The organism is Caulobacter sp. S45 (assembly GCF_009765965.1).
Taxonomy (GTDB): domain Bacteria; phylum Pseudomonadota; class Alphaproteobacteria; order Caulobacterales; family Caulobacteraceae; genus CAHJWH01.
This window is the reverse complement of the sequence record NZ_LMUL01000014.1, coordinates 2,695,483-2,753,153: the sequence shown is the minus strand read 5'-3', so window position 1 is coordinate 2,753,153 and position 57,671 is coordinate 2,695,483. Positions and strand designations below refer to the sequence as shown.

The window sequence follows — 57,671 nt, the reverse complement described above, 5'->3', positions numbered from 1 at the left end:
GAGGGCGGGACCATCAACCTGGTCCACTACAGGCCGAGCGACGCCTTCGACGCGGGCCTCAGCGAGCAGTACGGCTCCCATAACACCACGACCACCGACGTCTTCGCCACCGGCCCCACGGGTCTGGCCAACGTCGATTACCGGGTCGACGGGGAATACGAGCGCTCGGACGGCTTCCGCGGCCTGAGCGACGAGACCGGCGAGTTCCTCGGCGCGCTGAGATGGCGGCCCGCCCAGCACGATGTCGAGCTGCGCTTCGAATACCATCACCTGGAGAACACGCCGGACGCCACCGGCATCCCGTTCTCGCCGCCTTCGGGCACGGGCAAGCCGATCCAGGTCCCGGTCGACGACACCTATTCGACCCCCTACGCCTTCGCCAACCAGGACATAGAGCGCCTGTTCCTGACCGACGCCTGGACGGTGAACGACTATCTGACCGTCAACCTGCGCGGCGCCTACACCAACCGCGATGTGGACCTGGCGCGCAACGCCGGCGGCACGGTGAAGCTGGTCGGCGCGACCTACGCCCTGACCAGCCGCCAACTCCGCCACCAGGAGGATCACTTCGGCGACCTGAATCTGCAGGCCGAGCCGACCTGGCGCTTTAACACCGGGTCGCTGAAACACGTGCTGGTCACCGGCTTCGAGGTGCGGCGCATCGATGGCGACACCGAGCGTTCGACCGCCGACCTGCCCAACATCAACAACATCCTGGCCCCGGTGGTGAACGACGGCAGCTTCTCGTCGCTGAGCTTCAAGTGCGACAACAGCCACAGCTGCGACGACGCCAACCTGTCGGCCCACTTCTACAGCCTCTACGCCATCGACCAGATCGACGTCACCGACGCGCTGAAGGTGCGCCTGTCGGTGCGCCAGGACTGGTTCGATACGGAAGGGGACGCCAAGACGCTATTGCCGGCCAACCCCGGCCAGGAACAGCCCTGCAACCCGCCCCAGCTCAACGCCTGCCCCTGGGTCCCGGGTCAGCCGATCAAGCGCGACGACTCCCTGGTCTCCTACGATGTGGGTCTGGTCTACTTCCTGACCCCGGCCCTGTCGGTGTTCGGCGGTTATTCCAGCGACGCCTATCCGATCTTCAACACCGAGGAGCCTGAGAGCATCGGCCAGACGCCGGAGCGCGGCACCCAGTTCGAGGGCGGCGTGCGCTTCGAGCGCGGCGCGTGGTTGTCGCTATCCACCTCGCTGTACCGGGCGACGCGCGACAACGTCTTCACCTTCCTGACCGAGCCGGCGCCGGGCGGGACGGGCAATATCGACGTGGCCCAGGTGTTCTCCTACCGCGTGCAGGGCTGGGAAACCGACCTGAACCTGCGGCCGACCCACGCCTGGAACGTGATCGCCAATCTGGCGGTGCAGGACCCGACCATAACCAACTATCCCGCCACCCCCGCCGACGTCGGGCACGGCGTGCCGAGCGTGCCGTCGCTGCTGGCCAACGCCTTCACCACCTACGACCTGCACCTGCCGATTACCGGGCCGGTGGAGGACCTGCAGTTCGCCTTCGGCGCGCGCTATCGCAATCATGAGTTCGCCGACGCCGCCGAGACCCGGCTGGTGCCCGGCGCGCCGCTGTTCGACGTCGCCGTCTCGATCCCGCACGACCGCTGGACCGCCAGCGTCGGGGTGAAGAACATCCTGGACCGCCGCAACTTCCTGTACGGCGACGGCACCGGCGGCGGCGCGTTGCCGGGCGACGGACGCACGGCCTATGTGAGGTTGTCGGCGAAGCTTTAGGGCTGAATCAGCCGACGAAGGCGCGTTCCAGCACGAAGTCGCCGGGCTCGGAGTTGGACCCTTCCTTCATGCCCTGGGCTTCGAGCATGTGGGCCACGTCCTTGATCATAGCCATGGAGCCGCACAGCATGATCCGGTCTTCGGCCGGGTCGAACTTGATCTGAGACAGGCCAGCGTCGGCGAACAGGCGGCCGCTCTCGATCAGGTCGGTGATCCGGCCCTGGCGCGTGAAGGGTTCGCGGGTGACGGTGGGCAGATAGGCCAGCTGCTCGCGAGCCAGTTCGCCGAACAGTTCGTCGTTGGGCAGATCGTGCTCGAACATCTCTCGGTAGGCCAGGTCGCGCACCTCGCGCACGCAGTGGGCGACGATCACCTTTTCGAAGGCGTCGTAGACATCCGGGTCGCGGGCCACCGACAGCCAGGGCGCCAGGCCGGTGCCGGTGCCAAGCAGGAACAGTCGCTTGCCGGGCAACAGGGCGTCGAGCACCAGGGTGCCCACCGGCTTCTTGGCCATCAGGATCTGGTCGCCGGGCTGGATCTTCTGCAGGCGCGAGGTCAGCGGGCCGTCCGCCACCTTGATCGAGAAGAACTCCAGCTCCTCGGCGTAGGAGGGGCTGGCGATGGAGTAGGCGCGCAGGATCGGCTTGCCCTGGGTCCCGTCTTCCTTGGCTTCGCCCGGCAGGCCGATCATGACGAACTCGCCCGAGCGGAAGCGGAAGCTGGCCGGACGGGTGATGCCGAAGCTGAAATACTGGTCGGTCCAGTGCTTCACCCACAACACCGTCTCCACATTGTGGGTGGCGCTGACGATCGGGGCCTTGGCTTCGGGCGCATGGCCGTCGGTGTTCTGGGCGGACGCGACGTCGTTCAGGGCGCCCATGCTCATATCGTTCATCAAACCTATCCGGAAGCGCATTGGAGCCTGAACGCGATCAGGCTCGAAAGGTCTTGGCGTTCAAATCCCCCCGCCGACGTCTTCGCCGGTCGGGTCGGGACCGCGACGCAGCGTATGTATGCCGCACTCGGTCTTTTCGGAACCCGCCCAGCGGCCGGACCGAACGTCGCTGCCCTCCTGTGTGGGTTTTGTGCACGGCCAGCAGCCGAGCGACGCGTAACCGGCCTGCACCAGGGGGTGGGCCGGAAGCGCGTGCTCGGCCACATAGGCGTCGAGCTCGATCTTGCCCCAGGCGGCCAGGGGATTGAACTTCACCTTGCCATCGCTGCGCTCCACCACCGGCAGATGCATGCGGTCCCCGCCATGGAATCGCTTGCGCCCAGTGATCCAGGCGTCGAAATTCCGCAGCGCCACATTCAAGGGCGCGACCTTGCGCACGGCGCAGCAGGCGGCCGTGTCGGTCCTGTACAGGTCGGCCTTTGGATCGTGCAGGGCGAGGTCGGCGTAGGCGGGGCGCAAATCGCGCACGTCAGTCAGGCCGAGCTGTCTGGCGAGCGCCTTGCGGTAGTCCAGCGTCTGGGCGAACAACTGCCCGGTGTCGAGGAACAGCACGGGCGTGCGCGCGTCCAGCCGGCTCAGCATATGCAGCAACACCGCCGATTCCGCCCCGAAGGAAGAGACCATCGCCGTCCGCCCCGGCGCCGTCGCCAGGGCCGCGGCCAAGATGTCCTGCGGCGCAGCCTCTCGCAACGCGCCGTTCAGCGCGGAAACGTCGATGGCTTCGGGAAGGTCGGCCTCGAACGGCATGGATGTCAGACGCTCCGCGGCGGGGACGCCGACCCGGCGCCTTCCCGCTCGAGGAAGGCCGGGGCCCTGTCGTCGGCTGCGGCCTGGTAGACGTGGTGGAAGCGGAAGGCCGACCGCGCCCACTGTTCGGGCGTGGAGCCGTCGGACGGCTCGAAGGCGTCGAACCCGCAACGCACCATGAAGTGGGCCTGCTCGCGCAGCACGTCGCCGACCGCGCGAACCTCGCCGGTGAAGCCGTAGCGCTCGCGCAGCAGGGCGGCGGCGCTGTAGGCGCGACCGTCGCGGAACTTGGGGAAGGTCAGGGCGACCAGGCTCAGGCGCGGCAGGTCGTAGGCCAAGCCCTCCACCGGCTCGTCGGGCTGGAGCACCACCCCGACCTTGCGCCCCGCCGACAGCCAGGCGTCGCCGTCAGCCTGGAACCGGACCAGCGAGACGAGCACCGCACCTTGCGTCGGCGCCGGTTCGTCGGCCTCCAGGACCACGAAGGCGTCCTCCGCCGTCTCCAGGCGGCGATCGTGCAGCTTAATGAGCATCGGCGTAGACCGCGGCTTTAAAGGGGGTGAGGCCCACGCGCAGGTAGGTGTCCAAGAACCGTTCGCCCCCCTGGCGTTCCTTCAGGAAGGCGTCGACCAGGGCGTCGATGGCCGGCGCCACCTGATCGTAGGCGAGCGCCGGGCCGAGCACGTCGCCCAGCCGCGCGTCCTCCGCCCCCGAACCGCCGAGCGTGAGCTGATAGTATTCCTCACCCTTCTTATCGACGCCCAGGATGCCGATGTGGCCGACATGGTGGTGGCCGCAGGCGTTGATGCAGCCGGAGATCTTGATCTTCAGCTCCCCAACCTTCTGGGCCAACTCCGGCTCGGCGAAGCGGGCGGCGATGGCCTGGGCCACCGGGATGGCGCGCGCGTTGGCGAGCGCGCAGTAGTCCAGTCCCGGACAGGCGATGATGTCGCTGGCCAGGCTGATATTGGGCGTGGCCAGGCCCGCCGCGTTCAGGGCGGCGTAGACCTCAGGAACGTCGTCCAGTCGCACATGAGGCAGCACCAGGTTCTGCTCATGGGTGACGCGGATCTCGTCGTGACCGAAGCGCTCCGCCAGGTCGGCGACCACGTCCATCTGCTCCGAAGAGCAGTCGCCGGGGACGCCGCCCGGCGGCTTCAGCGAGATGTTGACGATAGTGTAGCCCGGAGCCTTGTGCGGCTTGAGGTTGTTGCGGGCGAACCGCGCGAAGCCCGGGTCGGCCTTGCGCGTGGCGTCGAACAGCGGCGAGATCGCCGGCAGCGCCTCGAAGTCCAGCCGGCTGAACGCGCCTCGGATACGGGCGAGCTCCGTGTCCGGCAGGTCGACCTTGTCGTGGTCGATCTGGGCCCACTCGGCCTCGACCTGACGGCCGAACTCCTCGGCGCCCAGGCTGGCGACCAGAATCTTGATGCGGGCCTTGTAGATGTTGTCCCGCCGGCCCAGCCGATTGTACACACGCAGGATCGCGGTCAGATAGGACAGCAGGTGACGCACCGGCAGGTGCTCGCGGATGGTCTGGCCGATATAGGGCGTGCGGCCGAGCCCGCCGCCGACCATCACCTCGAAACCGAGCTGGCCGTCGCGCGCCCGCCGGAGCTGGAGCCCGACGTCGTGCACCTTGGCGGCGGTGCGGTCCTCGGGCGCTGCGGTCACCGCGATCTTGAACTTGCGCGGCAGGTAGCTGAACTCGGGGTGGATCGTCGACCACTGGCGGATCGCCTCGGACCAGACGCGCGGGTCGTCCGCCTCATCGGCCGTAGCGCCCGCATAGGGGTCGGTGGTGGTGTTGCGGATGCAGTTGCCGCTGGTCTGGATGGCGTGCAGGTCCGCCTCGGCCAGGGCGTCCAGGATGTCGGGGGCGTCGCGCAGCTTGATCCAGTGGAACTGGATGTTGGTGCGGGTGGTGAAGTGGCCGTAGCCCTTGTCGTAGGTGCGCCCGATCCAGGCCAGCCGGCGCAGCTGGTTGGAAGACAACGCGCCGTAGGGGATGGCCACGCGCAGCATGTAGGCGTGGAGCTGCAGATACAGCCCGTTCATCAGCCGCAGCGGCTTGAACTGGTCCTCGGTCATGTCGCCGGCCAGGCGGCGGGAGACCTGGTGGCGGAACTCGTTGGAGCGATCGGTGAGGATGCTCTTGTCGATGGCGTCGTAGCGATACATGCGGCGCCCTTTCCTTACTTCTTCAACCGGATCAGGCCGAGCCGGCCCGAGGAGCGCGCGGCGCCGTGCGCCGACTGCATCGCCTTGATCACCGAGCCGCCCTCGGCCTGCTTGCCCATGTCGGGATGGATGGTCGGGCCGAGCGCGCGCACCCGTTCGCGATAGCTGATCGGCACCGGCAAGCCGTCCTCCAGCGCCACGTCGATACGGTAGGGGTCGATCACCCTGGTCGCCTGGGCCTTGGCGGCGTCGAGCGCCGCCTCGCCGGTCTCGGCGGCGTCGAACAGCTCGGCCTCGGCGAACTGCTCGACCCAGCGGCCAGACGCCCAGAACACGACGTCGCCGGTCTGCAGGTCGTTGGCGGTGATGGCGGCGTAGCTCATGAGCGAATCTTCGTAGGTTGGGACGCGCATACAGGCGCGATGTCGGATGCGGTCGTAGCGGCGGCGACCAGGCCGTCCGCCTGGGCGAGCGAGGCCACTTCGCCGATGATCAACACGGCAGGGCCCGCCAATGTTGCGGCGACCTCGGACAGGGCGCCGAGCGTGGTCAGGACGCGGCGCTCAGCCGGCTGGCTGGCCCGCTCCACGATCAGCACCGGCGTGCCGAGCGCGCGGCCGGCCTCGGCCAGACGCGCGGCGATCACCGGCGCTGTGCTCAATCCCATATAGACCACCACCGTATGGTTCGGCCGCGACAGGGCGATCCAGTCCAGGTCCGGCTCGGCCGGGGCCCCGCCTGGCGTCATGGCGGCGTGGCCGGTGACGAAGGTGACGGCCTGGGCCAGGCCACGATGGGTCAGGGGCGCGCCGCTGGCGGAGGCGGCGGCGAAGGCCGCGCTGACGCCCGGGATCACCTCGCACGCCACCCCAGCGGCGCGGCAAGCCAGCAGCTCTTCGCCTCCGCGACCAAACATGAACGGATCGCCGCCCTTCAACCGCACGACTTGCAAGCCCTCGCGGGCGAGCGCGACCAGCAGCTCGTTCAGCTCGTCCTGGGGGACGGAATGGTTGGACTTGCGCTTGCCCACATACAGCCGGCGCGCGCCGGGCGCCGCCAGGTCGAGCACCGCCTGCGGCGCCAGCCGGTCGTGCAACACCACGTCCGCCGACTGCATCACCCGCAGCGCCTTCAAGGTCAAAAGCTCGGGATCGCCGGGACCAGCGCCCACCAGCCACACCTTGCCGCCCCGCGCAGGCGCGCCGACATCCGGCCCGCCCCGCAACAGGACGAGCCCCGCCTCGCGATCGCGACTGCGGTGGGACATCGGTTAGAACTCCTCAACGACAACCAGGGCGGACGGCGCGTGGATAGCTCGCCGCTCGCCCCATCATCCTCGCCACGATGGGCTTAATACGGCGTTTGAGCCTGCTAAATGGCGGCAGTTGATCAATCTTGCAAGACGTTGCATGGTATGTAGGCTGTTAGGAAATCTATATGCGACGACGACTTCCGCCCCTCAACGCCCTGCGCGCCTTCGAGGTCGCGGCCCGGCACATGAACTTCAGCCGCGCCGCCGAGGAGCTGAGCGTGACCCCCGGCGCGGTCAGCCAGCAGATCCAGAACCTGGAGGACTATATCGGCGAGCCGCTGTTCAAGCGCACGCCCAAGGGCCTGCTGCTGACCGACGCCGCCCAGACCGCCCTGCCCGCCCTGCGCGAGGCGTTCGACCGGCTGAGCGAGGCCGCCAGCCAGCTCACCGCCGCGGTGGACGGCCGTCGCGTCACCGTCTCCGCCGCCCCCTCCTTCGCCGCCAAGTGGCTGGTGCCGCGCCTCGGCCGGTTCGAGGCGGCCAATCCCGAGATCGACGTCTGGCTGTCGGCGGGCATGGAGCTGGTGGACTTCACCACCGGCGAGGTGGACATCGCCATCCGTTACGGCTCGGGCCGCTATCCGGGGCTGGAGGTGACGCGGCTGATGAGCGAGACGGTGACGCCCGTCGCCTCCCCCTCCCTGCTGGCCGACCGGCCGCTGATCGAGGCGCAGGACCTGCTCAACCACACCCTGCTGCACGACGGCTCGCCCGACGCCGACGAGAGCTGCCCGGACTGGGCCATGTGGCTGACCGCGCGCGGGGTGAAGGGCCTGGACGGCTCGCGCGGCCCGCGCTTCAACCAGTCCAGCCTGGTGATCGAGGCCGCGGTCGGCGGACGCGGCGTGGCCCTGGCCAAGGGCGCCCTGGCCCAGGCCGACCTGGACGCCGGCCGGCTGGTGGCGCCGCTGCTCGCCTCCACCACCACCCTCGATTACGCCTACCACCTGGTCTATCCCAAGACCAAGAGCCGCCTGAAACAGGTCCGCGCCTTCGTCGCCTGGGTCACCGCCGAAGCCGCCGCCCACGAGGCCGGGGTGCAGACGATGGACAACGGGGCGGGGATTTAAGCCTCGACCCTCGGCGCACCGGGCGATGGCCACGCGCTGATCCACACCCAAAATGTTCCTATTTTGTTCTTGATCGGCCTCACTCCTGCGGCTAAGGTCACGCTCATTCCCTGACATTCGCGCCGGCCAAGGGCGCTTCATCCAGAGGTGACCGTGCTCGAGCAGATGCGGGAGCGATGGCGTGCGCGCGAAGCCGCGACATCGATCCATGATGTGATGGACTTCGGACCCGACGGGCTGGTGCTCGGCGCGGGAACCGTACTCGCCCAGCGGAAAGCGGTCTCGCCGGCGCCCAACGGGGACGACGAGGCGAGGTTGCTGACCCTGCTGTCGGTCGCCTACGCCCGACCGGTACCGGCCCAGGTGCTGAAGCACATCCAGCGGGCGACCCTACGTTGGGACGAAGGTCAGGCGACGCTGGCCCGGGTGCATCTGGCGATGACTCAGTTGAACCGCCTGCCGGCTCCGCGCGAGGCGGCCCGACGGCTGTTCATGGCCGACGAGCTGATGAAGGCCGGAATGGCGCCCGCCGACATCCTGTCTTCCATGGATATCGACGCCTCGGCGGTGCTGCCGGACATGGAGAAATACTCGCCCAGCCAGCCCCGCGTCCCCAAGGGCTCCGGCCGGCCGAGCGGCCAATGGGTGCACGACGCCCTGGCCGCCGCCGGCGCGAAGGCGACGGTTGTGGGGCGCGAGATCGGCGCGGCGGAGCGCGCCGTGGTCACTGAGATCGGACGGGAAGCGGCCATCGCCGGCCGCGCCGCCGGGGCGGTGGCGGAGGGTGCGGGCCGAGCCGTGGCGTCGGGAAGCCGGCAAGCCGCCGGTCTCGTGGCGAGCCTGTCGCCGGCCGAGCTTGGCGAACTCGCCCTCATGGCCGGCAGATTGGGCGGCCCCGCCGCCCTCCTGGGCGTAGCGTTCTTCCCCTCCACCATCGGCCGGAACGCCGAAGGGGCGGTTCCAGGCGCGCCCGGCTGGCGCTACGCCAGCCACGCCGACGACTTCTATATGCGATTCACCTATGACGGCCCGAACGGCCAGCACCAGACGTTCCTGGCCCACCGCGACACGGACGGCGTTCTCCGCGATCCCCAGAACCGCACCGTAGGCAAGGTCCTGCCCGACGGCCGGACGGCGATTCAGCTTCAAGCCATTTCGCCGGCTTTGGTGAAGGAAGGTGAGCCGAACTACTGTCCAGCGCCGACACCGGACAATCCCGGTGCTAGGGAAAACGACAAAGATTACGAGGAGTTCGTAAAGCGCCACGTCAATCCGCTTGCCCCGACGCCACGCGACCTCGCCATCGCTCTTGCACATCCCACTTTGATTCGGCCTGTTAAATACGATGATTGCCAACATAGCACGGGCGATCTGATCGACGCGAAGGGCGAGGCATATGCACGGCTATTGAGGGCATGGAAGGGAAATCCAAATTTTGAAGTAGCCGGAAAGTTGATCTACCAAGCGGAAAGGCAGGTACAAGCAAGTCAGGGACGGCATATAATTTGGTATTTTTCCACACAGGAAGCGATGGATGAAGCTAAGGATTTAGCTAGAGAAAATCCGACATGGCTCGGACAAATCGACATTCGCCTTCTTGCCTGGAAACGAGGTCAAAAATGAACAATTGCGGCTACTCTATAGAGTCTGTCTGGCTTGATAGAACGGAAAATCCAAAATTTATTGGAGAAAAATTCATCGCCACATTGAATTCTCTTAGCCGAGGAAATCAGATATTTCGAAACTGGGGCGTCAGCGACGTCCCCGAAAGTCATGATCTCGCGGCGCTTGAGGATGCTCATAATATTTCACTTGATCAAGCCTCCGAAAATATTACTGATTTCGTCAAGGGCCACATCCATTATTATGAAGACACAAATCAATTAGATAAGGATTTTGGTTACGATTTATTGGCCTTCAATAATTTTGAAGAAGACGAAAACACAAACCCGAAAGACCTGATCGTAGCGATCACCGCGGGTGCAAAGTTTAAAAATAGGGCCAATTTCATGGCGGGGGGATACTGGATGGAGCCTGACCCTTCGGTTGTGACTTTCCCAATCTTCAGTCTAGCGATTCGCACCCTTATCCGCATATGGGCGCCCACCTGGGCCAACGCCCGCGCCGGAGGCTGGAACGATGCGGCAGGCTCAATCCCTTCCGCCTATAAGGCACTTTGGGGACAGCATTTTCTAGCTCCGTGGATGTCCTACCTATCCGCGCCGCTTGCTGAAGGCCTGCACCCTCCACCCGACATCCTCGCCGAGCGTTTATCCGATGGCGGACTGCTGATGATCGCCACCGAGGATCGGCTGGACCCGACCAATCCTGAACACATGCGGCGCGCCAAGCTGTTGGCGGACATCATGCTTCAGCGTGTTCCTCAAAATGTCTGGTGATTGAAGGGTCACACCCGGCCCACCCTCACGACCGCGTGATGCCGCCGCCGCGCGTCTCGCAACCGTCACGCGCATCCCATACGGTCGCGGCGCAAAGCAAAGCCGCATAGGGACGTATTCCATGGCCATTACCCGTCAGGTGATCACCTCGCTGCAACGCGACGGGACCGACGCGCTCGGCACCCGCACGCTCGCGCTCAAGATCGCCGACGACAGCATCGTCTCCGGCTCGCTGCTGACGGTGGAGAGCAACCACTTCGGCATCCTGAAGTCGCGCGGGGCGGTGCTGAACGTCTACGAGACCGGCCAGTACGCCCTGACCACGCCCGACAAGCCGATCCTGGGCTCGATCGCCCAGGGCTTCTTCGGCGGCGCTTCGCCCTGGGTGTACGAGGTGATCTACATCAACCGCTCCAAGCTGCTGGTGCGCAACCAGGGCATCGCCACCAGCGCCGAGATGGCGGAGATGGCCTATGTGGTCGACTACTACATCCACGTCGACAGCAAGGAAGGCGCGCTCGACCTGATCACCCACATGCCGTTCAGCGGCGCGGTGATCGACACCGCCGAGATCGCCGACTACGCCGGCCCCGCCATCGAGCAGGCGATCAACCAGGTGGTCCAGGTGACCAAGATGGAGAACATCAACGAACACATCGGCGAGGTCCGCGAGGCCGTGAAGGGCCACCTGACCGACTTCCTGCGCGTCTACGGCATCATGCTCAACGACCTGAAGGTCCTGATCATGCCCAAGGACGAGCGAATGCGCGAGCTGATCTCGCTGCAGGCCATCGGCCTGACCCCGATCGAGGCGGTGCGCTATTATCTGGCGCTGAGGATGGCCGAGAAGGGCCTGGTCTCGGCCCCCAACGCGGCGGCGGGCCTGCCCTTCAACATCGGCGGCCAGCCGACCGGCTTCTATCCGGTCGGGGCCGAGACGGGCATGACCAAGTAGTGGGCGGGTTCTACGACGTCGGGCCGCTGCGTCAGGTCGCCATCAACCTGTTCTACGGTTGGGGCTACAACTTCTATCGCAAGGAAAACCAGCTTCGCGCGGACGACCAGCTCGTCCGCGCGAAGGCGTGCTGGTTGCTCGGCCTGTCGCGCGGGGCGGTGGAGAGCGCGGAGGCGGCCTATCGGCGCGAGCACCTGCCGCCACCCAGCCGCGCCAATCCCTATCCCGACCCGGCGGCGGTCGCCGGCGCCCAGGCGCTGGAGCGGCTGTCCAAGGCGATCGGAAGCACGGAGGCGCAGATCCGCAACCAGCCGGTCCCCGAGACCGACCGCATGACCCAGCGCTACCGCCAGGAGGCGCCGACCCTGGTCGCGCTGGAAGAGTGCGACCAGGACCTGATCGGCCAGGCAGACCTGCTGCGCACCCTGGTGGACGGCCGCACCGGCGAGGCGATCGTGGAAACCCTGCCGGACCTGGAGCACGGACTGGCCGCCATCGCCGACACCCTGCACCGACGCCAGGCCGTGCTGTTCGGCGGCGGCCCGGCCTAGGACACGCCGAGCCGCCCTACGCCGCCTTGGGCGTGGAGACGATGCGGTAGCGGAACGTGTCGGGGTCGAGCTGGTCCATCTCGCCGGCCGGGGTCATCGCCAGCGGGTACATCAGGAAGTGCTCGGCCGGCGGCTTGGACGCACCGGGTAGCGCCACGTCGGTGGCGCTGTTGTAGGCGACCCAGTTCATCTCCCAGCTGCCGAACAGCCGTTCGCGATGGCCCTTCACCTCAGGGCTGTCGACCGCGATCTTCTCTTCCAGCACCACCTTGCGCACGTCGGCGGGGTCGACCGGGAACCAGCCCACGCCCTCCAGCCACATCTCGGCGCGGCAGTGCTGGGCGTGGGTGACGTCGCCCGACGCGCCCAGGCACTTGGCGTACTTCGACGGGCCCAGCCGCACGCCGTAGACGTCGCGGGCCGGAATGCCGGCCGCGCGCGACAGGCCGACCATCAGGCTGTTGATGTCGGCGCACTTGCCGCCGAGATAGCCGGTCTCCAGCATGTTCTCGATCCCGCCCGTGCCGCAGCCGCGCGTGGCCGCGTCGCGGAAGGTGTTGTCCACCACCCAGTCGTAGATCGCCCGCAGCCTGGCGCGGGGCTCGGGGTGGCTCAGCGCGATCTTCATGGCGGTGCTCTTCACCAGCCCGTCGGTCGGCAGGCTGGGAACCGGCGCAGTCCAGAAGGCGCGCTCCTTGGCGCTGAGGCGGGCGCCGTCGGCGGTGCGGTCGCGGGTGGAGATCACCTGCGAGACCTTCACGGTGCGCGGACCGCCAGCTTGGGTCCAGGTCACGTGCAGCATCTGCGCGCCATAGCGGGCGTCGCGCACCAGCCTGGCCTGGCCGGTGCTCTGGAAACTGGGGAGGGCCCCATGCTGATAGACAGAGCGGCTTTCGCCCACGGGTACCCACAGCTCGGCCGGCGCATCGGGGCGCGACAGGTCGACTTCCGTCACCATCTCGTAGCTGCGCCAGCCGTCGCCGGCGGGCGCGCCCTCGGCCCAGGCCTGTCGGCCAAGCACCGCCGACGCCGCCAGGGTCCCAGCGCCTTGCAGTAGCGCACGTCTATGCATGGTGTTTTCCCACTCCGATGGCCTACGCCTAGCGACGTACGCACAGCGCTTCAACCGTGGCGAAAAGGTCAGGCCGCGGCCTTGGCCCCCAGCTCGCCCGCGACGCCCGCCAGCAGCTCGAACGACCGCATCCGCGCGCCGTGATCGAAGATCTGGGCGGTGACCATCAGCTCGTCCGCGCCGGTCTGGATCACGAAGTCCTTCAGGCCCTTGCGCACCGTCTCCGGCGAACCGACCACCGCGCAGCGCAACGCATGGGCGATCGTCGCCCGCTCGACCGGCGCGAGCACGGCCGAGATGTCGTCCACCGGCGGCGGCAGCTTGCCGGGCCGGCCGCTGCGCAGCCGCGCGAACGCCTGCTGCAGCGAGCTGAACAGGCGCACGGCCTCCACATCGGTGTCGGCGACGAACACGTTCAGCCCCAGCATGGCGTGGGGCCGGTCCAGCCGCTCCGAAGGCTTGAAGCGGCTGCGGTACACCTCCAGCGCCTGCATCATGGCGTCGGGCGCGAAGTGGGAGGCGAAGGCGAAGGGCAGCCCCAGGGCGGCGGCGAGCTGGGCGCCGAACAGGCTGGAGCCCAGGATCCATACCGGCACCCGCAGTCCCTCGCCGGGCACGGCGCGCACCGTCTGGCCTGGCTGGGCCGGCTCGAAATAGGCCAGCAGCTCCATGACGTCGTTAGGGAAGGCGTCGACGTCGCCGGACAGGGTGCGGCGGAGCGCGTGGGCGGCGATCTGGTCGGACCCCGGCGCACGTCCGAGCCCCAGGTCGATGCGGCCGGGATGCAGGGCCTCCAGCGTGCCGAACTGCTCGGCGATCACCAGGGGCGCGTGGTTGGGCAGCATGATGCCGCCCGCGCCGATGCGGATGGTCGAGGTCGCGGCCGCCACATGGGCCAGGGCCACGGCGGTCGCGGCGCTGGCCACGCCGACCATGTTGTGGTGCTCCGCCATCCAATAGCGGGAATAGCCCAGCCGCTCGGCATGACGGGCGAGTTCAGTGGAGTTGCGCAACGCCTGTCCGGCGTCGGAGCCTTCCACCACGGGGGAGAGATCGAGGACTGAAAGCGGGACCATGGGAGCGCATATGGGCGCCCCGGCCTAGGAGCGAAATGGGCGCCGGGCGGATCGAGACGAAGCTGGCGGGCGGACCCAACTTCAGCCACACCTGACGGCTCCTTGGACACGGAAGACCTTCCGGAGCAGCCATGCGGCGCACCCTCACCTCCCTGATCGCTCTGGCCAGCCTGGCCGGCGTCTCGTCCACGGCGCTGGCCGCCGCCACGCCCGCACCCACGAGTACGCCCAAGGTGAAGGCGTCCACTGTCGCCGTCCCGCCGATCGACTATCGCGAGCGCACCCTAGCCAACGGGCTGCACGTGTTCAGCGTGGTCGACAAGACCACCCCCAACGTCACCATCCAGCTATTCTACGACGTCGGCGGCAAGGACGATCCGTCGGGCCGGTCGGGCTTCGCGCACCTGTTCGAGCACCTGATGTTCAAGGCCACGCGCGACATGCCGTCGGAGTTCATGGACCGGCTGACCGAGGATGTCGGCGGGTTCAACAACGCCTCCACCGCCGAGGACGCCACCAACTTCTACGAGGTGGTCCCGGGCAACCATCTGGAACGGCTGTTGTGGGCGGAGGCCCAGCGGATGAGTTCGCTGCAGGTAGACCAGGCCAGTTTCGTCTCCGAGCGGCAGGTGGTCGAGGAGGAGCTGCGCCAGCGGGTGCTGGCCGATCCTTACGGACGGCTGTTCAGCTATCTGACCCCGGAAGAGTCCTACCGCATCCATCCCTACAAGCGGCCGGTGATCGGCAGCATCGAGGACCTGGATCACGCCACGCTCGACGACGTGCGCGCCTTCCACGCCACCTATTACCGGCCCGACAACGCCAGCCTGATCGTGATTGGCAACTTCGATCCGGCCGCGCTGGACGGCTGGGTGGATCGCTATTTCGCGCCCATCGGCCATCCTTCCGCGCCGATCCCGCGCGTCACCGCCGTGGAGCCGCCCCACACTGCGCCGCACACGGTCACCGGCTATGGTCCCGAGGTGCCACTGCCGGCGGTGGAGCTGACCTTCCTGGGGCCTGCGGCCTCAAGCTCCGATGCAGCGACCCTGGCGGTCATCGACGCCATCCTGACCACCGGCCGGGCTTCGCGCCTGTACCGGGACCTGGTCTACCAGCGCCAGATCGCCCAGGACGCCTTCTCCGACCCCGGCCTGCACCAGCAGTCCAGCCTGTTCCACGCCGGCCTGATCATGGCCAGCGGCAAGAGCGTGGACGAAGGCGAGACGGCGTTGCGCGACGAACTCCGCCGGCTGGCCGACACCCCGGTCCCGCCGGACGAACTGGCGCGGGCCAAGAATCAGCTGATGGCCCAGACCCTGCGCGAGCGGGAGACCGTGGACGGCCGCGCCAACGAGCTGGGCCAGACCATCGTGCTGGAGGGCGATCCCGCCAAGGTCAACACCGATATCGCCGAGGTCCAGGCGGTCAGCCCCGCCGACGTCCAGCGCGTCGTCCGCCAGTATCTGACCGACGAGAAGCGCACGACGATCCGCTATCTGGCGGAGGCGGATCGCCCCAAGGGGGCCCCCGCGCCGGCCGCCTCGCCCAGCAAGGCGTCTCCGCCCGCCGCCGCGCCAGCCCCAACGGCGGTCGCCACCGTCGCCCCGCCCGAAAGCCTGCCGCACACCGCGCCGCCGCCGGGACCGGATGTAACCGTCAACCTGCCCCAGCCCTCCGAACGCGTCCTGCCAAATGGATTGCGGGTGATCGTGGCCAAGACCTCGGACCTGCCGCTCGTCACCGCCGAGCTGACCATCAAGGCCGGCGCGACCTCGGACCCGCAGGGGCTGGCGGGGCTGCAGAGCCTGACCACGGCGCTCCTGCCCTCGGGTTCCGCCACGCTGACCGCGCCCGAGATCTCCAGCGCGGTCGAACGCCTGGGAGGCACGCTGGACACCAGCGCCGGTTCGGACGGCTCCTACCTCACCCTGACGGTGCTGGCCGACCAGCTCGACGCGGGGCTGCCGATCCTGTCGGACGTGGCGCGCCATCCCGCCTTCGCCCCGGCCGAGCTGGACCGCATACGCCGCCAGCGGCTGGACGCCCTGTCCGTGGCCATGGGCGAGCCGGGCCAGCTCGCGGGCCAGGCGGTATGGCCAGCGGTGTTCGGCGGCACGCCCTATGGCCACCCCTCCGGCGGGACAGTCAAATCCCTGGCCCGCATCACCCGCGAGGCGATCCTGGCCCAGTATGGGCGCGAGGTGCGGCCCGACAACGCCGTCCTGGTGATGACCGGCGACATCACCCCCGAACAGGGCTTCGCCCTGGCCGAGCGCACCTTCGGCGACTGGACCGCGCCCGCGACACCTCTGTCAAAGCCGCTCCCCACTCGCGTTCAAACCGCGCCGCGGGTGATCGTGATCGACCTGCCGGGGACGGGTCAGGCCGCCGTGACCCTGGCCGCCCCCTCCATCGGCCGCTCCGATCCGCATTATTTCGACGTGGAGGTCGCCAACGCCGTGCTCGGCGGCGGCTATTCTGCGCGCCTGAACGAAGAGGTGCGGGTGAAGCGCGGGCTCAGCTACGGCTCCAACAGCTCGGTGAACGAGCGCCGCGACACCGGATTGTTCGTGGCCACCGCCCAGACCCGCAACGAGGCCGCGCCCGAAGTCGCGCGCCTGCTGCTGGAACAGGCCCGCGGCTTGGCGACAGCGCCCCTGGGCGACGCGGAGACCGACGCGCGCGAAGCCGGCCTGGTCGGCGCCTATGGCCGCACCGTGGCCACCAGCTCGGGCCTGGCCAACGATCTGGCCACCAACGCCATCTACGACATCGACCCGGCCGAGATCGCCCGCTACACCCGCGCGCTGCAGAAGGTGACGCCCGACGCAGCCCGCGCCGCCGCGCCGCTGGCGGTCCAGGCCGACCGTGCGACCCTGGTTATCGTGGGCGACAGCAAGCTGTTCCTGGGCAAGCTCAAGACCGAGTTCCCCAATGCGGAGGTGATCCCCGCCGCCAGCCTCGACCTCGAGAGCGCAACGCTGAAATGAGACGTCGAAGATGTATGTGAACACGGTGGGGCCTGAAGCGCCCCGCGTCGTCGACGTTGTGGTGATCGGGGCTGGCGCAGCTGGAATCGGCGCGGCGCGGCGGCTGGCCAACTCGCGGCTCAGCGTGCTGGTGTTGGAGGCGCGCGACCGGCCCGGCGGGCGCGCGCATACTCTGACCGGCCGCTCGGGCGCGGCGATCGACCTCGGCTGCGGCTGGCTCCATTCCGCCGACCGCAATCCCTGGGCCGCGATCGCGGAGGCGACCGGCTTCATCGTCGACAAGGGTGAGGCGCCCTGGATGCGCCCGCGCATCGACGTCAACTTCCCGATCTCCGACCAGCGCGCCTACCACAAGGCTTTCGCCGTCTTCGAGGCGAAGCTGCGCGCGGCGGCCTCGGAGCCGGATCGCCCCGCCGCCGAGCTGTTCGATGAAGACACCGCCCGCTGGCGGCCGATGCTCGACGCCTTTTCCGGCTACTACAACGGCGCACCGTTCGCCGATATCTCGGTGCACGACTACGCCGCCTACCAGCCCACCGACGAGAACTGGCGGGTGGTGCAGGGCTATGGCGCGCTGATCCGCAGCCAGGCCGAGGCCATGCCCATCCTCTACGAGAGCCCGGTGCTGAGCATCGATCACGGCGGCGCAATGATGCGGCTGACCACGCCGTCGACCACCATCGAGGCCCGCGTGGTCATCCTGGCCGTGCCGGCGGCGGTACTGGCGCACGAGGACATCCGCTTCGAACCGCCCTTGCCCGACAAGACCGCCGCCGCCCAGGCCCTGCCGCTCGGCCACGTCGACAAGGTGTTTCTGAAGCTGGCGCGGCCGGAGGCGTTCGAGCCCGACACCCTGGCGGTCGGGCGCACCGACACCACCGACGCCGGCGCCTACACCTTCAGGCCCCTGGGCCACGCCCTGGTGGAGGGCTTCTTCGGCGGAGCGCTGGCGGAGGGATTGGAGCGCGAACCCGCCGGCGCCTTCACCGCCTTCGCCATCGACGAGCTGACCGCCCTATTCGGCTCAGCTTTCCGGCGCGAGCTGGCGCCCCTGGCCGAGAGCGACTGGGGGATCGATCCGTTCACGCGCGGCGCCTACTCCCACGCGCGGCCAGGCATGGCGCACATGCGCGAGGCGCTCCGCCGACCGGTGCGGGAACGGCTGTTCTTCGCCGGCGAGGCCTGCTCCCCGCATGCCTTCTCGACCGCCCACGGGGCTTACGAGACGGGGGTCGCGGCGGCGGAAGCGGTCCTGGCGGAACTGGCGCCGGAAGAGGTTGAACGGCAGCGGGACGAAGAGGAAGACGAGCGCATGAGGAATGGCCGGTGAGGCGCTGAACGCGCGCTCGCCTTCTTCTGGACCTACACGCTGATCTGCGCGCCCAGTTCCACCACGCGTCCGGCGGGGATCTTGAAGAACTCGGTCGGGTTGGTGCCATTCTTCAGCAGGAAGATGAACAGCTTGTCCTGCCACATCGGCATGGCGGTCTGGGCGGCGGGCACCACCGAGCGGCGGCCAAGGAAGAAGGACGTCGCCATGATGTCGAACTTCACGCCCTGCTTGCGGCACAGGCCCAGCGCCTTGGGCACGTTCGGCGTCTCCATGAAGCCATAGTGGATCACCAGCTTCTTGAAGTCGTCGCTGAACGGCGTGATCTTTATGCGCTCGCTCTCAGGCACGCGCGGCGTCTCGGCTATCTGCACCGTGGCGATGATATTGGTCTGATGCAGCACCTTGTTGTGCTTGAGATTGTGCATCAGGGCCACCGGCGCGGTGTCTGGGTCCGACGTCAGGAAGATGGCCGTACCCGGCACGCGGTGCGGCTGGCGGGCGCGCAGCATCTCGATCAGCTCGGTCACCGGCACTGACTCGCGGCGGGTCTTCTCGGTGAGGATCTGACTGCCGCGCACCCAGGTGTACATGATCAGGAACAGCGAGGCGCCCAACGTCAGCGGCAACCAGCCGCCGGACGCGATCTTCAATCCGTTGGCGGCCAGGAACACCACGTCCAGGCAGATCATCGGCGCGATCATCGACAGCGCCATCCACAACTTCCACTTCCACATCCGACGGACCACGATGTAGGCGAGGATAGTGGTGGTCAGCATGGTGCCAGTCACCGCCAGGCCGTAGGCGTCGGCCAGGTTGTCGGCGGTCTGGAACACCGCCACCAGCACCAGCACCCCAATCATCAGGAAGCGGTTGACCTGGGGTACGAAGATCTGGCCCGACTGGGTCTCCGACGTGCGGGTCACGGTCAGGCGCGGCAGGATGCCCAGCAATACGCCCTGCTGGCTGAGCGAGAAGGCGCCGGTGATGACCGCCTGGCTGGCGATCACCGAGGCGACCACCGCCAGCACCACCAGCGGCGCACGCATGGCGTCAGGCGCCATGACGAAGAACCAGTCCTGATTGACGAAGGCGTGGTGGTGAGCCGCCGACCAGTGCAGCGATTTCAGCACGTAGGCGCCCTGGCCGAAATAATTCAGCGCCAGCGCCGGCAGGGCCAGGAACAGCCAGGAAGCCTGGATCGGCCAGCGACCGAAGTGACCCATGTCGGCGTAGAGCGCCTCGGCCCCGGTCACGGTCAGGAACACCGAGCCCAGCACCAGGAAGCCGACCAGCCCATGATGGACCAGGAACAGCACCGCATAGTGAGGACTGATCGCCGTCAGCACTTCGGGCGCGTCGAAGATGTGGGAAACGCCCAGCCAGGCCAGGCAGCAGAACCAGAGCAGCATGATCGGCCCGAAGAACAGGGCCAGCCTGGCGGTGCCGCGCGACTGGATCAGGAACAGGCCCACCAGGATCACGAACGAGAAGATGGTGATCGCACGGGGGGTGACCATGTGTTCCAAGGCCGGCACGTCGTGCATGCCCTGGAAGGCGCCGAGCACCGACATGGCGGGGGTGATGATGGCGTCGCCGTAGAACAACGATGCGCCGGCCAGGCCCAGGATGAACACCAGGAAGGTGCGTCGGCCCAGCGCCCGCTGCGCCAGGGCCATCAGCGATAGCACGCCGCCCTCGCCCTTGTTGTCCGCCCGCATGACGAACAGCACGTATTTCACCGTCACCACTAGGATCAGCGCCCACAGCGCCAGCGACACCACGCCAAGAACGGCGGGCGTGGTCACGGGGTCCTTGGCGGCCTGTCCCATTGCGACCTGGAACGCGTAGAGCGGACTGGTGCCGATATCGCCGAATACGACGCCCAGCGAACCGATCGCCATGGCCCAGAAGCCAAGACGCCTGTGACCGTGGGTCTGGGCGCCATTGGTTTGGCCGCCGTTGACCTCTTCCGATTCCGCCGGCGGATCGCAAGCTAGATTCGGGGCGGGATCATTCATCTGTCGAGCTGGGTCGGCAGGCGCCTCGGCCGGCTTTTCAGCGGCCTCCAGGCTAGGGCCCTGCAGGGGCATCCGCGTCCTCCGGGCCGGACGATTCCGATCGGGCCCATTTACGCCGCACATCCGGCGGCGGGTCGCGATACTCCAAACGCGGGGCCGGTTCAACCATGACGCACGCAGTTTTGCGGCGCCGCAACATCACGCCGCAGCCGGATTATTCGAATTCCGCTCAGCGCTGGGGCGGACCCCCTCGTCCCGCAGGCGGCGCGGTGGCTTGGTCGAACATCCGTTGTTGGTCGGGGCTCAGCACGCTGTAGAGCCCGCGCGTCGCCATGGCCTGCCGGTGGAACACGGTGAGCTGGGTGGTCAGCATGCCGTTGATCCGCTCCAGCCGCTCGGGCGTGGTCAAGGAGCCGAGCTGCTGGGCGCCCTGACGCATCTGGGCGATTTCGGCCGGTTGGGGCGAAGCGCTCTGATAGGTGCGCCACGCCGCTTCCTGGTCCGGCCGGATGTGCAGCATGGTGTGCAGATCAGGCTGCTGCTGGCCGTACTGGCTCTGGGCCTGAACGGCGCTAGCGGAAACCAGCAGGGCGCCCCCGATGGTGGCGACGGCGGCGATACGGATGAAAGGCTTCAAACTCGGCTCCCAAGGCGGGCGAAATTCATGTCGGACTTCAGTGTTTTGAGCGCGCCGGACGCGCATGGGTTCCGCGCCCCTTACCTCAGCCCGATCGGAGGGCTACTTTAAGGTCTGAAAGGTATCCGTCCAGAAATGTCCGATAGCCAACGATTTCCGGTGGCGGCCCACGCGCTGGCCTACCTCGCCCACAGCGACGCCTTCGGGCCGGAGCGGGCGGTGTCGAGCGCGGCGCTGGCGGCCTCCATGCCCACCAACCCGGTAGTGGTGCGGCGGGTGACGGCCATGCTCGCGCGCTTCGGGTTGATCGCCACCCGCACGGGCGCTTCGGGCGGCGCGTGGCTGCTGCACCGGCCCCAGGACATTACGCTGGACGAGGTTCTAGAGGCGGTCGGCGGCTGCGCAAGCATGGGCTGCCCCCCTCCCGGCGCGAAGGGTTGCCCGGTCGGCGAGCGGATTCCCGAAGCGGTGCGCAACGCCATCAAGGCGGCTGAGCGGGCGGCTTCCGAGCGATTGTCGCACATCACCGTCGCCGACCTGCTGCGCCAGGCCGAAGGCGCGGGCCCCTTGCTGATCCTGGAAGAAGCCTGAACCGATGCTGCTCGCCAAGTCCACCTGGCCCGAGATCGAAGCCCACCTCGCCCGCTCCAAGACTGTGGTCGTCCCCATCGGCTCCAACGAGCAGCATGGTCCCACGGGCCTGCTCGGCACCGACTGGATGTGCCCGGAGATCATCGCCCACTCGGCCCACGCCGATGGCGAACTGCTGATCGCGCCGACCTTCGCCGTGGGCATGGCCCAGCACCACCTGGGCTTTCCGGGCTCGATCTCGCTGCGCCCGACCACCATGATCGCCGCGATCCGCGACTGGACGGTTTCGTTGGCGGCGCACGGGTTCGAGCGGATTTATTTCCTGAACGGCCACGGCGGCAACGTCGCCACCATCGAGGCGGCCTTCTCGGAGATCTACGCCGAGGCCAGTTATCTCGGCCGTCCACGCGGCTTCGCGTTGAAACTGCGCAACTGGTGGGAACTGCCGGGCGTGCTGCGCCTGTGCGCCAACCTGTTCCCCGAGGGGCATGGCAGCCACGCCACCCCGTCCGAGATCGCGATCACTCAGTACGCCTATCCCGATGCGATCAAGGCGGCGAACTACGCGCCCCGCATCGCGCCGACCGGGCCCATTCGCGAAGCCGCCGACTTCAGGGCCCGCTATCCCGACGGCCGCATGGGCTCCGACCCTGGCCAGGCGTCGCCGGAAAAGGGTGCGGAGATCGTCGCCCTCGCCGCCAAGGGCCTGGTCGAGGAAGTCCGCGCCTTCGCCACCGAACCGACGCCCGCGCGGAGCTGATCCGCGCCCGTTCCGCTCTTCTCTGCTCGCGCAGACGGTGCGCTTGGCCTAGGGTGCGGCCAAACGTCCGGAGGCTCCCATGAAGACGCTGCTCTGCTCCATGATCCTGGCCGCAGGCCTCGCGAGCACGGCCCAGGCCGCCACCCTCACCGCTCCGGTCGCGCTCGCCACGCCCACCGGCCCAGGCGCCCCTGTCGGGACCGTGACCATCAGCGACGGTCCGTCGGGCGCCATCCTGACCACCGACCTGCACGGCCTTCCTCCCGGCGTCCACGGCTTCCACGTCCACGCCATGGGCAGCTGCGCCGCCGCACCCGACAAGACCACCGGCAAGATCGTCCCCGCTGGCGCGGCAGGCGGGCACATGGACCCCTCCATGAGCGGCAAGCACGAAGGCCCGATGGGCATGGGCCATCTCGGCGACCTGCCGGCGCTGACCGTCGCCGCCGACGGCACGGCCAAGGAAAGCCTCGCCGCCCCGCACATCTCCTCGGTCGCGGCCCTGAAGGGTCATGCGCTGATGATCCACGCGGGCGGCGATAACTACAGCGACGCGCCGGCTCCCCTCGGCGGCGGCGGCGCGCGCATCGCCTGCGGGGTGATCGGCTAGCCCCGCTCCCTATCCCGCGCCGACGGCCAGGTCTGGCGTAAGCGTCAGCACCCCGTCGGCGTCGGCGTACAACACGTCGCCCGGCCGCCAGATCACCCCGCCGAACGCCAGCGGCTGATCGATCTGCCCTTCGTCGCGACGCGCGGCCTTGCGCGGGGTGGAGGCCAGGGCCTTGACGCCGAGGTCGAGGCCCTTGAGCGGCTCCACGTCGCGCACGCAGCCGAAGATAACCGCGCCGACCCAACCGTTCTTGACCAGGTCCGCGCCGATCATGTCGCCGAGCAGGGCGTAGCGCAGGCTGCCCCCGCCATCGATCACCAGCACCCGCCCGTCGCCCGGCGTTCGGCTCAACGCCCTGAGCCGGCCGTTGTCCTCGAAACACTTGAGGGTGGCGATGCGACCGCTGAAGGCGATCCGGCCGCCATAGTCGCGCAGCACGACGTCAGGCACCTGGGCTTCGGTCTCGAACTGGTCGTACAGGTCGCAGGTGGTCCAGGCCATCGACGCGGCTCCCCTCAAACGGTTGGTCAGGACTAGAACAGCACCCTGGGGTTCATGATCCGGTGGGGATCGAAGGCCGCGCGCAGGCGCTGCATCAGCTCCACCGTATGCGGGTCCTTGTAGCGCCGCGCCTCGCCGGACTTCATCACGCCCAGCCCGTGCTCGGCCGAAATCGAGCCGCCAAGCGCATCGACGATGTCGTGGATGGCCTTGGAACCCTGGTCGCGCAGGGCCGCGTGGGCCGCGCCGTCGCCTCCCAGCGGCTGGAGCACGTCGTAGTGGATGTTGCCGTCGCCGACATGGCCGAACGCCACCACCCGCGATCCCGGCGCCAGGGCCTCGGCCGCCGCCGTGGCGCGGGCTAGAAACTCCGGCACGCGGGAGACCGGCACCGAGACGTCGTGCTTCCAGGTGACGCCCTCCGGCTTCTGGGCGGCGGACTGTTCCTCGCGCAGCCGCCACATCGCCTTGGCCTGGGCCTGGTTCTGGGCCAGGGCGGCGTCGGCGATCAGGTCGTCCTCCAAGGCGGACGCCAGCAGGCGCTCCATCGCCGCCTCGGCATGACCGCCCTCGGAACTGGCGATCTCGATCAATACGATCCACGGGTAAGGCTCGGCCAAGGGATCGCGCACGTCGGGGATGTTCCTGATCGCCAGCTCCACGCCCCGGCGGCTGATCAGCTCGAACGCCTCCACCGCGCCGCCGCTTTCGCCCTTGGCGCGGGCGAGCAGGGCGATGGCGTCCTCCGACCGGTTCAGGCCGACGATCGCCACCGAGCGCGAACTGAGGATCGGGAACAGCTTCAGGCTGGCGGCGGTGACCACGCCCAGCGTGCCCTCGCCGCCGATCAGCAGCTGCTTGAGGTCATAGCCGGTGTTGTCCTTGCGCAGCCGCTTCAGCCCGTTGAACACCGAGCCGTCCGGCAGCACCGCCTCGATCCCCAGCACCAGGTCGCGCATGGTCCCGTAGCGCAGCACCGCCGTGCCGCCGGCGTTGGTGGAGACCAGACCGCCGACCGTGGCCGATCCCTCCGCCGCCAGGCTGAGTGGAAAGAAGCGGTTCGCCTCGCGCGCCGCCTCCTGCACCGTGGTCAGCACCACGCCGGCCTCGACCACGATCACGTCGTCCAGCGGCGCGACCTCGCGGATGGCGTTCATCCGCTCCAGCGACAGCAGCACCTCGCCCTGGGGGATCTGGCCGCCGACCAGGCCGGTATTGCCGCCCTGGGGCGTCAGCGCGATGCGGTGCTCGGCGCAGCAGCGCACGAGGGCTGAGACCTCGGCGGTGGTGCGCGGCGACAGCAGCAACGGCGTCGTCCCGCGCCAGCGGTCCCGCCACTCCTTCAGCTTGGGCGCCAGCCGGTCGGGGTCAGCCGACCATCCGTCCGGGCCGGCGACGGCCTTCAGGGCGGCGAGGGCTTCGGGCGATAGGGTTATCGGGAAAGCATCGTCTTGCATGGGCTGGACTTATCACCCCCTCCCCAGGGAGGGGAGAGCCCGCTACGCTGCCCGTCATGGCTCCCCTGCCCGTCACCCCCGACCTCGCCATCGACGAGGATGAGATCGAGCTGCGCTTCGTGCGCGCGGCCGGTCCCGGCGGTCAGAACGTCAACAAGGTCTCCACGGCCGTGGAGCTGCGCTTCGACGCGCGCGGCTCGCGCTCCCTGCCCAACGACGTCAGCGTACGGCTGCAGCGGCTGGCCGGCAGCAAGCTGACGCTGGAAGGCGTGCTGGTGCTGGTCGCCCAGAGCCATCGCACCCAGGAGATGAACCGCAAGGATGCGATCGACCGGCTGCTGTCGCTGATCCGCCAGGCCAGCGAACGTCCCAAGCCGCGCCGTCCCACCAAGCCGACCAAGGCGTCCAAGCTGCGCCGGCTGGACGGCAAGAGCCGCCGCTCCGACGTGAAGTCCGGCCGATCGAGGCCGCCGTCGGATGGCTGATCACTCCCATCTCCCGCCTCAGGACTGGATCGACGCCGCCCCGACCCGGGCCGTGATCGCGGCCCTGGAGGCTGCGGGCGGCGCCGACTGCGCGCGCTTCGTCGGCGGCTGCGTGCGCGACGCCCTGCTCGGCCGCACACGAGCGGACCAGGACATCGACATCGCCACCCGGCTGACGCCTGAGGAGACCACCGCCGCGTTGAAGCGGGCGGGGCTGCGCGCCATCCCCACCGGGGTCGAGCACGGCACCATCACCGCCATCGCCGACCACCGTCCGTTCGAGATCACCACCCTTCGCCGCGACGTGGAGACCGATGGCCGGCGCGCGGTCGTGGCCTTCACCCAGGACTGGAACGAGGACGCGGCGCGGCGCGACTTCCGCCTGAACGCGCTCTACGCCGAAGCGGATGGGCGGTTGCACGACCCCACCGGCGGCGGGATCGCCGACGCGCTGGCCGGGCGGATCGTCTTCGTCGGTGAACCGGAAATCCGCATCCGCGAGGACTACCTGCGCATCCTGCGGTTCTTCCGCTTCCATGCCTGGTACGGACAGGGCGAGCCGGATGCAGCGGCCCTGGCCGCCTGCGCGGCGTTGGCGACGGGGCTCGAGAGCCTGTCCGGCGAGCGCATCGCCAAGGAGTTGTTGAAGCTGCTTGCCGCGCCCGATCCCGGTTCGAGCGTGAAGCTCATGGCGGAGACCGGGGTGCTGGAGACCCTGCTTCCGGGGGCGGATGTGACGCGGCTGGGCGCCCTGCTGGCCTTGGAAGACATCGCATCGCTGGACCCCGACGCCGAGCTACGGCTGAGCGCCCTGCTACCGCCGGTTAAGGACATGGTGACGGAAGTCTCAAAGCGGCTGAGACTTGCCAATATCCTGAAGACGCGCCTGCTGAACGCCGTTGATCCGTGGGCGGAAGAATTGACCGACCAGGGCGCGCGCCGGGCTGTCTATGCGCTGCGCCCACAGGCCGCCGCGGATCGCCTGAGGCTGGCGTGGAGCGCCGCTCCGCTCGAACCGGCTTGGCCAAGCCTCTGGAGCGAAACCCAAACCTGGCGACCGCCGGCCTTTCCCATCACCGGCGAGGACATCAAGGCGCGCGGCCTGGTCGAAGGGCCCGAGATCGGCCGCATCCGGCGGATCGTGGAAGACTGGTGGATCGCCGCCGACTTTCCGACCGACCGGACGCAGGCCCTGGCGGTGCTGGACGCGGCGGTCAAAGCCGACGCCGCGTCCTGAGGGCCCGGTTCCTAGCCCTTCGGCAAATCGTTCGCCTGCCAGCCGCCGCCGAGGTCCTGGATCAGGGTCACGCTGGCCTGGAGCTGTTCCTGCTGCACGGTCAGCACCTGCTGGGCGTCGGTCAGCGCTGTGGTCTGGGCGGTGATGACGGCGGTGTAGTCGGTCGTCCCGGCCTTGTACTCGTTGATGGCGAGCGTCACCGCAAGATTGGCGGCGTCGACCGCCTGTTGGCGCACGACCGCCTCCTGCTGCAGGACCCGCAACGCCACCAGGTTGTCCTCCACACCCTGGAAGGCGGTGAGCACGGTCTGCCGGTAGACTGCGATCTCCTCGTCATAGGCGGCCCGCGCGGCGCGCACGTTCGCCCGGCGCGCGCCGAAGTCGATCAGGGTCTCCGACAGGCTCGCGCCCGCCGTCCAGATCGCGTTGGATGCGTCAAACAGTTGGCCAAGGTTGGTCCCGTTCGAGCCGACGGAGCCCGTCAGCGGGATGGTCGGATAGAAGGCCGCCTCCGCAACCCCGATCTGGGCGTTAGCGTTGGCCATCCGCCGTTCGGCGGCGGCGATGTCGGGACGGCGCTCCAGCAGGTCGGACGGCAGGATGACCGGAGCAACCGGCACATCGAACCTGCTCTTCGCGATCGGCGCGATCGACAGCTCCGATGGCGCAACCCCGACCAGCATGGCGATGGCGTGCTCGGCCTGGCCGCGAGCGGTCTGTAGGTCCACGAGCTGGGCCTGGACGCCGAGGAGCTGGGTCTGGGCGGCGACGACGCTCGCGCGGTCGACCACGCCCGCCGCGTACTGGTTCTGGGTGAGGGTCAGGAACTTCTGATCGGCGGCGACGGTGTCGCGAAACAGCTGCTGGTCGGCGTCGTTGATGCGCAGGACGTAGTAGGTGGTGGCGAGCTGGCCCTGGGCGGACAGGCGCGCATTGGCCAGGTCGCCGGCGCTGGCCTGGGCGTTGGCCACGTCGCCCTCCACGGTGCGTCTGATCTTGCCCCACAGGTCGGGCTCCCAGCTCGCATTGAGCGCGCCGCTGTAGGTGGTGACCGAGCTGCCGCCCTTACCGGCCGTGGCGCTGCTGGTGATGATCGCGCCGCTGGCGGTGGTGGTGGAGCTGCCGCCCTTGTTGGAATGCTGGTAATTCACATCCGCGCTCGCCCCCAGCGTCGGGAAGAAGGTGGCGCGCGCAGCCGCGGTGACCTGGTGCGCCTCGCGATAGGCGGCGAGCATCTGCGCCACGTTCTGGTTGTTGACCGCGACCCGGCGTTCCAAAGCATCGAGGTCGGGGTCCGCGAAAACCGACCACCAGGCGCCCTTGTCGATCACATCCACCGGATGGGCCGGACGCCAGCCGTCCGCCTCCTTGAAGTGGGTCGAGATCGGCGCGGTCGGGCGATGATAGTTCGGACCGACGGTGCAGGCCGCCAAGGCGCCCGAGAGAGCCAGGGCGGAGACGGTGCGAAGCGAAAGCTTTGTTCTCATGGGGTGAGCCTTATTCGGCCGGCAGGGGGACAGGCGCGGTCCCGCCGCCGAGGCCGCGGGGATAGCGGCGCACGCCCCGCAGGCGCAGCCGGTCGAGATAGAGATAGACCACAGGCGTGGTGATCAGGGTCAGGACCTGGCTGACCACCAGGCCGCCGATGATGGCGACGCCCAACGGTTGGCGAATCTCGCCGCCCTCGCCCGTTCCGAGCGCCAAGGGAACGGCCCCCATGATGGCGGCGCAGGTGGTCATCAGGATCGGGCGGAAGCGTAGCATGCAGGCCTGGTATATCGCGTCGCGCGACGACAATCCCTGCTCACGCTCCGCCACCAAGGCGAAGTCGATGATCATGATGGCGTTCTTCTTCACGATGCCGATCAGCAGGATCACTCCGATCAGGGCGATGATCGAGAAATCGATATGGAAGATCAACAGAGCCAGCACAGCACCCACGCCGGCGGACGGCAGGGTGGAGAGCACGGTCAGCGGATGGATGTAGCTTTCATACAGCACGCCCATGACGATGTAGACCGCGACCAGGGCGGTGACGACCAGGATCGGCTCGCTGGCCACGGAGGCCTGGAACGCCTGGGCGGTGCCGCGGAAGGTGCCGACCACAGCCGCGGGCATGCCGATCTTCTGCTTGGCGTCCTCGACATCGCGTTGCGCGTCGCTGAGCGACTTTCCGGGCGCGAGGTTGAAGGACAGGGTCGCCGCCACAGCCCCGCTCTGATGGTTGACCGACAGGGGCGTGTTGCCGAGCGCCCAATGGGCGATGGCGGACAGCGGGGTCATGGTCTCCACGGCCGTCGAGACCGCCGTGCCGGTGGAAGTGGTCACCGCGCCGCCGGTGCTGGTGCGCGCCACGCCGGCTCCGGCCAGGTTGGTGGCGGCCAGGGTGCTGGCGGCCGCCGTGGCGCTGGTGGTGGACGCCGTGCTCCCGCCGCCGGACCCCGCTGCGCTGACCTGAGATCCGCCGCCCGATCCCGAACTCGTCCCGACCGAAGTCTGAGCAGAGGCGGTGTCCACCGAAGACGTCGCTACGGCGACGTCGGGAGACGCGGAGACGGAGCCGGAAACGCCGCCGGTCGCCGTAGACGACGTCGTTCCGGTCGATGAAGCGGTGCTGGTCAGGGTGGCGACCGCCCCTCCGGCGCCGGTCGAGGTGCTGGTGGTCGCCGTGGTGGGCGTAGCGCCCCCTGCCGGGGGGGTGACGTAGATGTCGCTCAGGACAGTGGGGTCCTGCTGGTAGCGTTGCGCCACCTCCATGACCACATGGTACTGGTTCAGCGGATTATAGATGATCGACGCGAAGCTTTGACCAAAGGCGTCGTTGAGCGTGTTGTCGATCTGCTGCGAGGTGAGCCCGAGCCGCGAGGCTGTACTGCGGTCGTAGGTGACATAGCTCTCCAGCGCATGGGACTGCTGGTCGGTGTTGACGTCGGTCAGGTCGGGATAGGCCTGCAGCGCCCGCAACAGCTTGTCCGACCATTCCTTCAGCAGGTCGCTGTTGTCGCTCTGCAAGGTGTACTGGTAGGCGGCGTTGCTCTGCCGGCCGCCGATCTGGATGTCCTGAGCGGATTGCAGGAACAGGGCGGCGCCCGAGACGTGGGAGGTCTTGGGACGCAGGCGCTGGATCACCTGGTCGGCGGTCACACCGGGGCGCTCCCCGCGTGGTTTCAGGGCGACGAACATGAAACCGCCGGCCGACTGGACGTAGCTGGTCACGGTCTGCACCGCCGGATCGCTCATCACGATCTTCTGCAGCCGCCTGAACTTGTTCGACGTCAGATTGAACGAGGAGGCCTGATCGACCTGGACCCCGCCGATCAGGGTGCCGGTATCCTGCTGAGGGAAGAAGCCCTTGGGGACGATGATATAGAGGAAGACGGTCAGGACGACTGTCGCAATCAGCATCAGCAGGACCGGAAAGCTGTTGTCCAAGGCCCAGGTCAGCGACTTCTCGTAGCCCTTATGGATGCGGTCGAAGCCCCACTCGAACCCGTCCGAAGCGCCGCCCCAGAACTTCTGCCACCAGGAGCGTCGCCGCGCCTTGGGGTCCTCGCCCTGATGTTCCTTGATCAACAGCGCCGCCATCATCGGCGTGGTCGTCAGTGAGACCAGCAGCGAGATGACGATGGCCGCCGACAGGGTCACGGCGAACTCGCGGAACAGCCGCCCGACGATCCCGCCCATGGCCAGGATCGGGATGAACACCGCGATCAGCGAGATGGAGATCGACATCACCGTGAAGCCGACCTCGCCGGCGCCGACCAGCGCCGCCTGATAGCGCGGCATGCCGGCCTCGACGTGGCGGGTGATGTTCTCCAGCACTACGATAGCGTCGTCGACCACGAAGCCCGTGGCCACCGTCAGCGCCATCAGCGACAGGTTGTCCAGACTGTAGTGCAGTAGGTACATCACCCCCAGCGTGCCCAGCAGGCTGACCGTCACGGCCACCGCCGGGATCAGGGTCGCGCGGCCGCTCCGCAGGAACACCAGCACCACCACCACCACCAGCAGGATGGCGATCAGCAGGGTACGCTCCACCTCCGCCAGCGAGGAGCGGATGGTCTTGGTGCTGTCCACCGCCACGGTCAGGTCGATCGGCCCGCTCTGGGCGATGTCGGTCCTCAGTTGGGGCAGGATCGCGTTGATCCGGTTGACGGTGGCGATGATGTTGGAGCCGGGCGACTTGGTCACCTGGACAATGATCGCCGACTTGCCGTTGGCCAGACCCAGGTTCTGTAGGTTCTCCGGCCCGTTCACCACCTCGGCGATGTCCTTGATCCGCACGGGCCGGCCGCTGCGGTAGGCGATGATGACGTTCTCGTAGTCCTTGGCCACCGTCGCCTGATCGTTGGTGTTGATCTGGAACCGATGCGGACCGTCGGAATAGGACCCCTTGGGCTGGAATGCGTTGGTGGACTGCACCGCCGCCTTCACGTCCTCCAGACCGATGCCGTACTTGTTCAGGGCGTAGGGGTTCATCTCCACCCGCACCGCCGGCGAGGCGGCGCCGAACACATCGACCTCGCCCACACCGCTGATCTGCGACAGGGCCTGCTGCACCACGATGGAGGCGGCGTCGAACACCTGGTAGGTGGCCAGCGTGTCGGAGCTGAGCGCCATGATCATGATCGGCCGCTCGGCCGGATTGGCCTCCTTGTAGCTCGGAGCGCTCGGCAGCGCGGACGGCAGCAAGGATTGGGCGGCGTTGATGCCGGCCTGCACGTCGCGCGCGGCCCCGTTGATGTCGCGGTCCAGCCCGAACTGCATGGTGATCCGCGTGGACCCCTGGCCGCCCCGGTTCGAGCTGGTGGAGGTCAGTTCGGTGACGTCGGCGATGGCGCCGAGCGTGCGCTCCAACGGCGTCGCCACGCTGGTGGCCATCACCTCGGGGCTGGCGCCGGGCAGGCTGGCCTGGACCTGGATGGTGGGGAAGTCGACCTGCGGCAGGGGCGCGACCGGCAACACGAAATAGGCCGCCACCCCGACCAGGGCGATGCCGATGGTCAGCAAGGTGGTGGCGATCGGCCGCCGGATGAACAGCGCGGAGGGGTTCACCCGGGCGCGCCCTCAGGCGTGGGGTCGTCGGACGGCCGTGGGCCGCTCTGCGCCGTGTCGCCGGCGACCGTGTTGGGGCCGCGCTTGGTGAAGCGCTTCGCCAGGTTGTCGAAGGCGATGTAGATCACCGGCGTGGTGAACAGGGTCAGCACCTGCGAGCAGACCAGGCCGCCGATGATGCTGACGCCCAGCGGACGACGCAGCTCGGCGCCGATGCCGCCGCCGAGCCACAGCGGAATCGCCGCCAGTAACGCCGCCATGGTGGTCATCAGGATCGGCCGGAACCGCAACAGGGCCGCCTGGTAGATCGCCTCCTGCGGGGTCTTGCCCTCGTTGCGCTCCGCCTCCAGGGCGAAGTCGATCATCATGATCGCGTTCTTCTTGACGATGCCGATCAGCAGGATGATGCCGATGATCCCGATCACGCCCAGGTCCTGACCCGCCAGCGACAGGGCCAGCAGCGCGCCCACCGCCGCCGACGGCAGGGTGGACAGGATGGTCAGGGGGTGGATGAAGCTCTCGTAGAGCACGCCCAGCACGATGTAGATGGCCACGACCGCGGCCAGGATCAGCCACAGCTCGTTGCCCAGCGAAGCGCGATACGCCTCCGCCGCGCCGACGAAGGTGGTGGTGATGACCGGCGGGACGGCGATGTCCTTCTCGGCCTTCTCGATCAGGGTGATCGAATTGCCCAGCGCCACGCCCTTGGCGAGGTTGAACGAGATGGTGGTGGAGGGGAACTGGCTGACGTGGCTGTTCTGCAGCGCCGTCGCCTGCTCCTTGATGGTGGCGATGGCCGACAGCGGCACCGCCCCGCCGGTGGTGGACTGCAGGTAGATCTGGCCCAGCGCCTCGGGCGAATGCACCGTGTCCTGCGACGCCTCCAGGATCACCCGGTACTGGTTGGACTGGGTGTAGATGGTCGAGACGATCCGCTGGCCGAAGGCGTCGTAGAGCACGTTGTCGACGGTCGCCAGACTGACGCCCAGCCGGGCGGCGGTATCGCGGTCCACCTCGATATAGGAGGCCAGGCCCTCGCTCTGGATGTCGGAGGTGACGTCCTCGAGCTTGGGGTTCTTCTTCAGCTCCGCCACCAGCTTGTTGGTCCAGCTGGTCAGCTGGCCGATATCCACCGAGCCCAGCATGAACTCGTACTGGGTGCGGCCGACATTGGAGTCGATGGTCAGGTCCTGCACCGGTTGCAGGTAGAGCGAAACCCCCGACACCGAGGAGACTTCGCGGTTCAGGTTGCGGATGATGTCCTGGGCCGAATGATGGCGCTGACCCAGCGGCTTGAGGCCGATCAGCACCCGGCCGGAATTCAGCGTCTGGTTCTGGGCGTCCACGCCGACGAAGGAGGCGACGTTGGATACGTCGGGGTCTTGCAGGATCGCCGCGGCCATGGCGCGCTGGCGCTCGGTCATGGCGTTGTAGGAGATGGACTGCGACGCCTCGGTGACCCCCTGCAGCAAGCCCGTGTCCTGTGACGGGAACAGGCCCTTGGGGATGGCCATATAGAGCACAGCCGTCAGGATGAAGGTGGCGAGCGCGGCGAGCAGGGTCAGCTTCTGATGGCGCAGGACCCATAGCAGGCCCTTGTCGTACTGACGGAGGATCCAGTCGAAGCCCTGCTCGAAACGGTGGCCCATGCTGCCGGGCCGGGGTTCTTTGGGATGGGTCAGCCACAGGCCGCACAGGCTCGGCACCATGGTCAGCGAAACCACCGCCGAAATGACGATGGTCACCGCCAGGGTCACGGCGAACTCGCGGAACAGACGCCCCACCACGTCGCCCATGAACAGCAGCGGGATCAGCACCGCCAGCAGCGACACCGTCAGCGAGATGATGGTGAAGCCGATCTCCGACGAGCCCTTCAGCGCCGCCTGTCGAGGGGTGTAGCCCATCTCCACGTAGCGGCTGATGTTCTCGATCATGACGATGGCGTCGTCGACGACGAAGCCCGAGGCGATCGTCAGCGCCATCAGGGTCAGGTTGTTCAGGCTGTAGCCGAGCAGGTACATGACCGCGAACGCGCCCACCAGCGACAGCGGCACGGTGATGCCCGAGATGATCGTCGCCGGCACGTTGCGCAGGAAGACGTAGATCATCGCCACGACCAGGAAGATCGACAGCGCCAGCTCGAACTCCACGTCCTCGACCGAGGCGCGGATGGTGATGGTGCGGTCGGTGGTCGCCGTCATGTCCACGCCGGCCGGCAGGGACTGTTCCAAGGAGCCGGGCTCGGTCTTGTCCAGGCACTTCTTGTCGCCCGAACAGAAGGTCCGGGGCAGGATCTGCTTGATCCGGTTGACCACGCCGATGACGTTGGCGCCCGGCTGGCGCTGGATGTTCAGGATCACCGCCGGCGTCAGGTCCTGCAAAGCGCCGAGCTGGCTGTTCTCGGTCCCCTGCACCACCGTCGCCACGTCCGACAGCCGCACGGGCGAGCCGTTCTTGTAGGCGATGATGGTGTCGGCGTAGTCCTTGGCGGTGGAGAGCTGGTCGTTGGCGTCGATGGTGTAGGCGCGCACGGCGCCGTTGAAGCTACCCTTGGGACCGTTGACGTTGGCCGCGGCGATGGCGGTGCGCAGGGTCTCCAGCGACAGGCCGTAGGCGGCGAGCGCACGGGGGTTGGCCTGGACCTTGACCGCCGGCCGCTGGCCGCCCGCGACGCTGACCAGGCCGACGCCGGCCACCTGGCTGATCTTGGAGGCGATGCGCGTATCGGCCAGGTCCTCGACCTGGTTCAGCGGCATGGTCTTGGAGGTGAGTGCGATCGATACGATCGGCGCGTCGGCCGGATTGACCTTGGCGTAGACCGGCAGGTTGGGCAGGTCGGACGGCAGCAGGGCGTTCGCGGCGGTCATGGCCGCCTGCACCTCCTGCTCCGCCACGTCCAGGCTGAGTTCGAGGTTGAACTGCAGGGTGATGATCGAGGCGCCCTGTGAGGACACCGACGACATCCGGCTGAGGCCGGGCATCTCGCCGAACTGCCGCTCGAGCGGGGCGGTGATCCGCGAGGTCGTCACCTCCGGGCTGGCGCCCGGATAGAAGGTCTGGACCTGGATGGTCGGGTAGTCGACCTCAGGCAGGGCGGAGAGCGGCAGGAACTGGAACCCCACCACCCCCGCCAGGAAGATCGCCGCCATCAGGAGCGAGGTGGCGATCGGGCGCATGATGAATAGACGCGACGGGCCGCTCACCGCCTCGTCGCCGGGGCCGGCGGCCGGGCCGGTCTGTTCCCGGTCCGGCCCGCGCCCGTGGTCCTGGTCGCTCATCTACTGGCCGCCGCCCTGTCCGTGGCCGCCGCCGCCCTGATGCTGGGCCATCTGGGCGCGGATCTGCACCAGCTTGGCCTTCTGGTCGGGGCGCAGGATCGTATTCAGCTGGTCGAAGGCCTTGTCGTAGGCCTGCCGATAGGCCTGGCGGCGGGCGGTGGGATCGTCGCCCGCCTGGGCCGCCGCGGTCACCACTTCACCGCGGGCGGTGGTGAACAGCGCCTGAGCCTTGAGCTGCTGGTCCGCATCCAGGTCCAGCTGGGCCAGCATGGCCTGGGTCTTGCCGCCAGGACCGCGGTTCTCGCCACCCTGGTCGGGCGTGGACGCCTGCTGGGTGGAGTTGTCGCCAACCTTGGCGGGTGCGCCCGCTGGCTGTTGACCGCCGGGGCAGGCGCCGCGAGCACCCGCGCCGCCATGGGCTCCGCTGCCGCCGCCGTGACGTCCACGACGTCCCGCGCCGCCGCCGGCTTGCGGCATGGAGGGGACGCAGTCGCCCGGCAGGATCACCGAGGCCCCGTCGCGCAGGCGGTCGCTGCCGTCGGTGACCACCACATCGCCCGGCTGCAGGCCGCTGAGGATCGCGGTCTTGTCGCCGTCGACCGGGCCGGTCTTGATGGCCCGGACGGCCACGGTGTGGGCGTTGGTTCCGCCCTGGACCACATAGGCGAACAGCCCATCCGCCCCGCGAAGGACGGAAGAGGTCGGGGCGACGACGGCGTTCTTGAGCGTGTCGACCAGGATCTTCACATTGACGAACTGCTGTGGGAACAGGGTGCCCGCGCCGTTGTCGAAGCGCGCCTTGGCCTGCACGGTGCCCGTGGTGGGATCGATCTGGTTGTCGAGCGTCAGCAGCTTGCCCTCGGCCAGCTCGGTGGCGCCCGAACGGTCGTAGGCGGTGACGGGCAGCACGGCGCCTGCGTGGATGCGCCCCTGGATCTGGGGCAGGTTGTCCTCGGGCAGGGTGAACAGCACGTCGATGGGCGTCAGCTCGGTCACCACCACTAGGCCGTTGGTCAGGCCCGGCGTGATGTAGTTGCCGACGTCGATCTGACGCAGGCCGACCCGGCCAGTCACCGGCGAGGTGATGTGGCAGTAGATCAGATTCAGCTTGGCCGCGGCGATATTGGCCTGATCGGTCTTCACCGTCCCCTCGAGCTGCTTGACCGTTGCGGCCTGCGACTCTTCGGTCTGGCGGGCGATGGAGTCCTGGGCCAGCAGGGTCTGGTAGCGCTTGAGGTCGAGCTGGGCCTCGGCGAGCTGGGCCTGGTCGCGGGCGAGCGCGCCTTCCTGTTGCTGCAACGCGGCCTGGTAGGGGCGCGGGTCGATCTGGGCCAGGAACTGGCCCTTGGTCACCATCTGGCCTTCGGTGAAGGCGATCTGCTGGAGATAGCCGGAAATCTGGCTGTTGACCTTGACCGTGGCCAGCGGCGTCACCGCGCCAAGCTGGTTCATGTAGATCGGCACGTCGCCATGCGCGACCTGGGCGGTGGAGACGGCGGTGGGCAAGCCTCCGAACCGTCCGCCGCGACCGCCACGGCCGCCGCGCGCGCCATGTGCGCCGCCTGCGGGGCCGCTATGGCTGACGATGAGCCAGACCACCAGACCGACCGCGAGGACGCCGAGCAGCACCCACAGCCAGGTCAGCCGGCTGCGACGCGGCGGCGGGGCGTAGCGGGGCGGCCCCCCGACGGAGTCGGGAGCCTGGGGATTTCCTACGCCCGGCTGGCGATGGTCTTGCCGAGTTCCATGATCCACGCGCGTTGAACTCCCGCGAGCTCTTGAGTTTGATTGTTGTGCTTAGCAGAGAAAAAGATCGCCGCTAGACCGCCAAGCGCTCGACCGGACGCCAAGTCGCGCGGTTGGCCGGCCTTTTTGAGGCGTGCGCGTCGCCTTTACCTAACAAGGCCCTGGGATTTGTTGCGCCGGCGCTACAAAATCGGGAAATCCGCAATACCGCCACATTTCGCCTTTGACGCCGCGACCGCGCCCACGCCACAGTCGCTTCGACTTCGGCGAGCCTAAACTGGCAGGTCGGGTCGGAACGTTTCTACGGGGTTTACATGCATCGGCGCGTCGGGGGACGCACGATGTACGGGGCGTGGGGGACGGGGCGGACTACGGTCCGCCCCTCTTCGTTTGCCCCCATACGGCAACGCCAAGCCAAGGTTTTTCCTGGCTTTAATTCTCCGCCGCCCCCGCGATTGACCAGCCGTAAACACTTTCAACGTAAAGTGGTTGTCCGCAGGTGAGAGCCCGCGCACGATCGGGCGACGAGCATGGCCAAGGCGCATTTCCATCGGCATCAGAAGGTCTGGGTGGAGTCGGTCGGCTCCTGGGCCGCGATAGAACGCATCATCCCCATATGGGCCAAGGGTTTCGACGAGCCCGTCCGCATCACCTACGACGTCGGCCTGGGCCGGGAGTTCAGGGCCGACGAGCTGGCGGCCGACACCTCGGCCGAGCCCGCGAGCGCTGAAAGCGAAGGCGCGGGATGGCGGGTGCTTAGGGCTCGCAATAAGTGGCAGGCGCCCGAAGACTGCGGCCATCATCCCCTGCCCGGCACCTTTCCCGTCGTGGTCACCAACGACGCCGACTGGGGCGGCTGGCGTGTGCCCGGCGCCGAATACGATCGCGACCCTTACAAGATCGAGCAGCAGGCGCGCATGCTGGCCTCAGCGCCCAAGCTGATGCGCCTGGCGCAGGACCTGGCCGACTGGGCCAGCGAAGCCGCCGAGGACCTGCCGCCGGAAGTGCTCCGCCTCGCCCGCCAGGCCAGCGGTCTAGTCAACTTCGTCAACGACGAGCGGGTCGCACCCGAGGGCCAGCCGCAGATGCAGGCGACGGGATAACGCCCTGCGCGCAGGGCGCAAGCGCCTGCACAGGTGGCGAAGGCGCCGTCGTGCGTCTACATCGCCTTCATGCGCACCGACCAGCCCGTCCAGATTCGCCTCGAAGACTATCGTCCTCCGGCCTTCCAGGTCGAAACCGTCGACCTGAAGTTCCGGCTGGAGCCGTCCGCCACCCGCGTCACGGCCAGGCTCGCCATCCGCCGGCAGGGCGACGCCGATGCGCCCTTGGTCTTGGACGGCGTCAGGCTGAAACTCCGATCCATCGCCGTCGACGGTGCGCCGCTAGGGCCGCACGCCTACGTCCTGACCGATGAGACCCTGACCATCCCCAACGCGCCGGACGCCTTCACCCTGGAGACGGAGGTGGAGATCGACCCCCAGGCCAATACCGCGCTGGAGGGCCTGTACATGTCGGGCGGCCGCTTCTGCACCCAGTGCGAGGCGGAGGGTTTCCGCAAGATCACCTACTTCCCCGACCGGCCGGACGTGCTGGCGCGCTACAGCGTGCGCATCGAGGCGGACAAGGCGGCCTATCCGCGCCTACTGTCCAACGGCAATCTGACCGACCAGGGCGAGCTGCCCGACGGCCGCCATTTCGCGGCCTGGACCGACCCCTTCCCCAAGCCCTGCTACCTGTTCGCCCTAGTAGCCGGCGAGCTGGACGAGCTGGCCGACAGCTTCGTCGTCATGACCGGACGCGAGGTGCAGCTGCGCATCTACGTCGATCCCGGCCAGAGCGCGCGCGCCGCCTACGCCATGGATGCGCTGAAGCGATCCATGCGCTTCGACGAGACCGCCTTCGGGCGCGAGTACGACCTGGACCTGTTCATGATCGTGGCCGTGCGCGACTTCAACTTCGGGGCGATGGAGAACAAGGGCCTCAACATCTTCAACAGCTCGCTGCTGCTGGCCGACGCCGACACCGCGACCGACGAGGACTACGAGCGCATCGAGAGCGTGGTCGCCCACGAGTATTTCCATAACTGGACCGGCGACCGGATCACCTGCCGCGACTGGTTCCAGCTCTGCCTGAAGGAAGGGCTGACGGTGTTCCGCGACCAGTCCTTCTCGGCCCAGGAGCGCGGCGCGGCGGTGCAGCGGATCAAGGACGTGCGCCTGCTGCGCGCGCGCCAGTTCCCCGAGGACGCCGGCCCGCTGGCCCACCCCGTGCGCCCGTCGAGCTACGCCAAGATCGACAACTTCTACACCGCGACGATCTATGAGAAGGGCGCCGAGATCATCCGTATGTTGGCGACGCTGGTGGGCGACCAGGCCTTCGGCGCCGGCATGGACCTGTATTTCGAGCGCTGGGACGGAACGGCGACCACGGTGGAGGCCTTCGTCGCCTGCTTCGCCGAGACCTCGGGCCGCGATCTCGCCCCGTTCATGCGCTGGTACGAGCAGGCTGGCACGCCAGAGGTGCGGATCGAGGCCGTCTACGACGCGGCCGCCCAAGCCTTGGACCTGACCCTGCGCCAGGCCACGGCGCCCACGCCCGGCCAACCCGACAAGCTTCCCCTGCCCATGCCGGTGGCGCTGGGGCTGTTGGACCTGGACGGGCGGCCGCTCAGCTTCGTGGCGCCGGGGGCCGATACGGCGTCCGATCGCGCGGTGCTGACGCTCGACAAGGCCGAGACCCGGGTGCGGCTGGAGCAGGTGGCCTCGCTGCCGGTGCTGTCGGCGTTCCGCGGCTTCTCCGCCCCGGTGAAACTGTCGACCGACGCGCCGGCGCCGGACGCCTATGTGCTGCTGGCCGCCGATCCGGACCTGTTCAATCGCTGGGAGGCTGGCCAGAGCCTGGCGCGGGCCCTGATCCTGGCGCGGGCGTCCGGCGCGCCCGACGAGGTGAGCGAGGTGCGCTTCGCCGATGCGCTGGGCCGCGCCATGCAGGACCAGTCCGCCGACGACGCGTTCAAGGCCCTGCTGCTGCAATTGCCGAGCGAGGCGGACCTGGCCCTGGAGATGGCCCCGAACGCCGACCCGACCCTGATCCACGAGGCCCGCGACGGTCTTCGCACCCGCATCGCCGTCCACCTGTCCGAACTGCTGACCCGCCTGCACGGCGAGATGCAGAGCGACGAGACCTTCACGCCGGACGCCCGCAGCGCCGGACGCCGCGCCCTTCGCAACGCGGTGCTGGCTATGCTGGTCGCCGATCCGCACGCGGCCAACGTAGAGCGCGCGCATGGCCACTTCGCCGCGGCCGCCAACATGACCGACGCCATGGGCGGGCTGAACGCGCTCTCCCAGCTCGGCGGCGCGGGCTTCGAGGCGGCGCTGGCCCGGTTCTACGATCGCTGGCAGGCCGAGCCGCTGGTGGTGGACAAGTGGTTCGCCGTCCAGGCCCGCGCCGCCGCCGAAGACACGCTCGCCAGGGTGGCGGAGCTGACCGCCCATCCGGCGTTCGACCCCAGGACGCCCAACCGCTTCCGCGCCCTGGTGTCCAACTTCGCCCTCAACAATCCCGTGCGCTTCCACGCGGGAGACGGCGCGGGCTACCGCTTCCTGGCGGACCAAATCCTGGCTGTGGACGCCTACAACCCTGGGATGGCGGCCCGACTTGTCAGTCCGCTCGGCGAATTCCGCCTTTACCGCCCCGATCTGGCCCGCGAAATGCGGCGTGAACTGGGGCGGATCGCCGCGCATCCGCGGTTGTCTAAAAATGTGGCGGAGCTTGTGGGCAAGGCTTTGGACGATTGAGCGCTGGCTCCACCTAGCCTTTCCCCAGGAACCTCCGCCCCCAAACCGTAAGCGTTGGTGACACGCAGGAGTCGTCACGGTTAAGATTCACCATATTGAATCGGGGAGGGGCGCCGGCTTGACCAGCCGTGCAACTCAGGGCGCGGGCGCCATGGCGAAGGAAGGCAGGCGGAACGAGGGCTCTGAGTCCGCCTTTTCCGTCACGCTTCGCATCGTCGTGCTCTCGGCGCTGCTCCTGCTGGCCATCAACGCCGTCTTCGCCGCTCGGCAGTTGCGCGCGCCCGCCGCCTCGGACGCGGCCGACATGCCGCTGCGACTGGAAGCGGAACGCCTGGCCGGCCGGGCCGCCGATATTTCGCAAACCCTTCGCCTCAGCGCGCAGGCGGGGGCCCAGCGCCTACAGCAGAAATCGAGTTCGCCGCTCGACGCGGCTCAGACGGCGCTACGCCTGGCCGCGCCCGCGGGGCGCAGCGCCGCGGTGGTGAGCGACGGGGTGGTCACGGCCACCACAGGCGGCGCCGGCTTCGCCTGGCGGCGGATCGAACCGTTGACCGGCGCCGACATGCGGGGAACCTGGATCGGCCAGGCGCTTGGCGCAGGCGCCGACGCAGCTTCCCCGCGGCTCTACGCCGTGGCCGAAACACCCGCCGGCCGCCATACCGCCCAGGTAGTGGTGGCCGCCGACCTCGCTCCCCTGCTGGCCGCCGATCGGGGCAAGGCCGACGGAAGCGCCAGGGTGCTGTTGTCGGACGACGGGATCGTGCTCGCCGCCTCGGGGCTGCCGGCCGGAAGCGGCGGAACCGCACGCACCCTGCTCGGCCTGTCGGTCGCCGACCTGCGTAAGGCCGCCAACGCCACCACCCCGACCCTGCAAAGCCGCCTCGGCTCCAGCCAGCAGGCGCGCATCGCCACGGCGGAGAGCGCGGACGGCGCACTGATCGCGGTGACGGCCATCCCGCAGGCGGCCCTGGCGAGCGCGGAGCATACGCGGCTGGCGATCAAGGTGTTCGCCCTGTTCGCACCGCTGGTGATCGGCCTGCTGCTGACCCTGGTGCTGATGGTCCAGACCCGCAAGGCGCAGGCCGCCCTGACCGCCCGGCGCGACAGCGAACGCAAGTTCCGCCTGGCGGTGGAGGGCGCGCGGTGCGGCATCTGGGAATGGGACCTGAAGAACGACCAGGTCACCATGTCCGACATCACCGGCGTGATGTTCGGCTGGGGCGGCGGCGGCATCGCCCGGGGCGACGACGTGATGGCGCGCATCGCCCCCGAGCATCATGACCGTGTGCGCCAGGCGCTGCAGGGTGGATCGGAATTCGGCGCGGTCGATGTCACCTTCTGTGTTGTCCGCCCCGCCGGCGCGGTGTCGTGGATCGACGCCCGCGGCCAGGCCTTCGGCCGCATGGACGGCAAAGCCTACACCAAGCTGATCGGCGTAGCGCTCGACGTCACCGACGAGCGCATCGCCGAACAGCGCGCCCAGGCGGCCGAGCGGCGGCTGCACGACGCCATCGACAGCGTGTCCGAGGCCTTCGTGCTTTGGGACCGCCAAGGCCGGCTGCTGATGTGCAACCAGAACTTCCGCGACTTCTTCTCGTTGGAGGCCAAGTCGCTGAAGCCCGGCGCCACGCGCGCCGAGGTGCTGAAGCTGGCCCAGCTCGCGGTGCGCAGCCACATGCCCTCCACCCAGGCGGCAAAGCCCGGCCAACGCGAGATGGAGATGTCGGACGGCCGCTGGCTGCAGGTTTCCGAGCGCCGCACCGCCGAGGGCGGCCTGGTGATGACCGCAGCCGACATCACCCGCATCAAGCGCCAGGAAGAGGCGCGCCGCCTGAACGAAGAGGCGCTCGAACACGCGGTCGAGCGGCTGGAGGAGAGCCGTCACGAGCTGTCGGAGCTGGCCCAGAAGTACCAGACCGAAAAACACCGCGCCGAGAGCGCCAACAGCGCCAAGAGCGAGTTCCTGGCCAATATGAGCCACGAGCTGCGCACGCCGCTGAACGCCATCAACGGCTTCTCCGAGATGATGTCGGTGGAGATGTTCGGCCCGCTCGGCGACCGCCGCTATAAGGAATACGCTGGCGACATCCTGTCTTCCGGCCAGCACCTGTTGGCCCTAATCAACGACATCCTGGACATGTCCAAGATCGAGGCCGGCAAGATGAATCTCAGCTTCGAGGCGCTGGAGGTCGAGGACATGGTCGGCGAGGCGGTGCGGCTGATGCGCAACCGGGCGGAAGCGGCCAAGCTGCAGATGGAGATCGACATCCCCTCCAACCTGTCGATGGTGGAGGCGGACTATCGCGCGGTGAAGCAGGTGCTGCTGAACCTGCTGTCCAACGCGGTGAAGTTCACGCCCCAGGGCGGTCGCATCGTCGTGGCGGCGCGCGAGGTGGACGGCCAGAGCGGACGGCGCGTGCGCATCAGCGTCGCCGACAACGGCATCGGCATCTCCGCCACCGACTTGGCGCGGCTCGGCAAGCCCTTCGAACAGGTGGAGACCCAGCACTCCAAAACCCAGCAAGGCACCGGGCTCGGCCTGGCGCTGACCAAGTCGCTGATCGAGCTGCACGAGGGCGCCTTCACCATGGAGAGCGAACCCGGCGTCGGCACTACGGTGTTCTTCTCCCTCTCCATCCACCGGCCGCCGACCGCCAAGGTGAAGCCGGCGACCCATGCTGTGGGGGCGATGGTCTAGGGGCGATAGCGGCGCTGGGCCTCTATCCGCCCACGGTCTCATCCAACGCCGCCCATCCGGCGTCCGGCGCGAACCGCTCGCCATGCGCTTCCGCCAGCGCCACCAGCCGGGCGCGTATCTCCGCTGGGCCGCGCGCGTGGGCGTAATGCATCGGACCGCCACGGAACGGCGCAAAGCCCGAACCGAAAATCATCGCCCCGTCCACCGTGTCCTCGTCCGCCGCCACGCCCTCCCGCAGGATCGCCACGCAGGCGTTCAGCATCGGCAACACCAGGCGGTCGGCGAGATACGGCGAAGGTCCGCCGGTCTTGGCCTTCACAGCCTCGCCGTCCCTCCAGACGTAAAGCCCCTGTCCGGTCTTGCGGCCCAGATGACCGTCCGCGACCTTCTTGCGCAGCCAGTCCGGCGCATCGGGAATGGCCCAGCCGAGATCGCGCTTCAGCGAATCCGCCACCGCCAAGGCCACGTCGAGCCCTACCTGGTCCGCAAGTTCGATCGGGCCGACCGGCATGCCGAACATCTCGGCCGCCTTGTCGATCACCTCGGGCGCAACGCCCTCGTCCATCAGGATCAGGGCCTCGGCCAGGTAGGGCGTCAGCGCGCGGTTGACGATGAAACCCGGCGCGCTCTTGGCCGGCGCGGGCAGCCGGTCGATCAGGCCGGTGAAGCCGCGCGCGAACGCCTCCACCTCCGCGTCGAGCCTGTCGTGGCGAACCACCTCGACCAGCTGCATCTTCGAGACGGGATTGAAGAAGTGCAGGCCGACGAACCGCTCCGGTCGCTGGAGGGTCTCGGCGAGCTTCTGCAGAGGGATGGAGGAGGTGTTGGTGGCCAACACCGCGCCCGGCTTCATCCGAGGCTCGACGGCGGCGTAGATCTTCGCCTTCAGCTCGGCCTTTTCGGGCGCGGCCTCGATCACCAGGTCGGCCCGGGCGATCCCCTCGCCGTTCACATCGGGGATCAGGCGGTCGAGCGCGTCGCGGACCTTGATCCCGTCCTTGTGGCCGATCTTCTCATATAGAGCCGCCGCCCGCCGGATCGCCCCGCCGATCGGCTTGGGATCGACGTCGCCGAGCGTGACGGTCAACCCTTTCCAGGCGCACCAAGCGGCGATGTCCCCGCCCATGGCTCCGGCGCCGATCACATGCACGTGGGCGATCGTGGGCGGCTTGCCGGCGGCCTTCTTCATCTTCTCGCGCAGGAAGAACACCCGCACCAGATTGCGCGAAGTCTCGCTGACCAGCAGCTCGGCGAAGCTGCCGATCTCGGCGCGTTTCATCGCCTCGAAGTCGCCGCCGTGCTTTTCCCACAGGTCGATCAGGGCGAAGGGAGCGGGATAGTGGGCGTGCGGGGCCTTGGCTTCCGCCTGGGCGCGCATCTGGCGAGCGGCGAGATTACGAGCCGGGGCGCTCTCCTTCAGCCGATTCGAGACGCTGGAACGCGCGCCGTGCAGCTTGCCGCTCACCGCCGCCTCGACCGCCGCCAGCACATGGCGCTCAGGCACGATGGCGTCCACCAGCCCCAACGCCTTGGCCTTGCGGTCGTGGATGGTGCGGCCGGTCAGCATGGCGCTCATCGCCTCGATCGGGTCGATCAGGCGGGTCATGCGCGCCACGCCGCCCAGCCCCGGATGCAGGCCGAGCTGCACCTCGGGGAAGCCGAAGCTCGCCCCGGTCACCGCGATGCGGGTGTGGCAGGCCAGGGCCAGCTCCAGGCCGCCGCCCAGGGCATAACCGTGGATCACCGCGATAGTGGGGATGGTCAGCCGTTCCAGCCGGTCGATCACCTCGTGCGCCCGGCCGATCTGGCGGGCGACGCCCTCGGCGGTCTTCAGCTCGACGAACTCGGAGATGTCGGCCCCGGCGACGAAGCCCGAGCGCTTGGCCGAACGGATCACCAGGCCCTTGGGCTGGCTCTCCGCCAGCCGGTCCAGGATGGCGTCCAGCTCCACCAGCACGGCGGTGTTCAGGGTGTTGGCCGAGGAGCCGTGCCGGTCGAGCACCGCCCAGGCGACGTCGTGCCGGTCGCGGGTCAGCCGCCAATGCTGATACGGGTTCGGCGCGGCGACGGCGGGCTCGGGTCCCAACTCCAGATCGCGGTCCTCGAGCGCCGCCCAGACCTTGTCCATCTTCGACATGGCGCGCTCCTCAGACCATTTCCAGCAGCATGGCGCCGCCCTGGCCGCCGCCGATGCACTCGGTGGCGATCCCCGTCTTCAATTTCAGCCGCTTCATCGCGTTGATCGCGTGCAGCACGATGCGGTTGCCGCTCGCCCCCACCGGGTGGCCCAGGCTGATCGCGCCGCCGTCCACGTTCAGCCGCTCCGGGTCGATCTCCCCGGCCGCGCCGGGCAGGCCCAGCACCCGCTTGCAGAAGTCCTCATCCTTCCAAGCCGCCAGGCACGACAGCACCTGATGGGCGAAGGCCTCGTTCAGCTCCCACAGGTCGATGTCCTGCAGTTTCAGGCTCCGGCGCTTGAGAAGCTCGGTGGCGCAGAGCGTCGGCCCCAGGCCCATGATCGACGGGTCGAGCGCCGACCACTGGCTGTCCACCAGCCGAGCCAGCGGCGCCAGGCCATGGCGCTTGACCGCCTCCTCGCTGGCCAGGATCACCCAGCTGGCCCCGTCGGTGATCTGGCTGGAATTACCGGCGGTGACCTTGCCGTAGGGCGGCTCGAACACCGGCCGCAGCTTGGCCAGCCTCTCAAGCGAACTGTCGGGCCGCACCCCGTCGTCGTGGTCGTAGACCTGGCCGTCCTTGGCGAAGGCCGGCTCGACCTCGCCCTTCAGCCAGCCCTCGGCCTGGGCGCGGGCCAGCCGCTTGTGGCTCTCCACCGCATAGGCGTCGCCGTCCTCGCGGGAGAGATCGAACAGGTGGGCGACGACCTCGGCGGTCTGGCCCATGTTCAGCGCGACGATGGGGTCGGTCAGGCCCTTCTCCAGGCCAATGATCGGCTTGAGGAAGTCCGGCCGGAAAGTGGAGGCGACCTTGGCGCGATCCACCAGCCCCTTGGCCCCGCTCAACGCGCCCAGCCACTTCACCATGTCCTGGCTGAACACCAACGGCGCATGACTGAGGCTTTCCGCCCCGCCGGCCAGGATCAGGTCTGACTGGCCGAGCTTGATGTAGTTGTAGGCGGTGTCGATCGACTGCATGCCCGAGCCGCAATTGATGGCCACGGTGAAGGCGACCATCTGCGGCCCACAGCCGAGCCTGAGCGCCGCCACCCGGCCGGGGTTCTGCTCCTCGGCGATGGCGTTGACGCAGCCCAGGATCACCTGGTCGAACGCGTCGGGTTCGAACGGCTGGCGCAGCAGCAGCGGACGGCCGCACTGCACCGCCAGATCGACCGGAGTGAACGGACCCGGCGCGTTGCGGGCCTTGATGAAGGGCGTGCGCGCCCCGTCGACGATGTAGACGGCCCGGCCTGGCGCCTCGCTCATTCGGCGGCCTCCGGATGTTGAGCGGGCGCCGGCTTGGCTTTCGCCGCCTTGGCGCGGGCGGGGGCGTTGCGGGCGGCGCGGTTGATCAGTTCCTCGGGGGCGAAGTCGTCGACCTCGATCACCTCGGCGATGGCGCGGTCGGCGATCTCCAGGCGGACGGCCTCTTCATCGTTGACTAGGCCCTGGGCGCGCCCGATCTTCCAGTCCTTGATCCTGACCTTGCGCAAACGGTCGTGGATCGGCTGGGTCTCGACGGTCAGCTTGAACGCCTCCAGCAGCTTGGCGACGGCGGTGTCCGCCCCGCCGACATAGACGCCCTCCACCAGCCGGTCGCGCGTGGCGCCCGGCTCCAGCAGGATGTCGGCGCACTTGTGCACCAGATAGTCCGATGGCCCACGCGTGTTGGACCCGAGCGGCAGGATGGCGAAGCGCAGCAGCCAGCCGGCGATCGCGCTCGGCAGGTTGGCGAACACCTCGTCGAACGTGGCCTCGATCCGCGCCGAGCCGGCCTTGACCACATAGTCGAGCAAAGGCAGGTCCTCAGCTTGACGGCCCTCGTCCTCCCAGCGCTTCAGGGCGGCGGACATGAAATACATCTCCGACAGGATGTCGCCGAGCCGGGCCGACAGCAGCTCCTTGAACTTCAGCGCGCCCCCCAGCGTCAGCAGGGCGATGTCGCTGGTCAGGGCGAAGGCGGCGGCGTAGCGGCCGAGCGCGCGGTAGTGCCGCCGCGCCGCGCCCGCGTCGGGGGTGGGGACGAACATGCCCGCCGTCCAGCTCCGCGAGGTGGCGCGCAGGATGGTGCGCAGGGTGTGGCCGACATGGGTCCAGAACACCTCGTCGAACTGGTCCAGCCCACGCGCCCGGTTGGCGTCGCCCAGCGCCAGGATCTCCTTGAGCATATAGGGGTGGGCGCGGATCGCCCCCTGGCCGAACACCATCAGCGAACGGGTCAGGATATTGGCCCCCTCCACCGTGATCCCGACCGGCACCGAGCGGTACAGGGCGCCCAGATAGTTGTTCGGCCCGTCGATGATCGCCTTGCCGCCGTGGACGTCCATGGCGTCGTTGGCCGAAACCCGCATGATCTCGGTGGCATGCAGCTTCATCAGCGAGGAGATCACCGAGGGGTGGTGGCCCTGGTCCAGCCCGGCGCAGGTCAGCCGGCGGGCGGCGTCGACCACGTAGGCGTTGGCGGCCAGCCGGGCGAGCCGCTCCTGGATGCCCTCGAACTTGCCGATGGAGACCCCGAACTGCTGGCGCACGCGGGCGTAGGCGCCGGTGGTCAGCGCGGCGAAGGCGGCCGCAGCCCCCGACTGGGCCGGCAGAGAGATGCCTCGACCGGCCGCCAGCGCCGTCATCAGCATCTTCCAGCCCTGGCCGGCGCGCTCGGGGCCGCCGATGATATTCTCCAGCGGCACGAACACGTCGCGGCCGAAGTTGGGGCCGTTCTGGAACATCTGCATGGCCGGCAGGTGCCGTCGCCCGATCTCCACCCCCGCCGTGTCGGTCGGGATCAGGGCGCAGGTGATGCCGAGGTCGGTGCGCTCGCCCAACAGGTGGTCGGGGTCGTGCAGCTTGAACGCCAGCCCCAGCACCGTGCAGACCGGCCCGAGCGTGATGTAGCGCTTATGCCAGTTGAGCTTCATGCCGAGCGTGCGCTCGCCCTTCCACTCGCCCCAGCAGACCACGCCGGTGTCGATCATGTTGGCGGCGTCGGAGCCGGCTTCCGGACTGGTCAGGCCGAACGCCGGGATCTCGCGCCCGTCGGCCAGGCGCGGCAGCCAGTAGTCGCGCTGGGCGTCGGTGCCGAACCGCATCATCAGCTCGCCCGGCCCCAGGCTGTTGGGCACCATGGCCGTCACCGCCCCCACCACCGAGCGGGTGGAGATTTTCTTCACCACCTCGGCGTGGCCGTAGTTGGTGAAGCCAAGGCCGCCGTAGGCCTTGGGGATGATCATGCCGAAGAACCTGTTCTCCTTCAGGAACGCCCACGCCTCCGGCGCCAGGTCGCCCAGCTCCCAGGTGATCTTCCAGTCGTCGAGCATGGCGCACAACTGCTCGACCGGGCCGTCGATGAAGGCCTGCTCCTCGGCCGACAGACGAGCCTGTGGGGTGTCGAGCAGCTTCTGGAAATCGGGATTGCCCGTGAACAGCTCCGCGTCCCACCAGACGTCGCCGGCCTCGATCGCCTCGCGCTCGGTGGGCGACAGGGCGGGCATCACGCCCTTGGCCCATTGATAGATGTGGCGGGTCAGGAGATCGCGCCGGAGCGTCTGGAACATGTCGCACCCGATGGGGAAAGCGTGAGGTTTGCAAAGGAACGGCTGAACCGGCTTTGGGGTCCCGTATGCGTCAACCTGTACGCCACCTTGATCCGCTGGAGCGGAGAGGTATGGGAAGCGACATGGATTTCGTCATCGCCGTCGATGGGCCCGCGGCTTCGGGCAAAGGCACCGTGGCCGGTCGGCTCGCCGAGCTGTACGCCCTGCCCTATCTGGATACGGGCCTGCTCTACCGGGCGGTGGGCGTGGCGGCCGAGCGGGCCGGGGGCGGGGAATCCGCGGCCATCGCCGCCGCGCGCGCGCTGAAGGCCGAGGCGCTCGAAGACCCCGACCTGCGCACCCGCAGCGCCGGCGAACTGGCCAGCCAGATCGCGGCGATCCCCGAGGTTCGCGCGGCCCTGTTCAGCTTCCAGCAACGCTTCGCCGCCACCGTCGGCGGCGCGGTGCTCGACGGGCGCGACATCGGCACGGTGATCGCGCCTCTGGCGCCGGCCAAGCTGTTCGTCACCGCCTCGGCCGAAATCCGCGCCGAGCGTCGATGGAAGCAGCTTTCAGGCCAGGGCGAGGCCGTCGAACTGGCCGAGGTGCTGGCCGATATCCGCCGCCGCGACGAACGCGATTCCGGCCGCGCCTCCGCCCCACTGATCCAGGCTGCGGACGCGGTCTTGCTGGATACGTCGGATTTGGGTATATCCCAGGCCGTCGATGCGGCCCGCCGTATCGTCGAGGCGGCGCGCAGCCGGTGGGAGACATCCCGCTCAGGCTAATCCCATCGGGCCCCTCTCGGAGCACACCACGTTCCATTCGGTTTCACGCGAGGCCCTGCGTCCCGCGTCACACCTCTGTTCCCATCAACCCTTGTCAGCGTCCTGGCTCGGCTGCGCGATGCGCGCCGGGACCGACGCTATCTGCCGGAGTCTTCATGGCTGACGATATGAGTATGACACCCTCGCGCGAGGACTTCTCCGCGCTGCTCGAAGAGGCCCTTGCGGGCCGCGACCTGGCCGAAGGCTCGGTCGTCCACGGCCAGGTGGTCGGAATCGAGAAGGACTTCCTGATCGTGGACGTCGGTCTGAAGACCGAAGGCCGCATCTCCGTAAAGGAGTTCCAGCAAGGCGACGGCAAGCCGGTTCCCAAGGTCGGCGACACCGTTGAAGTCTATCTGGAGCGTGTCGAGAACGCCTCCGGCGAAGCGGTGATCAGCCGCGAGAAGGCCCGTCGCGAAGAAGCCTGGACCCGCCTGGAAGGCGTCTACGCCGAAGCCCAGCCGGTCATGGGCTCCATCGTCGGCCGCGTGAAGGGCGGCTTCACCGTCGACCTCGGCGGCGCCAGCGCCTTCCTGCCGGGTTCCCAGGTCGACATCCGCCCCGTGCGCGACGTCGGCCCGCTGATGGGCAAGGAACAGCCCTTCGCCATCCTCAAGATGGACCGTCCGCGCGGCAACATCGTCGTCTCGCGTCGCGCCATCCTGGAAGAAGCCCGCGCCGAGCAGCGCACCGAACTGGTGTCGCAGTTGCACGAGGGTGAGATCCGCGAAGGCGTGGTCAAGAACATCACCGACTACGGCGCGTTCGTGGACTTGGGCGGCATCGACGGGCTGCTGCACGTCACCGACATGAGCTGGAAGCGCGTCAACCACCCGAGCCAGGTGCTGGCGGTGGGCGACACGGTGAAGGTGCAGATCGTCAAGATCAACCCGGACACCCAGCGCATCTCGCTCGGCATGAAGCAGCTCCAGGCCGACCCCTGGGACGACGTCGAGGGCAAGTATCCCGTCGGCGCCCGCTTCACCGGCCGCATCACCAACATCACCGACTACGGCGCCTTCGTGGAGCTGGAAGCGGGCGTGGAAGGTCTCGTCCACGTCTCGGAAATGTCCTGGACCAAGAAGAACGCCCACCCCGGCAAGATCGTGTCGACCTCGCAGGAAGTCGACGTGGTGGTGCTGGACGTGGACGCCTCCAAGCGTCGCATCTCGCTCGGCCTCAAGCAGGCCCAGCGCAACCCCTGGGAAGTCTTCCTCGAGTCCCATCCCGTGGGCTCGGTGGTCGAAGGCGAAGTCAAGAACACCACCGAATTCGGTCTGTTCATCGGCCTCGACAACGACATCGACGGCATGGTCCACCTCTCCGACATCGACTGGAACGTGTCGGGCGAAGAGGCCATGGCCAAGTACCACCGCGCCGAGATGGTCAAGGCGCGCGTGCTGGACGTGGACGTCGAGAAGGAGCGCATCTCGCTCGGCATCAAGCAGATGTCCGGCGACCCGATCGCCGGCGACGTGTTCCGTCGCGGCCAGGTCGTCACCTCCACCATCCTCGAGGTCACCTCGGGCGGGCTGGAAGTGAAGTTCGGCGAGGAAGACGCGCCGATGACCGCCTTCATCCGCAAGGCGGACCTGTCGCGCGATCGTCAGGACCAGAACCCCGAGCGCTTCGGCGTGGGCGACCGTCTGGACGCCATGATCACCAACATCGACAAGGCCGCGCGTCGCGTTTCCCTGTCGGTCAAGGCGATGCAGCAGGCCGAAGAGAAGGATCAGATGGAGCAGTTCGGTTCGTCCGATTCCGGGGCGTCGCTCGGCGACATCCTGGGCGCGGCTCTGCGCGAGCGGGCCGGCAAGGACTAACCGCCTGAATCTTAGTCAGCAATCAGCCCCGCGTGGTTCGCCACGCGGGGTTTTTTGTCGCGAAACGATGAGAAGGCTGACGGTCGGCTTGAGCCGGCGGAAGCTTTCCCCCATGGTCTGACGCGACGCGGGGGCGCTTAATGATCCGGTCTGAACTGATCGCCAAGCTGGCGGAAGAAAATCCGCATCTGACCAACAAGGATGTGGAGCGGGTGGTCGCCATCATCCTGGACGGCATCTGCGACACCCTGGCCGAGGGCGGACGGGTGGAATTGCGCGGCTTCGGCGCCTTCTCGGTTCGCAGTCGCGCCGGTCGCGCCGGTCGCAATCCCCGCACCGGCGAGACCGTGCAGGTGAAGGCCAAGGCGGTCCCCTTCTTCAAGAGCGGCAAGGAACTGCGCGAGCGCCTGAACGCCTCCGCCGACGCCTAGGGCCCGCCTACACCTTTTCCTTTTCTTAACCGTGTTCGTTCACCCTTTCGGCTCAGTGCAGCCGAATGGATCGCGCTCGATCACCTGACATGTTCGCACGCAAGCCCGCCACCGTTCCGTCCGCGCCCGCGCCCGCCGCCACCGGCTGGATGGCGCTGGCGGCCAATCCCTATGTCGGCGCCGGTGCGGCCGCCCTGCTGCTGTTGCTGGCCGCCGGCGCGCTGATCGCGATCGCCGGCGATCCCCATGCCGGCGCGCCGTCGGTGCGCGTGGCCCTGGCCCCGCCCAGCAAGACCGATCTCAACGCGCTGCATCAGAACGCGGCTCTGTCGCTGGACAACCTGAAGAACGGGCAGGAGATCCCGGCGCCCGACGCATCGGCCGACCAGGCCCTGATCACACTGCCGCAAGGCGCCACCGTCAGCGGCGGATCGAGCACGCTCGAACCCGCGCCCGACACCACCGCCGGGCCGCCCAAGCCGCAGAGTCCGCCCTTGCCCGTCGCGCCGCTGGCAGGCCTCAGCGCCCAGGGACCCGGCGGCCTGTTGCCCGTCATCGGCAAGGACGGACGCACCCCCGCCCAGGCCTACGCCCGTCCCTTCCACGACAACGGCAAACCCAAGATCGCCCTGGTGGTCGGCGGCCTCGGTCTCAACGCCGCCGCCACCAAGTCGGCCATCGAACGGTTGCCGCCCGACGTGACCCTGTCGTTCGTCCCCTATTCCGATAATCTCCAGGGCTGGATCGACCTGGCGCGGGCCAACGGCCACGAAGTGCTGTTGGAAATCCCGATGGAGCCGATCGACTATCCCACCAACGATCCGGGCCCCTACACCCTGATGGCCTCAGCCTCGCCCCCCGACACGATCAAGCGGTTGGACTGGCTGTTGTCGCGCGCCAGCGGCTACTTCGGCGTGGCCAACTATCTGGGCGGCCGGTTCCTGGCGTCCGACAGCGCCATGGTCCCGTTCACCAACGCCCTGAAGGGGCGCGGCCTGGCCTTCGTCGACGACGGCTCGGCCGGCCATCGCGGCGGCGGCCCACCTCGCGCCTCGGCCGATGCGGTGGTGGACCAGCAGCTTTCGGCCGACGCCATCAGCCAATCCCTATTGGGACTAGAGGCCAAGGCCCTGCAGCACGGCTCGGCGCTCGGCTCCGGTTTCGCCTATCCGGTGACGGTGGAGCAGGTGATCCATTGGGCCGGCGGTCTGCCCGGTCGCGGCTATCAACTCGCGCCGGCCTCCGCTATCACGCGGCGGTGAGCTTCCCCGAACCCGATCCCCGCTATCGCCGCAACGTCGGCATCGTCGTGTTCAATCGGCAGGGCCTGGTCTGGGTCGGCCGCCGCCATAACGTGGCCGGCCCGCACAACTGGCAGTTCCCCCAGGGCGGCGTGGACAAGGGTGAAGAACTGCTGACCGCCGCGCGGCGGGAGCTGCAGGAGGAGACCGGCATCGTCTCGGCCAGCTTCCTCGCCGAAGCGCCGGGTTGGATCACCTACGACTTTCCCGCCAACCTGATCGATGTCCACAAGCGCGGCTACGCTGGCCAGGCGCAACGCTGGTTCGCCTTCCGCTTCGAGGGGGAGGATAGCGAGATCGACCTGGAGGCGGATGTCCACCCCGAATTCGACGCCTGGCGCTGGGTGCGGCTGCACGAGGCGCTGGAGACCGTCGTCCCGTTCAAGCGCGCGGTCTACACCCAGGTGCTGGAGGCGTTCCGGGGCCTTAAGGTCGAGGGCTGAACCCGAGCCTCAGTTCGCCGCGGTGATCTCGACGGCGTGCTCGGCCAGCAGAGTGAAGCTCTCGGGCGTGATGTCGGCGAAACCGCCCTGGATGGTGAAGATGCGGTTGGCGGCGCCATCGCGCACGATCACCTCGCCCGGCCGCAGCGTGGTCATGAACGGGGCATGGCCGTACAGCACGCCGAAGTCGCCCTCGGTCCCAGGCGCGTCCACCTGATCGACGTCGCCCGCGAACAGCTCGCGCTCGGGCGCGACTAGCGAGAAATGGATTTTAGCCATGAATAATCCACGCGAAAGGCGATGATGGAAAGGGTCGGGTGAACCGACGAAGGCGTGACCGGCCGCACCACCATGACGTTGCGGCTGAGATAACCACGCTGCCCGGTGTAATGGGCGACGCGGTATTGGGACGTGGAGAAACTCTGCTGCGGATCGAGCTCGAACTGGAGGTCTGGCGCCGTGACCCGCTTGGCGATCGCCTCCTCCAGGCCGATCACCGGATCGCCGTACACCGCCACCATGCAGGCCGAGGCCTGGGCCGGCTCGGGGATGGCGCCCGACACCAGATGGACCTCTCCCGCGCTGGACGGGACGCGCCAGCTCTGGGCGTCCTTGCGCACGATGGGAAGACCCGGCGGGAGAGCGGATTCCTTGGCGTAGCCGGCCTTCTCGGCCACGATGGCCAGGGGAATCTGGCGCTCGGCCGCTGGCTTGCAGACCGTCAGCAAGGCGCTCATCGCGGCGTCCTGCGCGGTCTGGGCGACAGCAGCCTGCGACGCGCCGAGAAGGACGGCGAGCGTCAGTCCGAAGCTCGCCGCCCGGCTATGCATCAGACCCCCGCGGCCAGCTTCTCGGCCTTGGCGACCGCTTCTTCGATGGCGCCCACCATGTAGAAGGCGGCTTCGGGCAGGTGGTCGTACTGGCCTTCGCAGATGGCCTTGAACGAGCGGATGGTGTCGGCCAGCTCGACGAACTTGCCGGGCTGGTTGGTGAACTGCTCGGCCACGAAGAAGGGCTGGGACAGGAAGCGCTGGATCTTGCGGGCGCGCGAGACGGTCAGCTTGTCTTCTTCCGACAGCTCGTCCATGCCCAGGATGGCGATGATGTCCTTCAGCGCCTTGTACTGCTGCAGGATCTCCTGGACCCGGCGGGCCACGGCGTAGTGCTCCTCGCCGATGATCTGGGGATCGAGGATGCGCGAGGTGGAGTCCAGCGGGTCCACGGCCGGGAAGATCGCCTGGGCGGCGATGTCGCGCGACAACACGGTGGTCGCGTCCAGGTGGGCGAAGGAGGTGGCCGGCGCCGGGTCGGTCAGGTCGTCGGCGGGCACGTAGATGGCCTGGACCGAGGTGATCGAACCCTTGTTGGTCGAAGTGATGCGCTCCTGCAGATTGCCCATCTCGGTGGCCAGGGTGGGCTGATAGCCCACGGCCGAGGGGATGCGGCCCAGCAGGGCGGACACTTCGGAACCCGCCTGGGTGAAGCGGAAGATGTTGTCGATGAAGAGCAGCACGTCCTTGCCCTCTTCGTCGCGGAAGTACTCGGCGATCGACAGGCCGGTCAGGGCGACGCGGGCGCGGGCGCCCGGGGGCTCGTTCATCTGGCCGTAGACCAGGGCGCAGCGCGATCCCTCGCCGCCGCCGGCCTTGTTCACGCCCGATTCGATCATCTCGTGATAGAGGTCGTTGCCTTCGCGGGTGCGCTCGCCGACGCCGGCCAGCACCGAATAGCCGCCGTAGGCCTTGGCGATGTTGTTGATCAGCTCCTGCATGGTCACGGTCTTGCCGACGCCCGCGCCGCCGAACAGGCCGACCTTACCGCCCTTGGTGTAGGGGCAGAGCAGGTCGAGCACCTTGATGCCGGTGACCAGGATCTCGGTGGAGTTGGCTTGATCGGCGAAGGACGGCGCTTCTTGGTGGATGCCGCGACGCAGGGTGGTCTCGATCGGGCCGCCTTCGTCGATCGGCTCGCCGATGACGTTCAGGATGCGGCCGAGGGTGGCGGGACCGACCGGAACGGTGATCGGGGCGCCGGTGTCGGTCACGGCCTGGCCGCGGACCAGGCCCTCGGTGGTGTCCATGGCGATGGCGCGCACGGTGTTCTCGCCCAGGTGCTGGGCCACTTCGAACACCAGGCGGAAGGGCTGGCCGGTGCGCTGGTCGACGTTGGTGGTCTCGAGCGCATTCAGGATCGCGGGCAGGTGGCCTTCGAACTCGACGTCGACCACGGCGCCGATGACCTGGGCGATGCGGCCTTTGGCGTTGGCGGCGGAGATGGGCTGCTGGATGGTCATGTCGGTCTCGGGCTCGTATTCGGGTCTGGGGCCGGTCTTGGTCGGTTCCGATCCCGTCCCCGGCGGCGCAGCGGCCTGCGCAGGGACGAGCGGAATAGAAAGTCCGGCGGGGTTTAGCACATATCGAGGATCAAAGCGCCTCGGCGCCGGAGATGATCTCGATCAGCTCCTTGGTGATCTGGGCCTGGCGGGAACGGTTGTACTGCAGGGTCAGACTGGCGATCATGTCGCCGGCGTTGCGGGTGGCGTTGTCCATCGCGCTCATCTGAGAAGCGAAGAAGCCAGCCTGGTTTTCCAGCAGGGCGCCGAGGAGTTGGACCGCGATGTTGCGCGGTAGCAGCGCCTCCAGGATCGATTCCTCGTCCGGCTCGTAGGTGTAGACGCCGCCCTTCAGGTCGGGCTGCGCGCCGGCTGAGGCCTGGTGCACCTCGGCGGGGATCAGCTTGCGCGCGGTCGGGACCTGACTGATCACCGACTTGAAGCGCGAGTAGAACAGCGTGACGACGTCCGCCTCACCGGCCTCGAACAGCTCCAGCACCTGGGTCGCGACCGGCTGCACCAGATCGAGCGTCAGGGTCTTGGCGCTGGCGATCTCGTAGGTGTGCAGGATGCGCTCGCCGAAATAGCGGCGGAGCTGGTCGCGGCCCTTGCGGCCGATGCAGATGATCTGGACATCCTTGCCGTCGCGGATCAGCCGGCCAATGTACTCGCGCGCGGCGCGGGCGATGCTGGAATTGAAGCCGCCGGCGAGGCCCCGGTCGGCGGTGGCGACCACCACCAGGTGCTTCTGCTCGCGTCCTGTGCCCTTGAGCAGCAGGGGCGCGCCGTCGCCGCTCACGCCCTGCGCCAGGTTGGCGATGACGCTGGCCATACGGGTGGCGTAGGGGCGCGCGCTCTCGGCGGCGTCCTGGGCGCGGCGGAGCTTGGCCGCCGCCACCATCTGCATCGCCTTCGTGATCTTCTGCGTGGCCTTCACGCTTCCGATCCGATTGCGCATCTCCTTTAGGCTGGCCATGGGCCTAGAGCGTCCTTCGTCTTAGTTCCGTCTCCCCTGTCATCCCGGCCGCAGTGGAGCGGAGAGTCGGGACCCAGGAGCGGTGCGTAGTGAAAACGACTTAAGCGGCGAACGTCGGGATCTGGCTGTCCAGCGCTTCCTTGAGCTGGGCTTCCAGCTCATCGGTCAGGGCCTTCTTGGTGCGCACGCCTTCGAGGAAGCTCGGATAGCTGGACTTCAGCTTGGCGATCAGGGCGTCCTGGAAGGCGCCGATCTTGGCCACGGGGATCTTGTCCAGATAGCCGCGGGTGCCGGCGTAGATCACCGCCACCTGCTCCTCGACCGGGAAGGGCGAATACTGGGGCTGCTTCAGCAGCTCGGTCAGGCGCTCGCCGCGGGCCAGCAGGCGCTGGGTGGCGGCGTCGAGGTCGGAGCCGAACTTGGCGAACGACGCCATTTCCCGATACTGCGCCAGCTCGCCCTTGATGGCGCCGGCCACCTGCTTCATCGCCTTGATCTGGGCCGAGGAGCCCACGCGCGAGACGCTGATGCCGACGTTCACCGCCGGGCGGAT

At 68.3% G+C, this 57,671-nt stretch carries 44 protein-coding genes and 1 pseudogene (2 of these 45 only partly in view); 21 read left to right on the top strand and 24 right to left on the bottom strand.

Going from position 1 to position 57,671, the window contains the following annotated elements:
• Window positions 1-1,758, top strand: partial view of a TonB-dependent siderophore receptor gene (locus GSQ87_RS19710; protein ID WP_158917406.1) — the 3' portion only. The gene continues 456 nt to the left of window position 1, outside the view; only the last 1,758 of its 2,214 coding nucleotides appear in the window; its start codon lies off the left edge, out of view; the stop codon is at window positions 1,756-1,758.
• 7 nt (window positions 1,759-1,765) lie between these two features.
• Here the strand turns inward: GSQ87_RS19710 and GSQ87_RS19705 are convergent, their stop codons facing one another.
• From GSQ87_RS19705 to cobA, 6 genes are all read right to left on the bottom strand, one after another.
• Complete coding sequence (locus tag GSQ87_RS19705; RefSeq protein ID WP_158917952.1) at window positions 1,766-2,638, bottom strand: ferredoxin--NADP reductase; 873 nt, start codon at window positions 2,636-2,638, stop codon at window positions 1,766-1,768.
• 75 nt (window positions 2,639-2,713) lie between these two features.
• Window positions 2,714-3,460, bottom strand: coding sequence for a phosphoadenylyl-sulfate reductase (locus GSQ87_RS19700; protein WP_158917404.1), 747 nt, complete (start codon window positions 3,458-3,460; stop codon window positions 2,714-2,716).
• Window positions 3,461-3,465: 5 nt separating this feature from the next.
• The gene (locus tag GSQ87_RS19695) at window positions 3,466-3,993 is read right to left on the bottom strand and encodes a DUF934 domain-containing protein (RefSeq protein ID WP_158917402.1); all 528 of its coding nucleotides are present in this window, start codon (window positions 3,991-3,993) and stop codon (window positions 3,466-3,468) included.
• Window positions 3,983-5,641, bottom strand: a complete 1,659-nt coding sequence (locus GSQ87_RS19690; protein WP_158917400.1) for a nitrite/sulfite reductase — start codon at window positions 5,639-5,641, stop codon at window positions 3,983-3,985. The genes GSQ87_RS19695 and GSQ87_RS19690 overlap by 11 nt, the downstream gene beginning before the upstream one ends.
• Window positions 5,642-5,655: 14 nt before the next feature.
• Complete coding sequence (locus GSQ87_RS19685) at window positions 5,656-6,024, bottom strand: DUF2849 domain-containing protein (RefSeq protein ID WP_158917398.1); 369 nt, start codon at window positions 6,022-6,024, stop codon at window positions 5,656-5,658.
• On the bottom strand, window positions 6,021-6,908 hold the full coding sequence (cobA, locus tag GSQ87_RS19680) for a uroporphyrinogen-III C-methyltransferase (protein WP_158917396.1): 888 nt from the start codon (window positions 6,906-6,908) through the stop codon (window positions 6,021-6,023). The genes GSQ87_RS19685 and cobA overlap by 4 nt, the downstream gene beginning before the upstream one ends.
• A gap of 170 nt (window positions 6,909-7,078) precedes the next feature.
• Here cobA and gcvA point away from each other — a divergent pair, with 170 nt between their 5' ends.
• From gcvA to GSQ87_RS19655, 5 genes are all read left to right on the top strand, one after another.
• The gene (gene gcvA, locus GSQ87_RS19675) at window positions 7,079-8,023 is read left to right on the top strand and encodes a transcriptional regulator GcvA (protein WP_158917394.1); all 945 of its coding nucleotides are present in this window, start codon (window positions 7,079-7,081) and stop codon (window positions 8,021-8,023) included.
• 153 nt (window positions 8,024-8,176) lie between these two features.
• Complete coding sequence (locus tag GSQ87_RS19670) at window positions 8,177-9,646, top strand: hypothetical protein (RefSeq protein ID WP_158917392.1); 1,470 nt, start codon at window positions 8,177-8,179, stop codon at window positions 9,644-9,646.
• The gene (locus GSQ87_RS19665; RefSeq protein WP_158917390.1) at window positions 9,643-10,422 is read left to right on the top strand and encodes an Imm52 family immunity protein; all 780 of its coding nucleotides are present in this window, start codon (window positions 9,643-9,645) and stop codon (window positions 10,420-10,422) included. Before GSQ87_RS19670 ends, GSQ87_RS19665 begins: the two co-directional genes overlap by 4 nt.
• A gap of 121 nt (window positions 10,423-10,543) precedes the next feature.
• Complete coding sequence (locus GSQ87_RS19660; RefSeq protein ID WP_158917388.1) at window positions 10,544-11,377, top strand: SPFH domain-containing protein; 834 nt, start codon at window positions 10,544-10,546, stop codon at window positions 11,375-11,377.
• Window positions 11,377-11,928: a hypothetical protein gene (locus GSQ87_RS19655; RefSeq protein ID WP_158917386.1), complete on the top strand. Its 552-nt coding sequence runs from the start codon at window positions 11,377-11,379 to the stop codon at window positions 11,926-11,928. Before GSQ87_RS19660 ends, GSQ87_RS19655 begins: the two co-directional genes overlap by 1 nt.
• 16 nt (window positions 11,929-11,944) lie before the next feature.
• On the opposite strand, the gene GSQ87_RS19650 is transcribed toward GSQ87_RS19655, so the two are convergent.
• Both GSQ87_RS19650 and GSQ87_RS19645 read right to left on the bottom strand, forming a co-directional pair.
• Entirely contained in the window at window positions 11,945-13,000 is a 1,056-nt protein-coding gene (locus tag GSQ87_RS19650; RefSeq protein WP_158917384.1) for a transglutaminase family protein, read from the bottom strand.
• Window positions 13,001-13,068: 68 nt separating this feature from the next.
• A complete protein-coding gene (locus GSQ87_RS19645) occupies window positions 13,069-14,076 on the bottom strand; it encodes an LLM class flavin-dependent oxidoreductase (RefSeq protein WP_158917382.1) in 1,008 nt (335 codons plus the stop codon).
• Window positions 14,077-14,207: 131 nt separating this feature from the next.
• On the opposite strand from GSQ87_RS19645, the gene GSQ87_RS19640 reads away from it, so the two are divergent.
• Window positions 14,208-17,069 (top strand): pitrilysin family protein, encoded by a 2,862-nt coding sequence (locus tag GSQ87_RS19640; protein WP_158917380.1) that lies wholly within the window; start codon window positions 14,208-14,210, stop codon window positions 17,067-17,069.
• A gap of 10 nt (window positions 17,070-17,079) precedes the next feature.
• Window positions 17,080-18,399 (top strand): NAD(P)/FAD-dependent oxidoreductase, encoded by a 1,320-nt coding sequence (locus GSQ87_RS19635; RefSeq protein WP_158917378.1) that lies wholly within the window; start codon window positions 17,080-17,082, stop codon window positions 18,397-18,399.
• 32 nt (window positions 18,400-18,431) lie between these two features.
• On the opposite strand, the gene GSQ87_RS19630 is transcribed toward GSQ87_RS19635, so the two are convergent.
• Window positions 18,432-20,420 carry a potassium transporter Kup gene (locus tag GSQ87_RS19630; protein WP_158917950.1) on the bottom strand — a complete coding sequence of 663 codons (1,989 nt, stop codon included), beginning with the start codon at window positions 20,418-20,420 and terminating at the stop codon, window positions 18,432-18,434.
• A 229-nt stretch (window positions 20,421-20,649) separates the two neighbouring features.
• Window positions 20,650-21,057, bottom strand: coding sequence for a Spy/CpxP family protein refolding chaperone (locus GSQ87_RS19625; RefSeq protein ID WP_158917376.1), 408 nt, complete (start codon window positions 21,055-21,057; stop codon window positions 20,650-20,652).
• 135 nt (window positions 21,058-21,192) lie between these two features.
• Here GSQ87_RS19625 and GSQ87_RS19620 point away from each other — a divergent pair, with 135 nt between their 5' ends.
• From GSQ87_RS19620 to sodC, 3 genes are all read left to right on the top strand, one after another.
• Window positions 21,193-21,648, top strand: a complete 456-nt coding sequence (locus GSQ87_RS19620; protein ID WP_158917374.1) for an Rrf2 family transcriptional regulator — start codon at window positions 21,193-21,195, stop codon at window positions 21,646-21,648.
• A 4-nt stretch (window positions 21,649-21,652) separates the two neighbouring features.
• A complete protein-coding gene (locus GSQ87_RS19615; RefSeq protein ID WP_158917372.1) occupies window positions 21,653-22,408 on the top strand; it encodes a creatininase family protein in 756 nt (251 codons plus the stop codon).
• Between the two features lie 79 nt (window positions 22,409-22,487).
• On the top strand, window positions 22,488-23,018 hold the full coding sequence (sodC, locus tag GSQ87_RS19610; RefSeq protein ID WP_158917370.1) for a superoxide dismutase family protein: 531 nt from the start codon (window positions 22,488-22,490) through the stop codon (window positions 23,016-23,018).
• Between the two features lie 9 nt (window positions 23,019-23,027).
• Here the strand turns inward: sodC and rraA are convergent, their stop codons facing one another.
• Both rraA and GSQ87_RS19600 read right to left on the bottom strand, forming a co-directional pair.
• Window positions 23,028-23,519 carry a ribonuclease E activity regulator RraA gene (gene rraA / locus GSQ87_RS19605; protein WP_158917368.1) on the bottom strand — a complete coding sequence of 164 codons (492 nt, stop codon included), beginning with the start codon at window positions 23,517-23,519 and terminating at the stop codon, window positions 23,028-23,030.
• Window positions 23,520-23,551: 32 nt separating this feature from the next.
• Window positions 23,552-24,976 (bottom strand): FAD-binding oxidoreductase, encoded by a 1,425-nt coding sequence (locus GSQ87_RS19600; protein WP_158917366.1) that lies wholly within the window; start codon window positions 24,974-24,976, stop codon window positions 23,552-23,554.
• 56 nt (window positions 24,977-25,032) lie between these two features.
• Between GSQ87_RS19600 and arfB the strand changes: the two genes are divergently transcribed.
• Entirely contained in the window at window positions 25,033-25,461 is a 429-nt protein-coding gene (arfB, locus tag GSQ87_RS19595; RefSeq protein ID WP_158917364.1) for an alternative ribosome rescue aminoacyl-tRNA hydrolase ArfB, read from the top strand.
• Complete coding sequence (locus GSQ87_RS19590) at window positions 25,454-26,698, top strand: CCA tRNA nucleotidyltransferase (protein ID WP_158917362.1); 1,245 nt, start codon at window positions 25,454-25,456, stop codon at window positions 26,696-26,698. The genes arfB and GSQ87_RS19590 overlap by 8 nt, the downstream gene beginning before the upstream one ends.
• Before the next feature lie 11 nt (window positions 26,699-26,709).
• On the opposite strand, the gene GSQ87_RS19585 is transcribed toward GSQ87_RS19590, so the two are convergent.
• From GSQ87_RS19585 to GSQ87_RS19570, 4 genes are read right to left on the bottom strand one after another with little or no spacing between them, the layout of a single operon-like run.
• Window positions 26,710-28,185, bottom strand: a complete 1,476-nt coding sequence (locus GSQ87_RS19585) for an efflux transporter outer membrane subunit (protein ID WP_158917360.1) — start codon at window positions 28,183-28,185, stop codon at window positions 26,710-26,712.
• Window positions 28,186-28,195: 10 nt separating this feature from the next.
• On the bottom strand, window positions 28,196-31,753 hold the full coding sequence (locus tag GSQ87_RS19580; protein WP_158917358.1) for an efflux RND transporter permease subunit: 3,558 nt from the start codon (window positions 31,751-31,753) through the stop codon (window positions 28,196-28,198).
• A complete protein-coding gene (locus GSQ87_RS19575; RefSeq protein WP_158917356.1) occupies window positions 31,750-35,031 on the bottom strand; it encodes an efflux RND transporter permease subunit in 3,282 nt (1,093 codons plus the stop codon). Before GSQ87_RS19575 ends, GSQ87_RS19580 begins: the two co-directional genes overlap by 4 nt.
• Complete coding sequence (locus GSQ87_RS19570; RefSeq protein ID WP_158917354.1) at window positions 35,032-36,786, bottom strand: efflux RND transporter periplasmic adaptor subunit; 1,755 nt, start codon at window positions 36,784-36,786, stop codon at window positions 35,032-35,034.
• Window positions 36,787-37,307: 521 nt separating this feature from the next.
• On the opposite strand from GSQ87_RS19570, the gene GSQ87_RS19565 reads away from it, so the two are divergent.
• From GSQ87_RS19565 to GSQ87_RS19555, 3 genes are all read left to right on the top strand, one after another.
• Window positions 37,308-37,880 (top strand): hypothetical protein, encoded by a 573-nt coding sequence (locus tag GSQ87_RS19565; RefSeq protein WP_158917352.1) that lies wholly within the window; start codon window positions 37,308-37,310, stop codon window positions 37,878-37,880.
• 69 nt (window positions 37,881-37,949) lie between these two features.
• Window positions 37,950-40,580, top strand: a complete 2,631-nt coding sequence (gene pepN, locus GSQ87_RS19560; protein ID WP_158917948.1) for an aminopeptidase N — start codon at window positions 37,950-37,952, stop codon at window positions 40,578-40,580.
• 118 nt (window positions 40,581-40,698) lie between these two features.
• Complete coding sequence (locus tag GSQ87_RS19555) at window positions 40,699-43,278, top strand: ATP-binding protein (RefSeq protein WP_254063103.1); 2,580 nt, start codon at window positions 40,699-40,701, stop codon at window positions 43,276-43,278.
• Between the two features lie 22 nt (window positions 43,279-43,300).
• Here GSQ87_RS19555 and GSQ87_RS19550 read toward each other — a convergent pair whose 3' ends face one another.
• The 3 genes from GSQ87_RS19550 to GSQ87_RS19540 are packed head-to-tail and all read right to left on the bottom strand — an operon-like array spanning window position 43,301 to window position 49,006.
• Window positions 43,301-45,415, bottom strand: coding sequence for a 3-hydroxyacyl-CoA dehydrogenase NAD-binding domain-containing protein (locus GSQ87_RS19550; RefSeq protein ID WP_216839409.1), 2,115 nt, complete (start codon window positions 45,413-45,415; stop codon window positions 43,301-43,303).
• A 10-nt stretch (window positions 45,416-45,425) separates the two neighbouring features.
• Window positions 45,426-46,721 carry an acetyl-CoA C-acetyltransferase gene (locus GSQ87_RS19545; RefSeq protein ID WP_158917350.1) on the bottom strand — a complete coding sequence of 432 codons (1,296 nt, stop codon included), beginning with the start codon at window positions 46,719-46,721 and terminating at the stop codon, window positions 45,426-45,428.
• A complete protein-coding gene (locus GSQ87_RS19540) occupies window positions 46,718-49,006 on the bottom strand; it encodes an acyl-CoA dehydrogenase (RefSeq protein ID WP_158917348.1) in 2,289 nt (762 codons plus the stop codon). Before GSQ87_RS19540 ends, GSQ87_RS19545 begins: the two co-directional genes overlap by 4 nt.
• Before the next feature lie 122 nt (window positions 49,007-49,128).
• On the opposite strand from GSQ87_RS19540, the gene GSQ87_RS19535 reads away from it, so the two are divergent.
• The 5 genes from GSQ87_RS19535 (at window position 49,129) to GSQ87_RS19515 (ending at window position 53,810) form a co-directional block, all read left to right on the top strand.
• On the top strand, window positions 49,129-49,773 hold the full coding sequence (locus GSQ87_RS19535; RefSeq protein WP_158917346.1) for a d(CMP) kinase: 645 nt from the start codon (window positions 49,129-49,131) through the stop codon (window positions 49,771-49,773).
• Window positions 49,774-49,928: 155 nt separating this feature from the next.
• Window positions 49,929-51,635: a 30S ribosomal protein S1 gene (rpsA, locus tag GSQ87_RS19530; RefSeq protein ID WP_158917344.1), complete on the top strand. Its 1,707-nt coding sequence runs from the start codon at window positions 49,929-49,931 to the stop codon at window positions 51,633-51,635.
• Window positions 51,636-51,775: 140 nt separating this feature from the next.
• Window positions 51,776-52,066: an integration host factor subunit beta gene (locus GSQ87_RS19525; RefSeq protein ID WP_158917342.1), complete on the top strand. Its 291-nt coding sequence runs from the start codon at window positions 51,776-51,778 to the stop codon at window positions 52,064-52,066.
• Window positions 52,067-52,155: 89 nt separating this feature from the next.
• Window positions 52,156-53,328, top strand: coding sequence for a divergent polysaccharide deacetylase family protein (locus tag GSQ87_RS19520; RefSeq protein ID WP_158917340.1), 1,173 nt, complete (start codon window positions 52,156-52,158; stop codon window positions 53,326-53,328).
• Entirely contained in the window at window positions 53,325-53,810 is a 486-nt protein-coding gene (locus GSQ87_RS19515; protein ID WP_158917338.1) for an RNA pyrophosphohydrolase, read from the top strand. The genes GSQ87_RS19520 and GSQ87_RS19515 overlap by 4 nt, the downstream gene beginning before the upstream one ends.
• Before the next feature lie 9 nt (window positions 53,811-53,819).
• Here GSQ87_RS19515 and GSQ87_RS19510 read toward each other — a convergent pair whose 3' ends face one another.
• The 5 genes and pseudogenes from GSQ87_RS19510 to atpA form a co-directional block, all read right to left on the bottom strand.
• Complete coding sequence (locus tag GSQ87_RS19510; protein WP_158917336.1) at window positions 53,820-54,089, bottom strand: ATP synthase F1 subunit epsilon; 270 nt, start codon at window positions 54,087-54,089, stop codon at window positions 53,820-53,822.
• On the bottom strand, window positions 54,065-54,640 hold the full coding sequence (locus GSQ87_RS19505) for a hypothetical protein (protein WP_158917334.1): 576 nt from the start codon (window positions 54,638-54,640) through the stop codon (window positions 54,065-54,067). Before GSQ87_RS19505 ends, GSQ87_RS19510 begins: the two co-directional genes overlap by 25 nt.
• Window positions 54,640-56,070: pseudogene (gene atpD / locus GSQ87_RS19500) on the bottom strand (F0F1 ATP synthase subunit beta); the annotation flags it as partial. The gene GSQ87_RS19505 and the pseudogene atpD, both read right to left, overlap by 1 nt.
• Before the next feature lie 163 nt (window positions 56,071-56,233).
• On the bottom strand, window positions 56,234-57,118 hold the full coding sequence (locus GSQ87_RS19495; protein WP_158917330.1) for a F0F1 ATP synthase subunit gamma: 885 nt from the start codon (window positions 57,116-57,118) through the stop codon (window positions 56,234-56,236).
• Window positions 57,119-57,218: 100 nt separating this feature from the next.
• A protein-coding gene (gene atpA, locus GSQ87_RS19490) for a F0F1 ATP synthase subunit alpha (RefSeq protein ID WP_158917328.1) crosses the window boundary here: on the bottom strand, window positions 57,219-57,671 show its end. The gene runs 1,083 nt beyond the window's last position; only the last 453 of its 1,536 coding nucleotides appear in the window; its start codon lies beyond the right edge, outside the window — the gene reads right to left on this strand; its stop codon occupies window positions 57,219-57,221.

What these genes read in the sequence shown, in the direction of transcription:
- pepN (WP_158917948.1), top strand. Translation starts at nt 37,950, where the DNA reads ATGCGCACCGACCAGCCCGTCCAGATTCGCCTCGAAGACTATCGTCCT.
- GSQ87_RS19695 (WP_158917402.1), bottom strand. Translation starts at nt 3,993, where the DNA reads ATGCTCATTAAGCTGCACGATCGCCGCCTGGAGACGGCGGAGGACGCC.
- rraA (WP_158917368.1), bottom strand. Translation starts at nt 23,519, where the DNA reads ATGGCCTGGACCACCTGCGACCTGTACGACCAGTTCGAGACCGAAGCC.
- GSQ87_RS19620 (WP_158917374.1), top strand. Translation starts at nt 21,193, where the DNA reads ATGTCCGATAGCCAACGATTTCCGGTGGCGGCCCACGCGCTGGCCTAC.
- GSQ87_RS19615 (WP_158917372.1), top strand. Translation starts at nt 21,653, where the DNA reads ATGCTGCTCGCCAAGTCCACCTGGCCCGAGATCGAAGCCCACCTCGCC.
- GSQ87_RS19600 (WP_158917366.1), bottom strand. Translation starts at nt 24,976, where the DNA reads ATGCAAGACGATGCTTTCCCGATAACCCTATCGCCCGAAGCCCTCGCC.
- GSQ87_RS19635 (WP_158917378.1), top strand. Translation starts at nt 17,080, where the DNA reads ATGTATGTGAACACGGTGGGGCCTGAAGCGCCCCGCGTCGTCGACGTT.
- sodC (WP_158917370.1), top strand. Translation starts at nt 22,488, where the DNA reads ATGAAGACGCTGCTCTGCTCCATGATCCTGGCCGCAGGCCTCGCGAGC.
- GSQ87_RS19495 (WP_158917330.1), bottom strand. Translation starts at nt 57,118, where the DNA reads ATGGCCAGCCTAAAGGAGATGCGCAATCGGATCGGAAGCGTGAAGGCC.
- GSQ87_RS19565 (WP_158917352.1), top strand. Translation starts at nt 37,308, where the DNA reads ATGGCCAAGGCGCATTTCCATCGGCATCAGAAGGTCTGGGTGGAGTCG.
- GSQ87_RS19535 (WP_158917346.1), top strand. Translation starts at nt 49,129, where the DNA reads ATGGATTTCGTCATCGCCGTCGATGGGCCCGCGGCTTCGGGCAAAGGC.
- rpsA (WP_158917344.1), top strand. Translation starts at nt 49,929, where the DNA reads ATGGCTGACGATATGAGTATGACACCCTCGCGCGAGGACTTCTCCGCG.
- GSQ87_RS19640 (WP_158917380.1), top strand. Translation starts at nt 14,208, where the DNA reads ATGCGGCGCACCCTCACCTCCCTGATCGCTCTGGCCAGCCTGGCCGGC.
- GSQ87_RS19650 (WP_158917384.1), bottom strand. Translation starts at nt 13,000, where the DNA reads ATGCATAGACGTGCGCTACTGCAAGGCGCTGGGACCCTGGCGGCGTCG.
- GSQ87_RS19690 (WP_158917400.1), bottom strand. Translation starts at nt 5,641, where the DNA reads ATGTATCGCTACGACGCCATCGACAAGAGCATCCTCACCGATCGCTCC.
- GSQ87_RS19660 (WP_158917388.1), top strand. Translation starts at nt 10,544, where the DNA reads ATGGCCATTACCCGTCAGGTGATCACCTCGCTGCAACGCGACGGGACC.
- GSQ87_RS19700 (WP_158917404.1), bottom strand. Translation starts at nt 3,460, where the DNA reads ATGCCGTTCGAGGCCGACCTTCCCGAAGCCATCGACGTTTCCGCGCTG.
- GSQ87_RS19585 (WP_158917360.1), bottom strand. Translation starts at nt 28,185, where the DNA reads ATGAGAACAAAGCTTTCGCTTCGCACCGTCTCCGCCCTGGCTCTCTCG.
- GSQ87_RS19545 (WP_158917350.1), bottom strand. Translation starts at nt 46,721, where the DNA reads ATGAGCGAGGCGCCAGGCCGGGCCGTCTACATCGTCGACGGGGCGCGC.
- arfB (WP_158917364.1), top strand. Translation starts at nt 25,033, where the DNA reads ATGGCTCCCCTGCCCGTCACCCCCGACCTCGCCATCGACGAGGATGAG.
- GSQ87_RS19645 (WP_158917382.1), bottom strand. Translation starts at nt 14,076, where the DNA reads ATGGTCCCGCTTTCAGTCCTCGATCTCTCCCCCGTGGTGGAAGGCTCC.
- GSQ87_RS19630 (WP_158917950.1), bottom strand. Translation starts at nt 20,420, where the DNA reads ATGAATGATCCCGCCCCGAATCTAGCTTGCGATCCGCCGGCGGAATCG.
- GSQ87_RS19665 (WP_158917390.1), top strand. Translation starts at nt 9,643, where the DNA reads ATGAACAATTGCGGCTACTCTATAGAGTCTGTCTGGCTTGATAGAACG.
- GSQ87_RS19505 (WP_158917334.1), bottom strand. Translation starts at nt 54,640, where the DNA reads ATGCATAGCCGGGCGGCGAGCTTCGGACTGACGCTCGCCGTCCTTCTC.
- gcvA (WP_158917394.1), top strand. Translation starts at nt 7,079, where the DNA reads ATGCGACGACGACTTCCGCCCCTCAACGCCCTGCGCGCCTTCGAGGTC.
- GSQ87_RS19510 (WP_158917336.1), bottom strand. Translation starts at nt 54,089, where the DNA reads ATGGCTAAAATCCATTTCTCGCTAGTCGCGCCCGAGCGCGAGCTGTTC.
- GSQ87_RS19540 (WP_158917348.1), bottom strand. Translation starts at nt 49,006, where the DNA reads ATGTTCCAGACGCTCCGGCGCGATCTCCTGACCCGCCACATCTATCAA.
- GSQ87_RS19525 (WP_158917342.1), top strand. Translation starts at nt 51,776, where the DNA reads ATGATCCGGTCTGAACTGATCGCCAAGCTGGCGGAAGAAAATCCGCAT.
- GSQ87_RS19575 (WP_158917356.1), bottom strand. Translation starts at nt 35,031, where the DNA reads ATGAGCGACCAGGACCACGGGCGCGGGCCGGACCGGGAACAGACCGGC.
- GSQ87_RS19520 (WP_158917340.1), top strand. Translation starts at nt 52,156, where the DNA reads ATGTTCGCACGCAAGCCCGCCACCGTTCCGTCCGCGCCCGCGCCCGCC.
- GSQ87_RS19685 (WP_158917398.1), bottom strand. Translation starts at nt 6,024, where the DNA reads ATGAGCTACGCCGCCATCACCGCCAACGACCTGCAGACCGGCGACGTC.
- cobA (WP_158917396.1), bottom strand. Translation starts at nt 6,908, where the DNA reads ATGTCCCACCGCAGTCGCGATCGCGAGGCGGGGCTCGTCCTGTTGCGG.
- GSQ87_RS19705 (WP_158917952.1), bottom strand. Translation starts at nt 2,638, where the DNA reads ATGGGCGCCCTGAACGACGTCGCGTCCGCCCAGAACACCGACGGCCAT.
- GSQ87_RS19590 (WP_158917362.1), top strand. Translation starts at nt 25,454, where the DNA reads ATGGCTGATCACTCCCATCTCCCGCCTCAGGACTGGATCGACGCCGCC.
- GSQ87_RS19550 (WP_216839409.1), bottom strand. Translation starts at nt 45,415, where the DNA reads ATGTCGAAGATGGACAAGGTCTGGGCGGCGCTCGAGGACCGCGATCTG.